The organism is Streptomyces sp. NPDC089915 (assembly GCF_040684675.1).
Lineage (GTDB): Bacteria > Actinomycetota > Actinomycetes > Streptomycetales > Streptomycetaceae > Streptomyces.
In genome coordinates this window covers 1-55,040 of sequence record NZ_JBFBGN010000031.1, presented here as the reverse complement: position 1 = coordinate 55,040, position 55,040 = coordinate 1, and the positions used below count along the sequence as shown (strand labels likewise).

The following is a 55,040-nucleotide window of genomic DNA, read 5'->3' as shown; positions in this document are numbered from 1 at the left end:
CCTCCCGCTCGCCCGGCTGCTGCGCTGGGCGCTGGGCGGACTCGCCGCCGTCGACGCCGTCACCCTCGGCCCCGCGCGGGCCACCCTGACCCCGCTCGGCAGCTGGGCCGTCTGGGTCAAGCTGGAGCAGATCTGCGTCGCCGCCCAGAGCCCGGCCGGGAACATCGAGCAGTCCGCCGCCGCCATGCTGCACGGCTGCGCCCGGCTCACCCCCGGACCGGCCCGCGCCGAGTACCGGGCCTGGCTCGCCGCCCGGCCCGTCGGCCACGCCGTCAGCGAGCTGCTGCACGCCGCCCGGGGCGAGGACGCCCTGCTGCGGGGCCTCGCCTTCGAGGCCCTGCGCGTGGTCGGCGCCCCCGCCGAGCCCGAGGTGCGCGCGGCCGTACGGGAACCGGCCCTGCGCCCCTACGCCCTGCTCTGGCTCGCCGAGCACGACGGGGTGGACCCGGACGAGGCCCAGGACGTCCTCACGCCCGAGGAGTCCACCTGGCTCTGGGTGGACACGGCCGCGGCCATCGCCGACCACGGCGAGGCCGACCTGCTCGCCCGCCACCTCGACTCCGCGGTCCGCACCACGGTGCCCCGGCTGCTCGACGAGGTCCGCGCCGTCGGGCACCCGCGCACCGTCCAGGTCCTGGTCGCGCTGGCCGCCGCCCACCCCGACCCCGCCCTGGCCAAGGCGGTCCGGCGGGCCGCTTTCCAGGTCCACACCGGCGGCGCGTGAGCCCTGGCCGGGCCTTTACCCGACCCCGCGCCGTGGGCGGCCCTGCCGGTGGCGGCCCGCGGGCCGTCCGTGGCCGGTCGCGCGGTTCCCCGCGCCCCTCACGGGGCGCGGGGCCCCGTCAGAGCTGCGGGGCGTACGTGCCGAAGCTCCAGACGTTGCCCTCGGCGTCCCGGGCCATGTAGTCCCGCGAGCCGTAGTCCTGGTCGGTGGGCTCCATGAGGATCTCCACGCCGTGCTCGGCCGCCCGCCGGTGATGGGCGTCCACGTCGTCGACCACGATGTAGACCCCGGCCGGGCCGGCCGCCTCCATGACCTTGTCGAAGACCCCGCCGCGCCCCTTGCTCCCCAGCATCACCGCGCCGTTGCCGTACGCCAGCTCGGCGTGCATCACCGAGCCGTCGTCACCCTCGTAGACCGCGACCTGGGTGAACCCGAACGCCTCGGTGAGCTGCTGGATCGCTGCCTTCGCGTCGCGGTAGAGCAGCGCGGGGTAGATGGACGGAACGCCTGCCATGACGATCACTCCCTCTCGTGACGGGCACCAAAGTGACCCGCGTCACAGCATGGCAGGCGCCACTGACACTCAGCGGAAGGTGTTGCACTGGGCCATGTCGCCCGTGCGGTAGCCCTGGTAGAACCACTGCTGGCGCTGCTCCGCCGAACCGTGCGTCCAGGACTCGGGGGTCACCCGCCCCTGGAACTTCTCCTGGATCCGGTCGTCGCCCACCGCCGCCGCCGCGTCCAGCCCGTCCCGGATGTCCGCGTCGGTGAGGTTGGTGATCAGCGGCCGTCCCGTCGACTTGTCCGGGGTCCTCGTCGCGTTGTGCGCCCACACCCCCGCGTAGCAGTCGGCCTGGAGCTCGACCTTCACCGCGTTGCTGTTCGCGCCCGTCTGGCCGTTCTGGGCCCGCGCCAGCGTCCCCGTCAGGTTCTGGATGTGGTGCCCGTACTCGTGCGCGATCACGTACGCCTGCGCGAAGGGGCCGCCGGTGGCCCCGAACTTGGTCCGCAGGTCGTCGAAGAAGCCCAGGTCCAGGTAGACCTGCCGGTCGGCGGGGCAGTAGAAGGGCCCGACCGCCTTGCTGGCCGCCCCGCAGGCGGTGTTCACCTGGCCGGAGAAGAAGACCGTCGACGCCGGGGTGTACTTCCCGCCGCGCCGCTGGAACTCCTGCCTCCAGAAGTCCTGTGTGCTGTTCACCACGGCGACCAGCCGGCAGTCCTCCCGGGCGTTCGCGTCACTGCCCTTCTTGCAGCTCTGCTGCACCTGGGCGACCGAGGAGGTCGTCGAGGCCGGCTGCGGATTCCCGTCGGACAGCCCCAGCTGGTCCGGCCCCACCCCGAAGAGCAGGCCCAGGACCAGGGCGATCAGCCCGACGACCCCGCCTCCGATGGTGGCCCGCCCGCCCGGGATGCGGCTGTTCCGTACGTCCTTGACCTCGGACGTGTCCAGATCCGCGTCGTCGTCGAACTGCATGCGCACCGCCCTCCACGCGTGGCCAACCCCTTCATCCTGATACGTGCCCCGCCCGCCCGGCGTGGCCCCTGGGCCGAACGGGTGAGGGCCGGGCACCGAAAAGTGGTTGCGCACCCCCGTTAGAATGGCTCCATGGCAAATCTCCTCGCGGATTAGCGGCGTCGAAGAACGCGCGTCCCGCCCCCCTCTGCCGCCGTCCATACCGCTCTGGAGTATTTCCGTGATCACCGCCACCGGCGTCGAGCTGCGCGCCGGCGCCCGCGTCCTCATCGAGTCCGCTTCCTTCCGCATCGCCAAGGGCGACCGCATCGGCCTCGTCGGCCGCAACGGAGCAGGCAAGACCACCCTCACCAAGTGCCTCGCCGGCGAGGGCCAGCCCGCCGCCGGCAGCATCACCCGCTCGGGCGAGGTCGGCTACCTCCCGCAGGACCCCCGCACCGGCGACCTCGACGTCCTGGCCCGCGACCGGATCCTCTCCGCCCGCGGCCTCGACGTCCTGATCAAGAAGATGCGGATGAACGAGGAGCGCATCGCCACCGGCTCCGGGGGCACCCGCGAGAAGGCGCTCAAGCAGTACGAGCGCCAGGAGACCGAGTTCCTCACCAAGGGCGGGTACGCCGCCGAGTCCGAGGCCGCGACCATCTCGGCCGCCCTCAGCCTCCCCGACCGGGTCCTCGGCCAGCCGCTGCACACCCTCTCCGGCGGTCAGCGCCGCCGCGTCGAGCTCGCCCGCATCCTCTTCTCGGACGCCGACACCCTGCTCCTCGACGAGCCCACGAACCACCTCGACGCCGACTCGATCATCTGGCTGCGCGACTACCTGAAGACCTACCGCGGCGGCTTCGTCGTGATCTCCCACGACGTCGACCTGGTCGAGACCGTGGTCAACAAGGTCTTCTACCTCGACGCCAACCGCTCGGTCATCGACATCTACAACATGGGCTGGAAGCTCTACCAGCAGCAGCGCGAGGCCGACGAGAAGCGCCGCAAGCGCGAGCGCCAGAACGCCGAGAAGAAGGCCGCGGCCCTGAACTCGCAGGCCGACAAGATGCGCGCCAAGGCGACCAAGACCGTCGCCGCCCAGAACATGGCCAAGCGCGCCGAGCGCCTGCTCTCCGGCCTGGAGGCGGTCCGCGTCTCCGACAAGGTCGCCAAGCTCCGCTTCCCGGACCCGGCGCCCTGCGGCAAGACCCCGCTCACCGCCGAGGGCCTGTCGAAGTCGTACGGCTCCCTGGAGATCTTCACCGACGTCGACCTGGCCATCGACAAGGGCTCCCGCGTGGTCATCCTCGGCCTCAACGGCGCCGGCAAGACCACGCTGCTGCGCCTGCTGTCGGGCACCGAGAAGCCCGACACCGGCACGGTCGTCCCCGGTCACGGCCTCAAGCTCGGCTACTACGCCCAGGAGCACGAGACGCTCGACCCGGAGCGCACGGTCCTGGAGAACATGCGCTCCTCCGCCCCCGACCTGGACCTGGTCGAGGTGCGCAAGACGCTCGGCTCCTTCCTGTTCTCCGGCGACGACGTGGACAAGCCCGCGGGCGTGCTCTCCGGCGGTGAGAAGACCCGTCTGGCCCTGGCCACCCTGGTCGTCTCCTCGGCGAACGTGCTGCTCCTCGACGAGCCCACCAACAACCTCGACCCGGCCAGCCGCGAGGAGATCCTCGGCGCGCTGCGCACCTACAAGGGCGCCGTCATCCTCGTCACCCACGACGAGGGCGCGGTGGAGGCCCTGGAGCCGGAGCGGATCATCCTGCTCCCGGACGGCGTCGAGGACCTGTGGGGCCCGGACTACCGTGACCTGGTCGCCCTCGCCTGATCCCCTCCCGCCGGGTTGATCCAGTCCCGTATGGATCATTCGGCGCAGACGTGATCCATCATCTGAGTGAGACCGTCTCGTACCGTCGCGCTCTGTACAACGACCCCGGCCGCATCCTCCCGGATGCGTGACCGGGGTCGGCTGTTTTCCGCGCCGCGCCCCTGACCTGCCGATTCCCTCCGGCGGCGGAGGAATGTGACGGAGGTCATGCAGCGGAAGAGAAGATTCCGTTCTGCTCGCGCGTCCACGGGCTGAGAAATGCCGCCGTACCGACCTTGCTGAATGGGTGGCCAGGAAGCCGGGGAGGGGTGATCATGAGAAGCACAGAGCGCACTTCCCACGAGGAGGCACGGGTGGCCGAGACTCTGAAGAAGGGCAGCCGGGTGACCGGCGCCGCGCGCGACAAGCTCGCGGCAGACCTGAAGAAGAAGTACGACTCCGGTGCGAGTATCCGGGCGCTGGCCGAAGAGACCGGCCGGTCCTACGGATTCGTCCACCGGATGCTCAGCGAGTCCGGAGTCACGCTGCGTGGTCGCGGTGGCGCGACGCGCGGAAAGAAGGCGGCCGCGGCCTGACCCTGGCCGACAGGCCGGGGCCGGTGCCGAGGACCGTCCGACAGCTCCGTTCCGTTCCACGCATGGTTCCGCATGGTTCTTTCGGTGACCCCCGGTCGGCTCCATGGCCGACCGGGTGGTTACTGTGCAGTCACTTAGGCCGGGAGTCCGGCCATGACTGCACACCGGAGGCACCAGATGGCTCTGCTCGACAAGGATGGCGTACGGCTCACCATCGACGACACGGTCGCCACGGTGACGCTGACCAATCCGGCCAAGCGAAACGCTCAATCCCCCGCGCTCTGGCGGGCGTTGGCGGAGGCCGGAAGGTCGCTGCCCGGCACGGTCCGGGTGGTCGTGCTGCGCGGCGAGGGCAAGTCCTTCTCCGCCGGGCTCGACCGTCAGGCGTTCACCCCCGAGGGTTTCGAGGGCGAGCCGTCCTTCCTCGATCTGGCGCGCGGTTCCGACGAACTGCTCGACTCCACCATCGCCGAGTACCAGGAGGCTTTCACCTGGTGGCGGCGCAATGACATCGTCTCCATCGCCGCCGTGCAGGGGCACGCCATCGGCGCCGGCTTCCAGCTCGCGCTCGCGTGCGACCTGAGGGTCGTCGCGGACGACGTGCAGTTCGCCATGCGCGAGACCAGCCTCGGGCTGGTCCCCGACCTGGCCGGCACCCAGCCGCTGACCGCCCTGGTCGGCTACGCCCGCGCGCTCGAAATCTGCGCGACGGGGCGGTTCGTGCACGCCGAGGAGGCCGAGCGGGTGGGCCTGGCGAACCTCGTGGTCCCGGCCGCCGAACTGGAGGCCGCGGTCCAGGACCTCACCACCGCGCTGCTGGCTCCGCCGCGGGACGCCGTCATCGAGACGAAGGCGCTGCTGCGGGGGGCGCCGGGGCGCACGTACGACGACCAGCGCTCGGCCGAACGCGCGGCCCAGGCGCGCCGCCTGCGCGACCTGGCGGGGCTCTCGGAGTAGTTCCCCTGCCCACCCGGTGCGCTCAAACGCCGCGCGGGCTGGAATTGCCGCGCAGCGGCAGAATCCAGTCCCGCCGGCGTTTGAGGCACGGGGGTCCGGGGGCGGAGCCCCCGGGAACGGCGCCGCACCCGCACCCGCGGCGCCCGGCTAGAAGCCGTGCCGGAAGCCGCCGTCGACCGGGAGCATGACGCCCGTGAGGTACGACGCCGCCGGCGAGAGGAAGAACGCCGCCGTGCGGCCGAACTCCTCCGGCGTCCCGTACCGCCGCAGCGGGATCCGGGCCTCGTGCGACGCCCGCGCGGCCACCGCGTCGCCGGACAGCGAGTCCAGCTCCCGCACCCGGTCCGTGTCGATCCGCGCCGGCAGCAGCCCGATCACGCGGATCCCGCGCGGCCCCAGCTCCACCGACAGGGACTTCGCGAAGCCCGCCAGCCCCGGCCGCAGGCCGTTGGAGATGGTCAGGCCGGGGATCGGCTCGTGCACCGAGCCCGACAGGACGAAGCCGATGACCCCGCCCTCGCCCAGCTCCTCCGCCGCCGCCCGGGCCAGCCGCACCGCGCCCAGGAACACCGAATCGAACGCCGCCGTCCACTGTTCGTCGGTGTTGTCCGCCGCACCGCCCGGCGCCGGTCCGCCGACGCTGATGAGGATGCCGTCGAGCCGCCCGAAGCGCTCCTTGGCCTCCGTCACCAGCCGTACGGCGGAGCCCGCGTCGGCGTTGTCCGCCGCCAGGCCCACCGCGTCCGGCCCCAGCTCGGCCGCCGCGGCCGCCGCCCGCTTCTCGTCCCGTCCGGTCAGCACCACCTTCGCGCCCTCGGCGGTCAGCTCGCGCGCGGAGGCGAAGCCCAGGCCCCGGGTGGCGCCGGTGACGATGTAGACACGGTCCTTCAGTCCAAGATCCATGCGGGCCAACCTACGCCGAAGCGGGCTCCGGCTCCACGGCGGCCGCCTTCGCGGCCTCCGCATCGAGGTCGCGCCGCTCCCGGCGCACCAGCACCAGCCAGCCCACCGGCACCGCCGCCGCGAACAGCCACCACTGCACGGCGTACGCCATGTGCGGGCCGATCGAGTCGTGGTCGGGCTCCGCCACCGCCTCGGGCGCGCCGCCGGGCGGCAGCGGGGAGGTCAGTTCGAGGTAGCCGCCGAGGACCGGCTTGCCCAGGTAGGCGGACTGCTGCTCGCTGTTGACCAGCATCACCTGCCGGTCGGGCAGGCCCTTGCGGTCCTTGATGCCGCTGCCGCCGCTGGTCTCGTCGGCCTTGAGCCGTCCGGCGACCGTCACCTCGCCCGAGGGCGCGGCCGGCACCGGCGGGTAGGCGGTCGGGTCGTCCCCGCCGGGCACCCAGCCCCGGTTGACCAGCACCACGCGGCCGTCACCCAGCACCAGCGGGGTCAGGACCTGGAAGCCGACCTTGTCGTCGTTCGAGGTGCGCATCCGCACGACGACCTCGTGCGCGGAGTCGTACGTACCGGTGGCCGTGACGGCGCGCCAGTAGTCGGACCGCGGGACGGTGTGGCCGGGGGAGGTGACCTCGGTCACCGGCACGGGCTTCGCGGACAGGTTCTTCGCGATCAGCTCGTTCTGGGCGACCCGGTGCTCATGGCGGTGGTACTGCCAGAACCCCAGCTTGATCATCACGGGGATGAGGACGAGGGCGATGAGGGTGAGGCACACCCACTGCCGGGTCAGCAAGAAGCGGTACACGCCCATGACGGTACCCGCCGGGGGAAAGACCCCGGAGGCCGGGTGGCCTTCCGGGGTGGAGGGGGAGGAAAGCGGACGGGTCAGACGCGGTCGACGATGCCCACCTTCCCCTCCGCGCGGGCGCAGTGCCCGCCGCAGAACCACTGCCCCTCGACCTCCACGCCCTGCCCGATGATCTGCACCCGGCAGTGCTCGCAGATCGGCGCCATGCGGTGGATGGCGCAGGAGAAGCAGTCGAAGACGTGAACCTGGCCCTGCGCATGAACCTCGAAGGACATGCCGTAATCGTTTCCGCAGACCTCACAACGTGCCATGCGCCGCATGCTTCGCGGGCCGGCGGACCGGAACAAGATCCACCGGGGTGAGTCGCCGCGCCTGCACCCGCCCGGAGCAACGCCCGGGCCGCTACTCCCCGGCGGGCGCCACGTCCCGCAGCAGCTGCGTGAAGGCCGCCTCGTCCACCACGGGGGTGCCGAAGGCCTTGGCCTTGACCGTCTTGGAGGTCGAGGAGTCGGGGTCGTTGGTCACGAGCAGGCTGGTGAGCCGCGACACACTCGACGCCACGTGCAGCCCGGCCTCCACGGCCCGGTCCTCCAGCAGCTCCCGGTCCACCGAGGTGTCACCCGAGAAGGCGACCCGCATGCCCTGCTTCAGCGGCCTGCCGTCCTCGAACCGCCCCGGGTTCGGGTACGGGGAGGGCGTCAGCTTCCGCGAGGCGCGCCAGCTGCCCCCGCCCCCGTACGAGGCCTGGTAGCCGACCCGGGGGCGGGCGGGGGAGTCCGACCACTCCGTCAGCGGGCGGCACTCCAGCAGGGGCAGCCGTACGCCGTCCCGCGCGGCCGCGTGCAGCGACGGACGGAAGGCCTCCGCCAGCACCCGGGCGTCGTCGAGCGCGTGGTGGGCGCGCTGCTGGACCACCCCGTAGTGGGCGGCGAGGGACTCCAGCTTGTGGTTGGGCAGCGGCAGGTCCAGCTCCTTCGACAGGGCGATGGTGCACAGCCGCTGGCGCACCGGCGCCGCCGACGAGGCCCGCGCGTACTCCCTGGCGATCATCTGCCAGTCGAAGATGGCGTTGTGCGCGACGAGGACCCGGTCGGCGAGCCGCTCGGCGAACTCCCCGGCGATGTCCTCGAAGAGGGGCGCGTCCGCGAGCATCTCGCTGGTCAGCCCGTGGATCCAGACAGGCCCGGGATCCCGGCGCGGGTTGACCAGGGTGTACCAGTGGTCCTCGACGTCGCCCCGAGCGTCGAGCCGGTAGACGGCCGCGGAGACTATCCGGTCGTCGCGAGCGAGCCCGGTCGTCTCCACGTCGACGACCGCGTACCCCCGGGGGTACGCGGTCGGCCACGTCGTGTCTGCGGTCGTACGGTCGTCGAGCATGGTCATAGAGGATACGGGCCCTCACCGACAGTTCCGATCCGCCGGCGGATCACCCGCCCGCCAGCAGGGCTTCCGTCAGGGCCCGCACCGACAGCGCGAAGAGCCGTTCCGGGTCCGCCGGGCGGGCCAGGGCGCGGGCCAGGTCCGGGTCGTCGGGGGCGGCCGCCGGCTCCCACAGCTCGCCCTCGCCGGGGGACTGGACGGGGGAGCGCTCGCGGTTGCGCTCCAGCAGGACGAAGCCCACCACCTGGAACTGGACGGCGCGCACCGCGTCGGCCGCGCGGGCCCCGCTCAGTCCCGCCGCCCGGACCTCGGCGACCAGCGCCCGCTGGGCCGGCAGGAACATCCGGTCGGTCAGCCCGCGTTCGTGGACCATCGCGATCAGGTGCGGCCGCTCGCGCAGTTCGCGGCGCATGGTGGCGGCGACGGAGACGATGCGCTCGACGGGGGTGCGGCCGGCGGGCCGGACGGCGCCCATGTCCCGGACGGTCCGCTCGACGAGGGCGTCCAGGAGCTGCTCGCGGTTGCCCACGTGCCAGTAGATGGAGGTGACCGCCGTGCCGAGCTCGGCGGCCAGCTTGCGCATGGTGAGGGCGGCCGGGCCGTGCCGCCTGACCAGCGCCGCCGCGGCCGCCAGTACCGCCTCGCGGGTGAGCGGGCTCCTCGCCATCGGCGTCCTCCCGGGGTCGGCTGATCCGACGCACCGTCAGTTTTGGTGCGTGCGGCCCTCTTTACCCTTCATCGGCGGCGGTGTAACTGTGTTACAGAACCCCTCCCCCGGACTCCGTCCGGGGGGACCCCCAGAAGGGTGGTGCGGAACATGGCACGCGTACGGTACGGAGCGCGCACCGAGGCGGAGACCGCCGCGGCGCGCGAGAAGAGCTCGAACCTCCCCGACATCTGGTCCACCGGAGTCGTGGCCGTCTGGGAGACCGACCCGGACGTGGTGGCGGCCGTCCTGCCGCCGCCGCTCAAGCCCGCCGAACGGCCGCTCGTCCGGGCCAACATCAGCAAGGTCGACCTCCCCGGCTACCCGCTGGGTGCCGGCTCGGTGGCCGTCTCCGCCCGGCACGGCGGCGTCGAGGGCTGGTACCCCCTCGTCATGCCGATGACCCACGAGCGCGCCCTGACCGGCGGCCGCGAGGTCTTCGGCGAGCCGAAGAAGCTCGGCGAGGTCACCGTGGAGCGCGAGGGGCTGGTCGTCCGGGCCGCCCTCGCCCGGCACGGCATCGCCTTCGTGGAGGTCCGCGGGGCGGTGGACCGGGCGCTGCCGCTGCCCGAACCCACCCGGAAGACGGACTTCTACTTCAAGTTCCTGCCGGCCGTCGACGGCTCCGGCTTCGAGGACGACCCGGTCCTCGTGCACTGCACGCGCAACGAGAAGGTCCGCAGGCTGGAGCACCTCACCGGTGACGTGATCCTCCGCGAGTCGATGTACGACCCCGTCGCCGACCTGCCCGTACGCCGCCTCGTGGAACTCACCATCGGCGAGAAGACCACCGACCAGCGGGGCCGGGCCGTCGAACGGGTCAGCGCCCAGGCCCTGCTGCCCTACCTGCACCAGCGCTACGACGACCCGCAACAGGCCTTCGACGGACCACCCGAGGGGAGTGCGTGACATGAGGCTCGACACCGGACAGGTGGCCGTCGTCACCGGCGCCGCGAGCGGCATCGGCCTGGCCATGGCCCGCCGCTTCGCCGCCGAAGGCCTCAAGGTGGTCCTCGCCGACGTCGAGGAGGGCGCCCTGCGCAAGGCCGCCGACGAACTGCGGGCGGAGGGCGCCGAGGTGCTCGCCCGCACCGTCGACGTCAGCGACCGCGACTCCGTCGTCGCCCTCGCCGACGCCGCCTACGACACCTTCGGCGCGGTCCACGTGCTGTGCAACAACGCGGGCGTCGGCTCGGGCGCCGAGGGCCGCATGTGGGAGCACGAGCCCAACGACTGGAAGTGGGCCTTCTCCGTCAACGTCTGGGGCGTCTTCCACGGCATCCAGGCCTTCGTCCCCCGCATGATCGCCGCCGGCGCCCCCGGACACGTGGTCAACACCTCCTCCGGCGACGGGGGCATCGCCCCGCTGCCCACCGCCTCCGTGTACGCCGTCACCAAGGCGGCCGTGGTCACCATGACCGAGTCCCTCTACGCCCACCTCAAGGCCGAGGGCGCCCCCGTCGGCGCCTCCGTCCTCTTCCCCGGACCGCACATGCTGCGCACCGGGCTGTGGGAGTCGCACCGCAACCGCCCCGAGCGCTACGCGAAGGAACGGCCGCGCAGGTCCCCGTACCGGACCCTCGACCAGTACGAGTCCGCCATGCGCGCCGCCGGGCACGAGGTGCGCTTCACCCCGGTCGAGGAGGTCGCCGGGCACGTCGTCGACGGCATCCGCGCCGACCGCTTCTGGATGCTCCCGGCCAGCGAGCACAGCGACCGGCAGATCCGCGCCCGCTCGCAGTCCATGCTCGACCGCGCCAACCCCGCCTACCTGGAAAACTTCATCCTCGACTGAGGAGAAACAGCGTGAACGCGTACGAAGACCCGTACCTGATCATCTCCTCCGACTGCCACGCCGGGCTGCCCACCGAGCAGTACCGCCCCTACCTCGACTCCCGCTTCCACCGCGCCTTCGACGAGTTCCTCGGCCAGCGCGACGCCCGCCGTGAGGAGGCCACCCGCCTGGGCATCCGCAACGAGGCCTTCGCCGAGAAGTGGTTCCACGACCACGAGGAGGGCCTCAAGGGCGGCTGGGACAGCGCCCAGCGGCTGAAGGAGCTCGACGGCGACGGGGTCGCGGCCGAGGTCGTCTTCCCCGACGCCGACGCCGTGGACAGCCAGACCGCCGCCCCCTTCGGCGTGGGCCTCGGCCTCTCCGGCGACCAGGACCCCGAACTAGGCATGGCGGGGGCGCAGGCCCACAACCGCTGGCTCGCCGAGTTCGTCTCCCGCAACCCCGAGCGGCACTGCGGCGTCGCCCTGCTGCCCGTCACCGCCGATCCGGACAAGGTGGTCGCCGAGATCCACCGGGCCAAGGAGTCCGGCCTCGGCGCCCTGATGATCCCCTCCATGTGGGTGGACAAGGCCCCCTACCACGACCGCCGCTACGACCCCGTCTGGGCGGCCGCCGCCGAGACCGGCATGCCCGTCCTCACCCACTCCGGCGCCGCCCCGCGCCACGAGTACGGCGACCACCTGGGCATCTACGTCTCCGAGGTCACCTGGTGGCCGGCCCGGCCGCTGTGGTTCCTGCTGTGGTCCGGTGCCTTCGAACGCCACCCCGGCCTGAAGTTCGGGGTCGCGGAGTCGGGCTGCTGGTGGCTGCCGAACCAGCTGTGGTTCATGGACCGCCTCTACCTCGGCGCGCACGGCGGCAAGAAGCTCTCGCCCTTCGCGGAGCTCAAGCGGCCGCCGAGCGAGTACCTCGACCGGCAGGTGTTCGTCTGCGCCACCAACACCAAACGGCGCGAACTCGCCCAGCGCTACGAGATCGGCGTGGACAACATCCTGTGGGGCTCGGACTTCCCGCACCCCGAGGGCACCTGGCCCGACACCCGCAACTGGCTGGCGCGGACCTTCCACGACATCCCCGTCGCCGAGACCCGGCGCATGCTGGGCCTGGCGGCGGCCGAGGTCTTCGGCTTCGACACGGCGAAGCTCGCCCCGCTCGCCCGCCGGATCGGCCCCACCCCGGCCGAGCTGGGCCAGAGCCCGGACCAGGCCGCGGTGGAGGCCTCCTGGGCCCGCTCCCGCGAGACCGGCCGGCACTGGCTGACCGGCGAGGACTTCCCGGTGCTGGGGGTCTCGTCATGACGGGGACCGAGGACCGCTACACGGTCGTCTCGGCGGACTGCCACGCGGGCGCCGACCTGCTGGACTACCGGCCGTACCTGGCCAAGCGGCACCACGACGCGTTCGACGCCTGGGCCGCCGCGTACGTCAACCCGTACGAGGACCTCCTCGCCGACACCGCCGACCGCAACTGGAACTCGGCGCGCCGGCTGGCGGAGCTGGAGGCGGACGGCATCGTCGCGGAGGTGGTCTTCCCGAACACCGTCCCGCCGTTCTTCCCCAAGGCCTCCCTGATGGCCCAGCCCCCGTCGGCGGCCGAGTACGAACTGCGCTGGGCGGGCCTCCAGGCGCACAACCGCTGGCTGGCCGACTTCTGCGCGGACGCGCCGGGCCGGCGGGCGGGGGTGGCGCAGATCCTGCTGAACGACGTGGACGCGGCGGTGAAGGAGATCCGCCGCACGAAGGAGGCGGGGCTGACGGGCGGCGTCCTGCTGCCCGGCGTCCCGCCCGGGTCGACGGTGCCGGAGCTGTACTCGGACGCGTACGACCCCATCTGGGCGGTCTGCGACGAACTGGACGTCCCGGTCAACCACCACGGCGGCTCGGCGTCGCCGCCGCTGGGGGACGAGCCGGCGGCCCGAGCGGTCTTCATGGTGGAAACCACCTGGTTCTCGCACCGGGCCCTGTGGCACCTGATCTTCGGCGGCGCCTTCCGCCGCCACCCGGGCCTGAAACTGGTCCTGACGGAACAGGGCTCGGGCTGGATCCCCGGCGTCCTGCAGATGCTGGACTACTACCACGGCCGCCTGGTCGCGGCCTCGTCCACGGCGGAGTCCAAGTTCGGGGCGGGCCTCGCGGACTCGATGGGCAAGGGCCCGAGCGAGGTGTGGCGGGACAACTGCTTCGTGGGCGCCAGCTTCATGCGCCCCCACGAGGTCCCGCTGCGGGAACGGATCGGCCTCGACAAGATCATGTGGGGCAGCGACTACCCCCACGACGAGGGCACCACCCCGTACTCCCGCGAAGGCCTGCGCATCGCTTACGCGGGGCTCCCGAGGGAGGAGGTCGCGGCGATGGTGGGCGGCAACGCGGCGCGGGTCTACGGCTTCGACCTGACCCTGCTGGACGCGGCGGCGGCGAAGTGCGGCCCGCTGGTCTCGGAGGTGGCCGAGCCGTTGAAGTCGGTCCCCCCGGACGCCACCAGCCCGGCGTTCGCCCGAGGGGGGTCGGTCCGGGTCTGGTGACGGGCGGCTCCCGCCGGGGCGGATCAGTAGGAGTTCAGCCACTTGATCCGCCCGGGCGGGAACAGTTCGGCGCCGCGCACCTCCATGTCCTGGTGGATGCGGACGGTCAGATCCGGCATCCGGGCGAGGGGTGCGAGGTCGACGGTGCCGCACGCGCTGAACGAGAGCCGGGTCAGCGCGGTGAGTTCCTTGAGGGCCCCCAGTCCGGCGGCGAACCGGCAGTCGGCGAAGTGGACGGTGTTCAGGCTGGGGAACCGCAGCAGATCACCGGCGTCGAACGAGTGGTGGTGGAGGAGCTGGAACGAGGTGAGGTCGGGCGCCCGGACCACCGCGGAGAGTTCCTCGGCTTGTCGGTTCCCCGAGAGGCTCAGGTACGACAGGTCGGGCCAGCGCTCCAACCCGTCCAGGGACAGTTGCTCCGTGCCCTCGTAGAGCCACAGGCTGGTGAGTTGTCGCAGTCCCGGCAGGTCACCCACCGACCGGTGGCCACCGGTGGTGGCCAGACCGAGTGAGACCAGGTCGGGAAGCCGCCCGAGAACCCCCAAATCGACATGGTGGGTGCCGATCGTGAAGAGGTTCTTCAGCGGCAGTTCCGCCAGTGGTCCAAGGTCTGACAGCGCCGTGCAATGGGAAAGGCCGAGATGCTCCAGACCCGACTGCCCGGCCAGCGGTCCGAGGTCCGTCAACTCGGGTGAGTTGAGCACGTACAGCATGCGCAGGCCGCTGCGCGTCGCGACCTCGGGCGGTATCCGCGGGATGTCGTACAGCCGCAAGCGGTCGAACTGGGGGAGTGACGCCAGACAGTTCAGCTGCGTCTGCGTTCGCAGCGTCAGCACGCCGCCTCCCAGCGAAGCTTCGGTGAGTACCGCCCCGGCGTACTCAGCGGCTGGAAAGCGGCCCCAGGAGTCGTCCAGCTCCGTCGCAGCCAGGTCGCGTACGTCCTCGCGGAACCGGCGGATCACGGAGAGGGCCCGTTCCCCGCCCACCAGGGATGCTGTCCGGATCGTGGCGGCAGACTCCTCCTCGCCCAGTCCCTTCGGCCCCGGCAGCAGCTCCAGCACCAGCTCCCCCGCCTTCGCCAGCTCCTCCGCCTGCTCCGGCGTGCGCGGCGGCAGTAGCTCCGCCGTGCGGGACTGGATCTCGCTCCGCAGGGACGGGTCCAGTTCCGGGGCGTGTTCCAGGCAGGCGGCGGCCAGGAGGGTCAGGCGGTTGCGGGCCCCCTTGACCTTGTCCGCGCGCTTCAGGAGGCCCCGCAGCAGGCGGGTGCGTTCGTCCGGGCGGGCGTGCCCCACCGCCATGCGGATGACGTCGTCCCACGTGTCGTCCTGGGCGTTGCGGACCAGGACGCCGAAGTCCCTCGACTCCACCGCCGCCTTCGCGCCCAGGTAGTCCTGGAAGGTGCGGTGGACGAAGTCCACCGAGCCCTTCACCGGCTCGCGCAGCAGCCCGCTGCGGATCAGGAGGTGGGTGAAGACCTGCCCCGCATCGCCCCGGACCTGCGGCATGGCCTCCAGCCACTCCCCGACCAGCTCGACGGCCTCCTCCCGCCCCGCCTCCACCTGGCCGTTGCGGATCAGCCAGTACGCGAACCGCTGGAGCAGCAGGATCTGTTCGTCCCGGGAGAGGTAGACCCCCTCCACCCCCGCGATCTCCCGCTCCGTGTCCCGCCGGACCAGCAGCATGTCCAGCGCCGCGTCGTACAGCTCCTTCCGCGCCCGGGGCAGCTGCATCCGCCGGTCCCGGTTCAGGGCGCAGAGCAGCGCGCACATCAGGGGGTTGGTCGCCAGGCGGCCCAGGTCACGCCGCGCCGTCACCGCCTCGCGCAGCGAGGACTCGTACGCGTCCAGTTCCTCGCCCGGACACTCCGCCCGCGCGGCCCGGTGCCAGTGCCCGATGAACGCCCCCACCTCCTCCCGCTCCATCGGCAGCAGCGCGTGCGGGACGAAGCCCTGCCCCGCCAGCCAGTCCTCCGGCACCGCCGAAGGGCGGGTGGTGACCACGTAGCGGGCCCGCGGGAAGGCCGAGATCAGGGAGCGCAGCCAGGCCTCCGTGCGGCTGCGCAGCCGCTGCGGGACCTCGTCCACCCCGTCGACCAGGACCAGCGCCCGGCCGCTCAGCATCAGCTCCTCCGCCCACCCCGGCGGAGCCGACAGCGGTACGCCGCCCGCCTTGAGGAACTCCTCCGGCAGGGGCAGGTGGTCGGACGTCGTGAAGGACCGCAGACGAAGGACGAACGGCACGGACAGGGCCCACGGGCCCTCCGCCCGCCGGGCCGCGTTCAGCGCCAGCCACTGGAGCAGGGTGCTCTTGCCCGAGCCCGCCGGGCCGCGCAGCAGCACCCGTTCCGCCGCGCCGAGCGCCTGGTCGGCCCGGAGCGTCGTACGGTGCGGTCCGGGCTCGCCCGGCAGCAGCGGCGGCTGCTCCCCGCTCACGGCCAGGCCGATGTACGCCAGGTCCAGCGGCCACTCCTCCCGCGCCCGGCCGGTGGTCAGGCCGAAGAGCTGGAGCCGGCCGTGGGTGTCGGCCACGTAGCGCGCGTACCGCTCCTCGAAGGCGTGTGCCGCCCCGTCGGCGCGGTCCGCCAGCCGGTCCACCGACCGCTGTAACGCCCCGGTGCGCCGGACGAGTTCCACCTCCGCCCGCGCCCCGAACGAGGGCAGCGTCGTCAGGTACTCCACCGCGTGCGCGCAGGCCAGCCGGATCAGGTCCCGGGCCAGGGCCCCGGCCGCCGGGCTCAGCCCCGCCCCCGGCGGCACCGGCAGCCGGGCCGCCAGCTCCGCCGGGTCCAGGTCCGCCGCGAAGAGGGCCTCCGGGTCCAGGCGGCCCGTCCCGGCCGCGAAGGCGTCGGCGACCGCGTCGAGCGCCGCGAGCCGTTCGTGTTCCGGCAGCCGGGCGGCGGCCGCGCCCAGCCGGTCCGCCAGTTCCCCGGCCAGCCTCCGCGCCTCCGGGGCGCCGAGCTCCTCCGGCCGGCGCCAGCGCGCGGCCGGCCGGACCGGCCGGTCGACGAGGCCCGCGCCGGGTACCTGCCCGAGCCGTGACCGGTACAGCCAGCCCGCCGCCGTGCTCGCCGCCCGGAGTGCGGCGGTTTCCACCCCTGCCATGCACCCTCCCCCTTGTACCCGAGGTAACCCCGTCGGATACTGATCGGTAACAACCCCTAGCGGCACCCCGGAACCCGCCCTAAGGTGCGCCCATGCCAAATCTGCCCGATGTCGTGCTGTGGTCCATACCCGCCTTCGTGCTGCTCACCGTCATCGAGGTGGTCAGCTACCGGCTCCATCCCGACGAGGACGCCGCCGGCTACGACGCCAAGGACGCGGTCACCAGCGTCACCATGGGGCTCGGCAGCATCGGCTTCGACCTGCTCTGGAAGATCCCGGTCGTGGCGGTCTTCACCGCCGTCTACGAACTGACCCCGCTGCGGGTGCCGTTCCTGTGGTGGACCGCCCTGCTGATGCTGCTCGTCCAGGACTTCCTCTACTACTGGCAGCACCGGCTCCACCACGTCATCCGGATCCTGTGGGCCTGCCACGTGGTCCACCACAGCAGCCGGAACTTCAACCTCACCACCGCCCTGCGCCAGCCCTGGACCAGCGCGACCACCTGGTGGTTCTACCTGCCGATGGTCGCCCTCGGGGTACATCCCGCGGCGGTCCCGTTCTGCTACGGCATCAACCTGCTCTACCAGTTCTGGGTGCACACCGAGCGCATCGGGAAGCTGCCGCGCCCCTACGAGTACGTCTTCAACACCCCCTCCCACCACCGCGTCCACCACGCCTCCCAGGGCGGCTACCTGGACCGCAACTTCGGCGGCATCCTGATCGTCTGGGACCGGATGTTCGGGTCCTGGGTGGGGGAGACCGACAAGCCCGTCTACGGGCTCACCAAGAACATCAACACCTTCAACCCCCTGCGCGTGGCCACCCACGAGTACGCCGCCATCGCCCGCGACGTCCGTGCCGCCGGCAGCTGGCGCGAGCGCGCCGGGCGGGTGTTCCGGGGGCCGGGCTGGCAGCCCGCCCAGGCCGCGGCCGCCCAGCCCGCCGAGGCCCAGGCCCCGGCCGCGCAGTCCGAGAAGGCGCCGGAGCCCGCCGCGTGAGCGCCGTCCAGACCCGTACCCGGCCCGTACCGCGGGTCGCCGCCGGCCGGATCCTGCTCGGCGCCTTCGCCCTGGCCTCCGCCGTCGACCTCGTCTCGCTGCTCGCCGGCTGGCACCCCGGCCACCTGATCGCCAAGCCGCTGCTGATGCCGCTGCTCGTCGGACACGTCCTCACCCTCCGGGCCCCCCGGCTGCTGGTCGCCGCCCTGCTGTTCGGCTGGGGCGGGGACCTCGCCCTGCTCTTCGACGCCAAGCCCGCCTTCCTCGTCGGCATGGGCTCCTTCGCCGTCGGGCACGTCTGCTACCTGGCCCTGTTCGGGCGGGGCCGGACCAGCCCCGCGCTCGGGGGCGCGTACGCCGTGGCGCTCGCCGGAACCGTCGCGCTGCTGTGGCCCGACCTGCCGGCGGACCTGCGGATCCCCGTGGCCGGCTACAGCCTGCTGCTCGCCTCCATGGCCTACCGCTCCAGCGCCCTCGGCGCGGTCGCGGGGGCGGGCGGGGCGCTGTTCCTGCTCTCCGACACCCTCATCGCGACGGGGGTCGCCGAGTGGCCGCAGCTCCCGCGCCCCGACTTCTGGATCATGGCCACCTACCTGGCGGCCCAGTACCTGCTGGCCCTGGGCGCACTCCGCCGGGAGCAGGCGTACCGTAGGGAAGTCATACAAGACTGAACGATCTTCAACCGGAGGGCTGCACCACCATGCGCGCCACCGTCATCCACGCCCCGCACGACATCCGCGTGGAGGAGGTGCCCGACGCTGCGATCCAGCGCCCCGAGGACGCCGTCGTCCGCGTCCTGCGTGCCTGCATCTGCGGCAGCGACCTGTGGGCCTACCGCGGCGAGGCCCAGCGCCAGCCCGGCCAGCGCATCGGGCACGAGTTCCTCGGCATCGTCGAGGAGACCGGCTCCGCCGTCTCCGGCCTGAAGGCCGGCGACCTGGTCGTGGCCCCCTTCATGTGGTCCGACGGCACCTGCGACTACTGCTCCGAGGGCCTGTACACCTCCTGTGTGCACGGCGGCTTCTGGGGTTCGGTCGGCTTCGACGGCGGCCAGGGCGAGGCCGTGCGGGTCCCGCACGCCGGCGGCACCCTGGTGAAGCTGCCCGCCGCGGCCGCCTCCGACGACCACCTGCTGACGGGCCTGCTCGCGCTCTCCGACGTCATGGGCACCGGCCACCACGCCGCCCTGGGCGCCGGCGTCCGCGCGGGCTCCACCGTCGCCGTCGTCGGCGACGGCGCGGTCGGCCTCTGCGGGGTCCTCGCGGCCAAGCGGCTCGGCGCCGAGCGGATCATCGCCCTCGGCCGGCACAGCGCCCGCACCGACATCGCGAAGCTGTTCGGGGCCACCGACGTGGTCGCCGAGCGCGGCGAGGCGGCCGAGGCGGCCGTCCGCGAGCTGACCGGCGGCCAGGGCGCGCACGCCGTCATCGAGGCCGTGGGCACCGAGCAGTCGATGCGCACGGCCGTGAACATCACCCGAGACGGCGGCGCCATCGGCTACGTCGGCGTCCCGCACGGCAGCGGCACCGGCCTCGACCTCGGCGTGATGTTCGACCGCAACATCAGCCTGCGCGGCGGTGTGGCCCCGGTCCGCGCGTACATCCCGGAGCTGCTGGAGGACGTGCTGAGCGGCGCGATCGACCCGGCGCCCGTCTTCGACCGCGCCGTGACCCTGGACGAGGTCCCGGACGGCTACCGCGCGATGGACGACCGCAGCGCCCTCAAGGTCCTGATCAAGCCCTGACCGGCGGGCGCGGGGTGAGGGGCCGGGCGGGTGATCCCCGCCCGGCCCCTCGCCGCAGGGGCCCCGTTACCGCTTCACGGCCTTGAGGGCGTCGACCACGCCCGCGCCGTAGAAGCCGGTCTGGCCCCACTTGGCCCGGCAGGTGGTGGCGTCGATCAGGTTGCCCGTGCCGTCGTAGATCTTGTCCGGGCAGGCGGTCTTCGTCGCCTGGGCCTTGAGCATGGCCTGGAGCTGCGCCGGCGTGGCCCACGGGTGCGCGCTCTTGAGGAGGGCGGCGACGCCCGCGACGTGCGGGGTGGCCATGGAGGTGCCCTGCTTGTAACCGTATCCGCCGCCCGGAAGGGTGGACAGGATACGGCCGTTGGTGTCCGGGGTGGCCGGGACCTGCCACTTGTCGCCGCCGGGGGCGGCCACGTCGACGACGCCGAGGCCGTAGCTGGAGTAGTACGACCGGAAGCCCTTGTCGCCGGTGGCGCTGACCGTGACCACGCCCGGCAGCTGCGCGGGCAGGTCCAGGCAGACCTTCGGGTCGATGGTGCGCGGCGCGGGGGTGGCGTCGTCCGGGCTGGTGTCGTCGGTGATCGAGTCGGCGGACAGGTCCCAGTTCTCGTTGCCGGCCGCGGCCACGTTCAGCACGCCCTTGCGCTCGGCGTACTTCCCGGCCCGGGTGAGGGCCTCCACCAGCGCCTTCTGGTCGTCGTCCGTCTTGCAGTTGAAGTACCAGGGGTCGACGTAGTAGCTGTTGTTGGTCACCTCGATCCCCTTCTCCGCGGCGAACATGAACCCGCAGACGACCGCCTCGGTGTAGAAGAGGCTGGTCCCCGGCTCGCTCACCTTGATCGCGGCGACCTTGACCCCGGGCGCGACCCCGCTGACGCCGATCCCGTTGCGCGCGGCGGCGATGGTGCCCGCCACGTGCGTGCCGTGGTCGCTGCCGTCGGGGTAGGGGCGCCAGGCGCCGTCGGCGGTGTCCGCGGCGCCGCCGACGCAGTTGGCCGACTGCTCCCTGGAGAAGTTCGGGGCGAGGTCGGGGTGGGTGTCGTCCACGCCGGTGTCGATGACGCCGACGGTGACGTCCCGGCTGCCCGCGTTCACCTTCTGGGCCTGGTCGGCCTTGATCGCCCGCAGGTCCCACTGGTTGGCCTCAAGGGGCTCCTGCCCCGGCTCGGCCGCGGCCGCGGCCCGCGCGGCGTCCGCGTCGCTCAGCCGCTGGGTGGTGCCCTCCTCGGTGGTCTGCACGGTCTTGAGGGGGGCCGTACGGGTGGCTCCCACGGACACGAACAGGTTCCGCTGGGCCCGCAGCCGCTTGGCGAAGTCCGGGTTCTGGGAATGTGCGACGACGACGCCGATCTGTTCGTAGGACGCCACCACCGTTCCGCCGGCCTGCTCGACGGCCTTCGCGGCCTGCCGGGCCGTGCCGTACGCGGTCAGGTTCGCCACGTACGAGAGCGCGGGCCCGGTGGCGGCGGCCCGCGCGGCCGGCGCCGGCCCCGCCGTGTCGCCCAGCGGCGCGGCCGAGGCGGCCACCGAGGGCAGGAGGGCGAGTGAGGCGGTGAGCGCCAGACCGACCGGAACGGCGAGGGCACGCCGGCGGCCGGATCCCAGATGAGCCATGGGTTCTCCACATCATCCGTGAAGGAGCAGTCCGTACGCGGTCGCGTCGGACGCGTTCATGACAGGCGAACCTAGCGTCGCCGTTCCCCTTTGCGCCATCAGTTCGAGAAATCGGCGGTTCTCGGCCGTTCGGAAGGCGGAGCCGCCACGGAATCCACGGGTGTTGAACCGTCCCGATCCGCCGGCCGTGCCGTTGTCCGGGGGGCTCGGCACCACCGCCCCCCACACGGAGGTTGTTTTGTCCGTCCCCATCGCACCCGCGCCACAAGGAGAACCCCCCGTGACCACGCAAGCAGCGCCGCCTCCGGGCGGCGCGGGACCCGCCCCGGCCCCGGTGTCGCCCGAAGAGTTCGCGCGCGTCCAGCAGAGCCCCGAGTTCGCCGAACTGCGCCACTCCTACCGTTCCTTCGCCTTCCCGCTCACCGTGGCCTTCATCGCCTGGTACCTGCTCTACGTCCTGCTGTCCAACTACGCGGGCGGCTTCATGGGGACCAAGCTCTTCGGCAACATCAACGTCGCCCTCGTGCTCGGGCTCGCCCAGTTCGCGACGACCTTCCTGATCGCCTGGCTGTACTCGCGGCACGCCAACGCCAAGCTCGACCCCAAGGCACGGGCCATCAAGAACGGTCTGGAGGGCGGAGCATGAGCGCCGTCCCGTACCTGACGTCCGCCGCCGGGGCCACCGAGCACCGCCCGCTGATCATCACCCTGTTCGGGCTGTTCGTCGTCGCGACCCTCGTCATCACCGTCTGGGCCGGCCGCCAGACCAAGGACGCCGCCGACTTCTACGCCGGCGGCCGCCAGTTCACCGGCTTCCAGAACGGCCTCGCCATCTCCGGCGACTACATGTCCGCCGCGTCCTTCCTCGGCATCGCCGGAGCCATCGCCCTCTTCGGCTACGACGGCTTCCTCTACTCCATCGGCTTCCTCGTGGCCTGGCTGGTGGCCCTGCTGCTCGTCGCCGAGCCGCTGCGCAACTCCGGCCGCTACACCATGGGCGACGTGCTCGCGTACCGGATGCGCCAGCGGCCCGTCCGCACCGCCGCCGGCACCTCCACCATCGTGGTCTCGATCTTCTACCTGCTCGCGCAGATGGCCGGCGCCGGCGTGCTCGTCTCGCTGCTCCTGGGCATCACCGCCGACGGCGGCAAGATCGCCGTGGTCGCCCTGGTCGGCGTCCTCATGATCGTCTACGTGACCATCGGCGGGATGAAGGGCACCACCTGGGTCCAGATGGTCAAGGCGGTGCTGCTGATCGCGGGCACCCTGCTGATCACCTTCCTGGTGCTGCTGAAGTTCAACTTCAACGTCTCCGCCCTCCTCGGGCAGGCCGCCGAGCACAGCGGCCAGGGGGCGAAGTTCCTGGAGCCGGGACTCAAGTACGGCAAGGACTCGCTCACCAAGCTGGACTTCCTCTCCCTCGGCCTCGCCCTCGTCCTCGGCACCGCGGGCCTGCCGCACATCCTCATCCGCTTCTACACGGTGCCCACCGCCAAGGCCGCCCGTAAGTCCGTGAACTGGGCCATCGGCATCATCGGCGCCTTCTACCTGATGACGATCGCCCTCGGCTTCGGCGCCGCCGCCCTGCTCAACCGCGACGACATCATCAAGTCCAACAAGGCCGGCAACACCGCCGCCCCGCTGCTCGCCCAGGCCGTCGGCGGCGGCCCCGACTCCACCGGCGGCGCCATCCTCCTCGCGGTGATCTCCGCGGTGGCCTTCGCCACCATCCTCGCCGTGGTCGCGGGCCTCACCCTGGCCTCCTCCTCGTCCTTCGCCCACGACGTCTACGTCAACGTCATCCGCAAGGGACGGGCCACCGAGAAGGAGGAGATGCGTGCCGCCCGCTGGTCCACCGTGGTCATCGGCGCCGTCGCGATCTTCCTCGGGGCCCTGGCCCGCGACATGAACGTCGCCGGCCTGGTCGCCCTCGCCTTCGCGGTCGCCGCCTCGGCCAACCTGCCGACGATCCTCTACAGCCTGTTCTGGAAGCGCTTCACCACCCAGGGCGCGCTGTGGTCCATCTACGGCGGCCTGATCGCGGCGGTCGGCCTGGTGCTCTTCTCCCCGGTCGTCTCCGGGAAGCCCACCTCCATGTTCAAGGACGCCGACTTCTACTGGTTCCCCCTGGAGAACCCGGGCATCATCTCGATCCCGCTCGGCTTCCTCCTCGGCTGGCTGGGAACGGTCCTCTCCAAGGAGAAGGCCGACCCCCAGAAGTTCGCCGAGCTGGAGGTACGCTCCCTCACCGGCACCGGGGCCCACTGACGAGGGCTCCCCGAGACCGCGTGAACACCGTGCGTGGCCGCGTCGTACTTCCATACGACGCGGCCGCGTTACGTATCGTTCATTCGGGCATCCCTCCGGGACACACGGGTCGCGTACGCTCGATCCATAGAACCTCTAGATCCGGACAGGGGAGGGGGCCCACAGTGCTTCTCGACACGTACGGCCGCGTGGCCACTGACCTGCGCGTCTCGCTCACCGACCGGTGCAATCTGCGCTGTACCTACTGCATGCCCGAAGAGGGCCTGCAGTGGCTGGGGAAGTCCGATCTGCTGAGCGACGACGAGATCGTCCGGCTGATCCGCATCGCCGTCACGCAGCTGGGCGTCACCGAGGTCCGCTTCACCGGCGGCGAGCCGCTGCTGCGGCCCGGCCTCGTCGGCATCGTCGAGCGGTGCGCCGCCCTGGAGCCGCGCCCCAAGATGTCGCTGACCACCAACGGCATCGGCCTCAAGCGCACCGCCCAGGCCCTCAAGGCCGCCGGCCTGGACCGAGTGAACGTTTCGCTCGACACCCTGCGCCCCGAGGTCTTCAAGACCCTCACCCGCCGCGACCGCCACCACGACGTGATCGACGGCATGGCCGCCGCCCGCGAGGCCGGCCTCACCCCGGTCAAGGTCAACGCCGTCCTGATGCCCGGGCTCAACGACGACGAGGCCCCCGACCTGCTCGCCTGGGCCGTGGAGAACGAGTACGAGCTCCGCTTCATCGAGCAGATGCCGCTCGACGCCCAGCACGGCTGGAAGCGCGACGGCATGATCACCGCCGGGGACATCCTCCAGTCCCTGCGCACCCGCTTCACCCTCACCGAGGAGGGCGCCGACGAGCGCGGCTCCGCCCCCGCCGAGCGCTGGGTGGTCGACGGCGGCCCGGCCACCGTCGGGGTCATCGCCTCCGTCACCCGCCCCTTCTGCGGGGCCTGCGACCGCACCCGGCTCACGGCCGACGGCCAGGTCCGCACCTGCCTGTTCGCCACCGAGGAGTCCGACCTGCGCGCGGCGCTGCGCTCGGGCGCCCCGGACGAGGAGATCGCCCGCCTGTGGAAGGTGGCGATGTGGGGCAAGAAGGCCGGCTCCGGCCTCGACGACCCGTCCTTCCTCCAGCCCGACCGCCCGATGTCGGCGATCGGCGGCTAGCGCCCGACCCGGCGACCACGCGCGAAGAAGGCCCCTCCCCGCAACGGGGAGGGGCCTTCGGCGTTCCGGGGGGAGGCCTCAGCGCTCGGAGCCCTCCGGCTGCACCCACTCGTCCAGCTTCACGACGTCCTTGAGGAAACCGCGCACGCCCAGGAACTGCGACAGGTGCTCGCGGTGCTCCTCGCAGGCCAGCCAGGTCTTGCGCCGCTCCGGCGTGTGCAGTTTCGGGTTGTTCCACGCCAGGACCCATACGGCCGCGTCGCGGCAGCCCTTGGCGGAACAGGTGGGGGTTTCGGAAGAGGTCACGGGCCCCACCCTACAAACGGAAGGGCGACGCCGGGCAGCCACGGGGGGAGCTGCCCGGCGTCGGTCCGTCGCTCCGACGGGGGATGCGGAGCGCGTAGGCAGTATGTCACGCAGGACCGGGTGGGGTGCACCGGAACTTCATGATTGATCTGAGCTTTTCCTGAGGTTCTCCGCCTCCAGTGCGGGGCGCACAGGGGCGGGTACGAAGTGCGACGGCAGCGAGGGCGCGGACTCGCGCCCGGCGTTCGCGATGACCACCGCGATGTAGGGGAGCAGGAGGCCGGCGGCGAGCGTCACCATGGCCACATGGCGCTCCACGTTCCACAGGATCACCGTGGCGATCACCGAAAGGGTCCTGATTCCCATCGAGATCACGTACCGGCGCTGGCGCCCCCGTACGTCCTCGGCGAGTCCCATGCGGGCACCGGTGATCCGGAAGACCTCGGCCCCGTTCCGCTTCGTCCGCTGCATGCCCCCCACGGTACGCCGCCCCCTCGGCGCCGGGGAGGAGGGGGTCCCGCCCGGACGGAGCCGCTCGGAATGCGCGGTGCGCCCCGCGGGCCCAGACTGGCCCCACATGCGCACACCGCGCCGCGAGGAGGCTCGACATGTCTTGGTTGTGGGCGATCATCGTCGGTTTCGTGCTGGGCCTCATAGCCCGGGCCATCCTGCCCGGCAAGCAGCACCAGCCGCTCTGGCTGACGACCATCTTCGGCATCATCGGCGGCATCCTCGGCAACGCCGTCGCGACGTGGATCGGAGTCCACGACACCCGGGGCATCGACTGGATCCGGCACCTGCTCCAGCTCGCCGGAGCCGTGGTCGTCGTCGGCCTCGGGGACATGCTCTACCTGGCCCTCAAGGGCGGCAAGAGCCGCACGGCGTAGCCCCGCCGGCGCGGCCCGGCCATGACGAAGGGGCCGGCACGGACCCGTGGTCCGCGCCGGCCCCTCGCCGTGGTGCCCGTCAGGCGCCGGTCACCTCGACCGCCGCCAGGTTCTTCTTGCCGCGGCGCAGCACCAGCCAGCGCCCGTGCAGCAGGTCCTCCTTCGCGGGGACCGCGTCCTCGGCCGTCACCTTCGCGTTGTTCACGTAGGCGCCGCCCTCCTTCACGGTCCGGCGCGCGGCGGACTTGCTGGCGACCAGGCCGGTCTCCGCGAGCAGGTCGACCACGAGGCCGAGCTCCGCCACCTTCGCGTGCGGCAGCTCGGACAGGGCCGCGGCCAGCGTGGCCGCGTCCAGGTCCGCCAGCTCGCCCTGGCCGAACAGCGCCTTCGACGCCGCGATCACGGCCGCGCACTGGTCCGCGCCGTGCACCAGCGTGGTCAGCTCCTCCGCGAGGGCCCGCTGCGCGGCGCGCGCCTGCGGACGCTCGGCGGTCTGCGCCTCCAGCTCCTCCAGCTCCTCACGGGACCGGAAGGACAGGATCCGCATGTAGGTGGAGATGTCCCGGTCGTCCACGTTCAGCCAGAACTGGTAGAACGCGTACGGGGTGGTCATCTCCGGGTCGAGCCAGACGGCCCCGCTCTCGGACTTGCCGAACTTGGTGCCGTCCGCCTTGACCATCAGCGGGGTCGCCAGCGCGTGCACCTCGGCCTGCGGCTCCATGCGGTGGATCAGGTCCAGCCCGGCCGTCAGGTTGCCCCACTGGTCCGAGCCGCCCTGCTGCAGGACGCAGCCGTAGCGGCGGTACAGCTCCAGGAAGTCCATGCCCTGGAGCAGCTGGTAGCTGAACTCGGTGTAGCTGATGCCCTGGTCGGACTCCAGCCGCTTGGCGACCGAGTCCTTCGTCAGCATCTTGTTGACGCGGAAGTGCTTGCCGATGTCCCGCAGGAACTCGATCGCGGACATGCCCGCGGTCCAGTCCAGGTTGTTCACCATGACCGCGGCGTTCTCGCCCTCGAAGGACAGGAACGGCTCGATCTGCGTGCGCAGGCGCGTCACCCAGTTCGCGACGGTCTCCGGGTCGTTCAGCGTCCGCTCGGCCGTCGGCCGCGGGTCGCCGATCTGCCCGGTCGCCCCGCCGACCAGCGCCAGCGGGCGGTTGCCCGCCTGCTGGAGCCGGCGCACGGTGAGCACCTGCACCAGGTGTCCCACGTGCAGCGAGGCCGCCGTCGGGTCGAAGCCGCAATAGAACGTGACGGGACCGTCCGCGAAGGCCTTGCGCAGCGCTTCTTCATCGGTGGACTGGGCGAACAGCCCGCGCCACTTCAGTTCGTCGACGATGTCCGTCACGGTCTCTCGACTCCTTACGAATTGTGGAAATGCCGTGCTCAGTCTAGGTGCGTCAGACGCCCTTGCTGACCGAACTCATGTTGAAGTCCGGGATGCGGACAGCGGGCATCGCGGCCCGTGTGAACCAGTCGCCCCACTCGCGCGGCAGCGTCTTCTCGGTGCGTCCGGCCTCCGAGGCCCTCGAGAGCAGGTCCACCGGGGACTCGTTGAACCGGAAGTTGTTCACCTCGCCCGTGACCTGCCCGTTCTCCACCAGATAGACCCCGTCCCGGGTCAGGCCCGTGAGCAGCAGGGTGGCCGGGTCGACCTCGCGGATGTACCAGAGGCAGGTCAGCAGCAGGCCCCGCTCGGTGCCCGCCACCATCTCCTCCAGCGACTTCTCCCCGCCGCCCTCCAGGATCAGGTTCCCGAAGGCCGGCGACAGCGGCAGCCCGGTCAGCGCGGCGCTGTGCCGGGTCGTGGTCAGCCGGGCCAGCTCGCCGCCGCTGATCCACTCGGTCGCCGGCACCGGGAGGCCGTTGTCGAACACCGAGGCGTCGTCGCCCGAGCTGTGCGCGATCACGAACGGCGCCGACTCCAGGCCCGGCGCGTTCGGGTCGCTGCGCAGGGTCAGCGGCAGCCGCGAGAGCCGCTCGCCGATCCGGGTGCCGCCGCCGGGCTTGGAGAAGACCGTCCGGCCCTCCGCCGCGTCCCGGGCCGCCGCCGACCACATCTGGTAGATCAGGAGGTCGGCCACGGCCGTCGGCGGCAGCAGCGTCTCGTACCGCCCGGCGGGCAGCTCCACCTTGCGCTCGGCCCAGCCGAGGCGGACGGCGAGCTCGGCGTCCAGGACGGTCGGGTCGACGTCCTTGAAGTCGCGGGTGGCGCGCCCGGCCCAGGCGGAGCGGAGGCGGTCCGGGGACTTGGCGTTGAGCTCCAGGGTGCCGTTCGGCTGGTCGTGGCGCAGCCGCAGGCCCGTGGAGGTGCCGACGTACGTGGAGACCAGCTCGTGGTTGGCGAAGCCGTAGAGCTCCCGGCCCCCCGCCCGGGCGCGGGCGAAGGCCTCGCCGAGGGCCGGGGCGAAGTCCGCGAACACGGCCGAGGAGGTCTCGTCCGGGGCGTCGGTGAAGTCCGGCGAGGCCGGGGTGCCGGTCACCAGCGGCTGGGCGTCCTCGGCGGGACCGGCCGCCCGCGCGGCCGCCTCGGCGGCGCGGACGAGCGGCTCCAGGTCGGCGGCGGTGACGGCGGAGCGCGAGACGACCCCCGAGGCCGTCCCCTGCGCGCCGTCGACGGTGGCGATCACCGTGAGGTTGCGGCCGCGGGTGACGCCGTTGGTGGTCAGCGCGTTCCCGGCCCAGCGCAGGTTGGCGCTGGACTCCTCGTCGGCGATGACGACGCAGCCGTCGGCGGTGGACAGCTCCAGGGCCCGCTCGACGATCTCGTGGGGCTTGGTACGGCTCATCGGCCGGCCTCCTGCGTGGTGTTCAGACTGTGCCGTCCCGGGGGGCGACCCCCGGACCCCCGGCGGGTTCCGTGGTGATCGTGCGTGCTCATCGACCCGCCTCCTGCGTGGTGTTCAGGATGTTCACGTCGCGGAACAGGGCCGACGGGCAGCCGTGGGAGACGGCCGCGACCTGGCCCGGCTGGGCCTTCCCGCAGTTGAAGGCGCCGCCCAGGACGTAGGTCTGCGGGCCGCCGACCTTCTCCATCGAGCCCCAGAAGTCGGTGGTCGTGGCCTGGTAGGCGACGTCGCGCAGCTGCCCGGCCAGCCGGCCGTTCTCGATCCGGAAGAAGCGCTGCCCGGTGAACTGGAAGTTGTAGCGCTGCATGTCGATCGACCAGGAGCGGTCGCCGACCACGTAGATCCCGCGCTCCACCCCGCCGATCAGATCCTCGGTGGACAGCCCGCCCGGATCCGGCTGGAGCGAGACGTTCGCCATCCGCTGGACCGGCACGTGCCCGGGGGAGTCGGCGTAGGCGCAGCCGTTGGAGCGGCCGAGGCCGGTCAGCTTCGCGATCCGCCGGTCGGTCTGGTAGCCGGCCAGGGTGCCGTCCTTGACCAGGTCCCAGCTCTGGGCCTCGACGCCCTCGTCGTCGTAGCCGATGGTCGCCAGGCCGTGCTCGGCGGTGCGGTCGCCGGTCACGTTCATGATCGAGGAGCCGTACTTGAGGGTGCCCAGCTGGTCGAAGGTGGCGAACGAGGTGCCCGCGTACGCCGCCTCGTAGCCCAGGGCCCGGTCCAGCTCGGTGGCGTGGCCGATGGACTCGTGGATGGTGAGCCAGAGGTTGGACGGGTCCACGACCAGGTCGTAGCGGCCGGCCTCGACGCTCGGGGCGCGCATCTTCTCGGCGAGCAGGCCCGGGATCCGCTCCAGCTCCCCGTCCCAGTCCCAGCCGGTGCCGGTCAGGTACTCCCAGCCGCGCCCGGCGGGCGGGGCGATGGTGCGCATGGAGTCGAACTCGCCGGTGGTGGCGTCGACGGCGACGGCGGTCAGCTGCGGGTGGACGCGCACCCGCTGCTGGGTGGTCGTGGTGCCCGCGGTGTCGGCGTAGAACTTGTTCTCGTGGACGGCGAGCAGCGAGGCGTCCACGTGTGCGACGCCCTCGGCGGCCAGCAGCCGCGAGCTCCAGTCGGCGAGCAGGGCCGACTTCTCGGCGTCCGGCACGTCGAAGGGGTTCACGTCGTAGGCGGAGATCCAGGTCTTGTCCGCGTGCACCGGCTCCGCGGCGAGCTCCACCCGCTCGTCGGCGCCCGCGGCCTTGATGACCTGGGCCGACAGCTTCGCCATGGCCACGGCCTGCGAGGCCACCTTGGCCGCGCCGTCCATGGTCAGGTCCACACCGGACGCGAAGCCCCAGCTGCCGCCGTGCACCACCCGGACCGCGTAGCCGAGATCGGTGGTGTCGGAACCGCCGGCGGGCTTGGCGTCGCGCAGCCGCCAGGAGGCGCTGCGGATCCGCTCCAGGCGGAAGTCGGCGTGGTCGGCGCCCAGCGCGCGCGCCCGCGCGAGCGCCGCGTCGGCGAGCGCCCGCAGGGGCAGCGTGGTGAAGGCCGCGTCGATGGAATGGGCCACGGGGGTCCTCCCGGGGTCGGGGACGGTCTGCTCGATCATGTCGCGATCAGGGCTCAGCTGACCACAGGTTTCTGTAGGTACTCGACAGAGCGCGTCGCGAGGCCCTGTCGGAGCCCGATTCTCCGGATGTCGCACGGGACCGATAGGTTTTTGCTACTCAGACAGCTAAGCGAAAGGGTGATCCGTTGAGCCGCTCGGTTCTCGTCACCGGAGGTAACCGGGGCATCGGCCTCGCCATCGCCCGTGCCTTCGCCCAGGCCGGCGACAAGGTCGCGATCACGTACCGCTCGGGAGAGCCGCCGCAGGAGCTCGCCGAGCTGGGCGTGCTGGCCGTGCGCTGCGACATCACCGACTCCGAGCAGGTGGAGCAGGCCTACAAGGAGATCGAGGCCAAGCACGGCAACGTGGAGGTGCTGGTGGCGAACGCCGGCATCACGAAGGACACGCTGCTGATGCGGATGTCCGAGGAGGACTTCGCCTCCGTCGTCGACACCAACCTCACGGGCACCTTCCGTGTCGTCAAGCGGGCCAACCGTGGCATGCTGCGGGCCAAGAAGGGCCGTGTGGTCCTGATCTCCTCGGTCGTCGGCCTGCTGGGCGGCGCCGGCCAGGCCAACTACGCCGCCTCGAAGGCGGCGCTGGTGGGCTTCGCCCGCTCGCTCGCCCGCGAGCTGGGCTCCCGCAACATCACCTTCAACGTCGTCGCCCCCGGTTTCGTGGACACCGACATGACGAAGGTGCTCAGCGACGAGCAGCGCTCGGGCATCCTGGCGCAGGTCCCGCTGGCGCGCTACGCGCAGCCCGAGGAGATCGCGGCCGCCGTGAGCTTCCTGGCGTCCGACGACGCCGCGTACATCACCGGAGCCGTCATTCCCGTTGACGGCGGATTGGGCATGGGTCACTGATCACCATGAGCGGAATTCTCGAGGGCAAGCGGATCCTCATCACCGGCGTGCTGATGGAGTCGTCCATCGCCTTCCACGCCGCCAAGCTGGCCCAGGAGCAGGGCGCCGAGGTCATCCTCAGCGCCTGGCCGCGCCCGTCGCTGACCGAGCGCATCGCCAAGAAGCTGCCCAAGCCGGTCAAGGTGATCGAGCTCGACGTCACCAACGACGAGCACCTGGCCCGCCTGGAGGGCCTCGTCCGCGAGGAGCTCGGCGGCCTCGACGGAGTCGTGCACTCCATCGGCTTCGCCCCGCAGGACGCGCTCGGCGGCAACTTCCTGAACACGCCGTTCGAGTCGGTCGCCACCGCCATGCACGTCTCGGCGTTCTCGCTGAAGTCGCTGACCATGGCCTGCAAGCCGCTGTTCCCGGCGGAGGGCGCCGCCGTCGTCGGCCTGACCTTCGACGCGCAGTTCGCCTGGCCGCAGTACGACTGGATGGGCCCGGCCAAGGCCGCCCTGGAGGCCACCAGCCGCTACCTCGCCCGTGACCTGGGCAAGGAGAACGTCCGCTGCAACCTGGTCTCGGCCGGTCCGATCGGCTCGATGGCCGCGAAGTCCATCCCGGGCTTCGGCGAGCTGGCGGACACCTGGAACCAGCGTTCCATGCTGGCGTGGGACATGAGTGACCCGGAGCCGGCGGGCAAGGGCGTCGTGGCCCTGCTGTCGGACTGGTTCCCGAAGACCACGGGCGAGATCGTCCACGTGGACGGCGGCCTGCACGCGATGGGCGCCTGACCCTTCGGCCGCGGACCCCGCGTCCGAACGGCGGTGGCCGCGCCTCCCTCCGGGGAGGCGCGGCCACCGCCGTTTCCGTCGTACGGGGGCAGGGGCCGCAGGGGCGCCCCCGCTCAGACGTTCGCCGTCCGACCGGATCTTTCCGAGTCGAAAACCGGGACACATGCCTGCAAACTGACCTGGCCGGGATCTTCCCGGCGGGTTCGGGGAGGAGGTACGGGCGTGCACGCGAGGCCGAGCCGAGCGGTATCGCTGCTGGTCGCCGCGGTGGCCCTGACCGGGCTGCTGATCCCCGGGGCCCTCCAGAAACCCCGCGGACCGGTGCCCGCCCCCGGCCCGGAGAAGGAGGTCCAGGCCTCGGTGGACCTCGCCGAGATCCCCGCCGAACCACCCGTACGGCCCGAGCAGCCCGCCGCCCGCGAGCTCTACGGCTCCGACTGCGACACCGAGATCGACGGCTCACAGGTGATCGCGTACTGCCACAACGGCTACCCCGAGACCGACCTGCTCCGCCTCCACGTGGAGTGCGAGCGCTGGTGGGACCTGGACGGGGACGGCGCCCTCGTCCCCCTGGAGCCCGCCGGCCGCACCCGGCTGACCGGCCGCTGCTGGAAAGAGGTCCGCACGGCCTGGGTCAGCCACCAGCGCCCCTGACCGGGTCAGCCACCAGCGCCCCTGAGGAACGCCTAGCGCGCGCCCTTGCCGAGGCAGACGAACGGGTAGCCCGCCGCCTCGGAGGCGGCCGTGTCCCCGTCCCCGCGCCGGATCGCCTCGATCAGCCGCGCGTGGTCCAGGTGGGCGGCCGGGTCCAGCACCTTGCCGACGTCCCCGCGCAGCCACTGCGCCACCAGATCGCCCAGGTCCGCGTACAGCTCGATCAGCACCTCGTTGTGCGAGGCCGTCACCACCGCCATGTGCAGGGCGACGTCCGCACTCACGAACAGGTCGGTGTCCCCGCTCGCCCAGGCCTCCTCGCGCCGCGCCAGCAGCGCGTCCAGCTGGACCAGGTCCCGCTCGGTGCGCCGCTCGGCGGCCAGCCGGGCCGCCGAGGACTCCAGCGTCGAGCGCAGTTCCGCGATGTGCCGGGGGTCGGCCCCCGCGAAGCGCCGGTGCATCACCCCGGCCAGCTCGCTCGTGGCGAGCACGTACGTACCCGAGCCCTGGCGGATGTCCAGGAGCCCGTTGTGGGCGAGGGCCCGGACGGCCTCCCGCACGGTGTTGCGGGCGACGCCCAGTAGCTCCACCAGCTCGGGCTCGGTGGGGATCCGGCTCCCGACCGGCCACTCGCCGGAGGTGATCTGGTTCCTGAGCTGGGCGATCACCTGGTCGACGAGCGCGGAACGCCGGGGCGAGGTCAACGGCATGCGGACGGGGCCTTTCGAGAACTGCCGGACGGGAGGCGGAGCGGACTCAAGTGTGACAGGAGGAGACTGGACAACCAATCATCCCATGATTCTATGATGGCGGGATGCGCGACGAAGACCTCCAGACCCTGACCCGCCCGGCGACCCCGAGCGGCTCCCCGGGACACCCCGCCACCGCCCCGGCCGCCGACCCCAAGTGGCTCGGCCCCGTGCTCGTCGCCGGCATCGTGCTGGCCGCCCTCAACCTGCGGCCCGCCATCACCAGCCTCGGCGCCCTCTTCGAGGAGGCCCGCACCGGCCTCCACATGAGCGGCACCGTCGCCGGACTGATCACCTCCGTCCCCGCGCTCTGCTTCGCCGTCTTCGGCGTCACCGCCCCCCGGCTCTCCCGCCGCTTCGGCCCCGCCGCCGTCGTCTGCGCCGGCATGGCGGCCGTCGCCGCCGGCCTGCTGATCCGCCCCTTCGCGGACAGCGCCGCCGCCTTCCTCGCCGCCAGCGCACTGTCGCTGGCCGGCATAGCCCTGACCAACGTGCTGCTCCCGGTCATCGTCAAGCGCTGGTTCCCCGACCGCGTCGGCACCATGACCGGCCTCTACTCCATGGCCCTCGCCGCCGGCACCTCCCTCGCCGCCGCCGCGACCGTCCCGCTGACCTCCGCCCTCGGCGGCGACTGGCGCACCGGCCTGCTGGTCTGGGCCGCCCTCGCCGTGGCCGCCGTACTGCCCTGGCTGCCCATCGTCGCCGCGAGCCGCCGCGAGAAGGCCGCCGCGCCCGCCGCCGCACGGGAGGACGCCGGCCCCTCGGTCGTGCGCAGCCGCACCGCCTGGGCCCTCGCCTGCTACTTCGGCCTCCAGGCCACCGGCGCCTACGTCACGATGGGCTGGCTCCCGCAGATCTTCCGCGACGCCGGGGTCTCCGCCTCCACCGCCGGAGTGCTGCTCGCCGTCACCATGGTCATGGGCGTCCCGCTGGCCTTCGTCATCCCCGGCCTCGCCGCACGGATGCGCCACCAGGGCCCCATCGCCGCCGTCCTCGGCGTCTTCGGCCTCGCCGGCTACCTCGGGCTCTACCTCGCCCCCGCCGCCGGAGCCTGGGCCTGGGCCCTCCTCCTCGGCGTCTCCAACTGCGCCTTCCCGCTCGTCATCACGATGATCGGACTGCGCGCCAAGTCCCCGGCCGGGGTCGTCAAGCTCTCCGCCTTCGCCCAGAGCACCGGCTACCTGATCTCGATCCCCGGCCCGCTGGTCATCGGCACCCTCTACCAGCACAGCGGCGGCTGGGACCTCCCGCTCGCCCTCATGGCCGGCCTGATCGTCCCCCAGATCGTCCTCGGCGTCCTCGCCGGCCGGGACCGCACGATCGAGGACGAATGCGGCATGCGAGACTGAGCGGCATGTCGCCCGTACTCGAACCCAACCCCCAGGACAGCCACAAGAAGCTCGGCCTCGTGCTGGGAGCGATGGCCCTCGTGACCGTGATCGTGGCCGTCATCGCCACGATCGCCTCCCCCTGACGCACCGCCCGCCGGCCCGGCCCGGCCCCCGATGGTGGGGTTGACCCCACCATCCCCTAGGGGGTCAGGATCAGGGTCGGCTGGGGTGCGCCCCGGATGGGAAACGCCGCACCGGATCCCTAGATTCGAAGCAGCGAGACAGTCCCCAGCCGAAGAACCCGGAGGCGGCCATGCCGGCCACCACGCACACCCCGTCCCACCCCGCCCGCCGCCGCCCCGGCGCGTACGCCCACACCAGTGCCCGGCTGCACTGGTGGACCCTGGCCCTGCCCGCCCTCGCCTTCGGCCTCCTGCTGCTGCTCCTCGCCGGCTCCGGCCAGGCCCAGGCGGCCGACGGCCAGTCCTCCGGACTCGTCCAGGTCTCCCGGGAACTGCTCCGCGCCGTCGTCTGACCGGCGCCCCGCGCGACCCCGGCCACCCCGCGCCGCAGGACGCCCCGCGCACGCCGGAGCACGCCCTCCCGCGCGGGGGACGGCCCTCCCAACACCCTGAGCCCCGTGGCCCGTTTCATGCGAAGCTGGCCCCATGAGCGCCGACACCCCCCGCAGGATCGCCCTCCTCCGGCACGCCAAGGCCGACTGGCCCCAGGTGTCCGACCACGACCGCCCGCTGGCGGAACGCGGCCGCAGGGACGCGCCCGCCGCCGGCCGCAAGCTGGCCGAGACCGGCATCACCTTCGACCTGGCCCTCTGCTCCACCGCCGCCCGCACCCGGGAGACCTGGAAGCTCGCCGTCCAGGAACTCCCGTACCGGCCGCGCACCAGCTACGAGGAGCGGGTCTACGACGCCTCCCCGGGCGAGCTCATCGCCCTGCTCAACGAGACCCCCGACGAGGTCGGGGACCTCCTCGTCATCGGCCACAACCCCGGCATGCACGCCCTGGCCGAAATCCTCTCCGGGCGGGCCGAGGGCGACACCCAGGCCCGGATGAACCGCACCGGCTTCCCGACCGCCGCACTGGCCGTCGTCTCCTTCACCGGCTCCTGGAAGTCCGTCGAGCCCGGTGTCGGCACCCTGCTGGACTACTGGACCCCGAAGGAACACTGACCGCGACGGCCCCGGGCCCGGGGCGCCCGCGCCCCGGTGCCCGCCCGCGTCCTCAGCCCATCGGGCAGCGGGCCGGCAGCTCCGCGAAGCCCGCGTCCCGGGCCTCCCACAGCTCCGGGTAGAACCGCCGGTACACCGACGCCCGCAGATGCGCCGTGCCGCTGCTGCCGCCCGTCCCCGGCCGCCCGCCGATCTGCCGCTCCACCAGCAGCGCGTGGCAGGCCCGCCACTCCGTCCACACCTCGTCGTGGTCGACCAGCGCCTCCGCCAGCTCGGCCAGCTCCGCGAACTCCACCGGATCGCCGTCCAGCGGACCCGCGCCCAGCCGCGCGTACGCCTCCCAGCGCTCCTCCCGCGTCCCGACCGCGAACCCCGCCTTGGCCAGCAGCGCCACGAACCCCTCCCACAGGGTGGGCTCCGCCAGCCGCCGGTGCAGCCGCTCCCGCTCCCCGGGAGCCAGCCCCGCGACGGCCCGCCGCCCGTACTCCCCGCGCACCCAGTCGGCCCCGCACAGCCCCGCGATCTCCACGTACTGCGCCGACTGCTGGCCGCTGCTGCTGCCGAGCACGCCCCGGAAGGCGTGGAACTCGCGCGGCGGCATCGCCCGCAGCGGATGGATCGCGGCGATCAGCGCCCGGGAGACGGACACGCTGCGCACCAGCCGGGCCCGGGCGGCCCGGGGATCCCCCTCCAGCATCCGGTCGCGGGCGTCCGACAGGTCCCGCAGCAGCTGCCCGAACCACAGCTCCTGCACCTGGTGCACGGTGATGAACAGCAGCTCGTCGTCCACCCCGTCGGCCAGCGGCACCTGGAGCGCCAGCAGTTCCGGCAGCTTCAGGTATTCGGGGTAGGTGACGGTCGCGGTCTCAGACATCGGAGTCCTCCGGGGCACGCAGTCCATAGGCGGCGAACGCGTCCGTGACGCCGGGCAGGTCGAAGGCACCGACCTGGGCGCACAGCCGCAGGGTGGAACGGGAGATCGTCTGGATGCGGTCCACGCCCGCGCTGCCGCCGTAGCTGTCCGCGAGGACGGCCTCGATCCGGTCCTCGTCCAGACCGGCCAGCCGCAGCGACACCCGCACCGGCTCCAGGTCCCAGTCGAGCGCGGCACGGATCATCGCGGGCAGGGCGCGGGCCGCCAGCACCCGGCGCCGCCCGTCGAGCCGGGCCCACAGCTCCAGGAAGAAGGCGGAGAAGAACCGGTGGTGGCGGCCCTCGTCCTTGGCGTGGTCGCGCATCAGCTCCCGTACCGTGCTCACCACGGTCGGGTCCTGCGGCACCTCGTTGAGCACGGCCGTGATCAGCGTCTCGAACACCACCGCCTGCAACTGCCCGGCCAGCACCGGGTCCTCGGGCAGCAGCCGCCGCCCCGTCTCCTGCAGCGCCGTCACGAAGCCGCCGTAGTCCACGTCCGGGACGGCGATGCCGGTGACGCCGGCCACCTGGTCGGCCAGGTCCAGGCTGTAGAGGGCGTGGTAGCCCTCGTCGCAGTACACCTTGAACGCGTCCATCCGCAGCGCCGTCGGGAAGTGCAGCCCCGAGATGCCGTTCGCGACCGGCTCGGCCGCCCCGTTGACCACCCGGGTCTCCAGGTGCGTCGTCGAGTGCAGGAACTGGTAGAGGTGCCGCACCGAGATCTCCCGGACCCGCTCGGGGGCCAGCGCCTTCACCTCCGGGTGCGCCAGGTGCGGCACCAGGGCGTCGGGGAAGAAGACCCGGCCCTGCTCCGTCTCGGCGTGGAACATCCGCCGGACGCCGCCGCGCACGCCGGCGGTCTCGTACCAGCGGTCCAGGGGACCTGGGGCCGTGCTCATGGGCGACTTCCGTTCCGTGGTGCGGGGGAGGGGGAGGGGGTGGGGTCGTGCGGGCCCGGCCGCGGGGGCAGGCCCAGGTGGACGGCGATCCGCCGGACGGCCTCGGCCACCAGCGGGGCGTCGACGGTGTGGCACAGCCGGAACCAGCCCGGCCGCGGCGAGCGGAAGGCACCGCCGGGCAGGATGCTGACCTTCGCCTTCTCGAACAGCTCCCGCCACAGCAGCTCCTCGCCCTCGAACCCGGCGGAGGGCAGCCACCGGCCGAGGTCGAGCCAGACGGAGAAGCCCGCGCCGGCCGGGGCGTACGGGATCCCGTACTCCTCCAGCAGCCCGGTGAGGTGCCCGTACGAGGACCCCAGCCGCAGCCGGCCCGCGGCGAGGAAGGAGGCGACCCACTCCGGGTCGGCCAGCAGCTCCGCCAGGGTGTGCTGGGTGGCGGTGGAGACGGGCGCGAAGTACGCCAGCGCCCGCGCGGCGTCCCGCACCCGAGGATCGCGGGTGTGCAGGACACCGGTCTTCAGGCCGGGCAGCCCGAAGTCCTTCGCGAAGCCCCACACCACGTGCGTGCGCCCGGCCCAGTCCGGGTTGACGGCCGGATCGGCGGCGCTGGTGAACGCCTGCCCGCCGAAGACCGCGTGGGCGTAGATCTCGTCCGCGATCAGGTCCACGTCGTGCGCGCGGACCACGCGCAGCAGCTCCGCCAGCACCTCGGGCGGGTGCACCTCGCCGATCGGGTTGGACGGGGAGGACAGCGCCACCGCGCGTACGGTGACCCCCTCCTCCCGGGCCCGGCGCAGCGCCCGGTCCACCGCCGCGGCCGTCAGCCGGAACCCGTCGGCCGGATCGAGCGGAGCCGGCAGGATCCGGGCGCCCGAGCGGCCGCCGAGATCGGTGTCGAAGGCCCCGTAGTAGGGCGCGGGCACCACGATGGCCTCGCCCGGGTCGCACAGGACGGACGCGATCGCGTCCAGCGCCCCGGTGGCCCCGCTGATCACCACCAGGTCCTCCGCGTCCAGCGGGGTCCCGACGGTGTCCGACAGCAGCGCGGCGACCCGACCGCGCAGGACGGCGGTGCCGTGCAGCGGGGCGTAGCGGGCCGTGGCCTCGGTCATCGGGGGGAGCTGCGCCAGCCGGCCTTCGAGCAGGTCCCACAGCAGCCGGTTCTCGGCGGTGCCCAGGTTCAGGTAGCCGTCGGGGCGGGTGAGGGCGTCGTACGGTTCGGCCTCCGCCCGGAAGTGGGCCTCGGCGATCGCCGGGGTGTCGGCGAGCAGCCGGGCGGCCTGGCGGGAGACGCGGCGGGGTCCGGCGTCGCGGCCCATCAGGCCCTCCCGTGGTCGGCGTCGGCGCCGGTGAGCAGCCCCGGGTGCACCCCGAGGCCCATCGAGGCGTCGATGACGGCCCCGTGCAGCGGAGTGGAGTACTCGCCCGCCAGCCACCACACCTGCTCGGCGATCTCCGCCGAGGTGATCATGCGTCCCTTGGGCAGCCGCGACGAGAGCGCGGCCCGCTCCTGCGCCGAAAGCCGGTCCAGGGTGCTCGCCTGGAACATCGTGGTGTCGACGGCGCCCGGGCAGAGGGCGAACACGTCCACCGGGGCGTGCGCCAGCTCGGCGGCGAGATGACGGGTCAGATAGGTGAGGGCGGCCTTGCTCATCCCGTCGGCCGGGTGGAATCCGGGGAACTGGAAGACGCCCCCGCCGACGCTGGAGATGTTGATGATCTTCCCGAAGCCCCGCTCCAGCATCGCCGGCAGCAGCTGCTCGGTGAGCCACAGCGGACCCACCGCGTTGATCTGGAAGAACGCGGACGCCTTCGCGTGCCCGGGCCCCTCGCTGTAGTGCTCGACCGTCTTCGAACCGACCGCGGCGTTGTTCACCAGGACGTCCACCGGTCCCGGCAGCCGGTCCAGCAGCAGCTCGTGGTCCTCCCACTCGCCCTGGGTGAAGGGGAAGGCCTCCACCTTGGCGCGTCCGGTGAGGGCCAGCTCCTCCACCAGTTCCTCGGCCCGCGCCCGGCCGTTGCGGTAGGTGAACCAGACGGTCCAGTCCTCCTCCCGCGCGAATCTCTCCACGCAGGCCCGGCCGATTCCGCCTGAGCCTCCGGTGATGAGCACACTTCGAGTCATCAACGTCCCCTTGAACGAAGAGTCCGATCGGGCCACCGCTGTCGCGGACCGGCGGATCGATCGGAGCATTAACCCCAAGTGCAGTACAAATGAAGCCAGTTCGGGTCAAAGAAGCCTTGACTCTGCCTCGCGCGGCAGGGCTTTCCGGCCACCGGGCCCCCGGCAAGACGAACGCCCGGCCGAAAGGATCCGGCCGGGCGTTGGGGGGACGGGGGCTGCTCAGGCCAGGTCGGCCGCTTCCACTTCCTCGCGGGTGATGCCGAGCAGGTAGAGCACGGCGTCCAGGAAGGGCACGTTCACGGCGGTGTGGGCGGCCTCGCGGACCACCGGCTTCGCGTTGAAGGCCACGCCCAGCCCGGCCGCGTTCAGCATGTCCAGGTCGTTCGCGCCGTCACCGATCGCCACCGTCTGGGCCAGCGGCACCCCGGCCTCGGAGGCGAAGCGGCGCAGCAGCCGGGCCTTGCCCGCCCGGTCCACGATCTCACCGGTGACCTTGCCGGTCAGCTTCCCGTCGATGATCTCCAGGGTGTTGGCCTGGGCGAAGTCCAGCCCCAGCTGCTCCCGCAGATCGTCCGTGACCTGCGTGAACCCGCCCGAGACCACGCCCACCTGGTAGCCGAGCGTCTTCAGCGTCCGCACCAGGGTCCGGGCGCCGGGGGTCAGCCGCACCTCGGCGCGGACCTTCTCCACCACCGACTCGTCCAGCCCCGCCAGCAGCGCCACCCGGGCGTGCAGGGACTGCTCGAAGTCCAGCTCCCCGCGCATGGCCCGCTCGGTCACCTCGGCGACCTCGGCCTCGCAGCCGGCGTGCGCGGCGAACAGCTCGATGACCTCGTCCTGGATCAGGGTCGAGTCCACGTCCATGACCACCAGCCGCTGCGCCCGGCGGTGCAGCCCCGCCGAGACCACGGCCACGTCGACGCCGATCTGGGCGGCGGTGGTGGCCAGCGCGGTGCGCAGCGGCTCCGTCTCGGCGCCGGACACGGCGAACTCGACGGCCGTCACCGGGTACTTGGCGAGCCGGAAGATACGGTCGATGTTGCCGCCGGTCTCGGTGATCCGGGCGGCGATGACGGCCGTGGACTCGGCGGTGAGCGGGTGCCCGAGCACGGTGACGTGGGACCGGCCGGTACCGCGGGGACGGTTGTCGCCGGTACCGGAGATGATCTCGGCCGACAGCTTCAGCGACTCGGCCCAGCTGTGCACGGTGGCCCGCAGCTCGCCCTCGGGGCCGGTGTCGGGCTTGGTGATGAGGACGCACAGGACGATGCGGCCGCGGGTGACGACCTGCTCGATGTCGACGACGTCGACGGAGTAGGCGGCGAGGGTGTCCATTAGCCCGGCGGTGATCCCGGGACGGTCCTTGCCGAAGATCTTGACGAGGAGGGTGGGGACGTCGGAGGTCTGCGAAGCGCTCATGGTCCCCTCACCGTATCTTCCCGCCCCCGGCACCCGGCTTCCCGTCCCACCTTTTGAACGTGGCGGCACCCGCGTGCCGCCGGAGCCGGGCCGAGCGGGGCGAGAAGTCCCGTATCGCACTCTCCGGGCGGCTTTCGACCCCGCCGCCGGGCGGGCGCGGGGGCCCGCGGAAGGCCCGGATTCCACATGTGGCCGCAGGCCTGAAATAGTTCCCCCGGATGTTCGCCATCCCTAGACTCCCTGACGTCGTTCTCCCTGGACGCCAGGGGGATTCTCGGGGGACCTTAAGTGGGGCTGGAGTGCCGGAACTCGTACTGGAATTGAACGGAAGGACCTGGACGCTCGATCCGTCCAGGTCGTACTCGCTGGGGCGCGATCCCCAGGGAGACGTGGTGATCGATGACGCCCGCGTGTCCTGGCGGCACGCCACCATCAGCTGGAACGGCCGTGTTTGGGCCATCGAGGACCACGGCAGCACCAACGGCACCTACGTGCACGGTGCGCGGGTCCAGCAGACGGAGCTCGTGCCCGGTACGCCGGTCCACCTGGGCAACGCGACGGACGGCCCGCGGCTGAATCCGAGCGCTGCCGCGGCCGCGCAGCATCAGCAGCCGGCCTTCCAGGCCCCGGCCGCGCAGGGCCAGGCCCCGGCGTTCCAGCCGCCGGCCCACCAGCCGCAGCAGCCCGCCTGGGACCAGCAGCACCAGGCCCACCAGCAGCAGCCACAGCACCAGCACCAGCAGCCGCAGCAGCACCAGCAGCAGCCCTTCGTGCCGCAGCAGCAGGGCGGTGTTCCGCAGCAGTCCGCGGCCCCCGGCTACAGCGGCGACCACCGCAGCCCGACGACGTTCCACCAGATCGCCGTCGGCCGCGTCATGCGCATCGGCCGTGCCCTGGAGAACGAGCTCGTCGTCTCGGACCTCCAGGTCTCCCGCCACCACGCGGAGTTCCGCTCCACGGGCGGCCGCTTCGAGATCCACGACCTCGGCAGCCACAACGGCACCTACGTCAACGGCCAGCCGCTGCAGAAGTCCGGCAGCGCGCTGCTCGGCCCCACCGACATCGTCGGCGTCGGCCACTCGACCTTCCGGATCGTCGGCGACCGCCTCGAGGAGTTCGTCGACACCGGCGCCGTCTCCTTCTCGGCCCGCCACCTCACGGTCACGGTCGACGGCGGCAAGCAGATCCTCAAGGACGTCACCTTCGGCGTCCCGGAGAAGTCGCTCATCGGCGTCATCGGCCCCTCCGGCTCCGGAAAGTCCACCCTGCTCAAGGCGCTCACCGGCTACCGGCCCGCCGACCAGGGCGACGTCCTGTACGACAACCGCAACCTGTACAAGCAGTTCGCGGAGCTCCGCCAGCGCATCGGCCTGGTCCCGCAGGACGACATCCTGCACAAGGAGCTGAAGGTCTCCACCGCCCTGAAGTACGCGGCCAAGCTCCGCTTCCCGGGCGACACCGCCGAGGCCGAGCGCGACGCCCGCATCGACGAGGTGCTGCGCGAGCTCAAGCTCGACATCCACAAGGACAAGAAGATCACCTCGCTCTCGGGTGGTCAGCGCAAGCGCGTGTCCGTGGCCCTGGAGCTGCTCACCAAGCCCTCGCTGATCTTCCTGGACGAGCCGACCTCCGGCCTCGACCCGGGCATGGACCGCGACGTCATGCAGCTGCTCCGCACCCTCGCCAACGACGGCCGCACGGTCCTCGTCGTCACCCACTCCGTCGCCGAGCTCGCCCTCTGCGACAAGCTGCTGGTCATGGCCCCGGGCGGGTCCGTCGCCTACTTCGGCCCGCCGGACGAGGCGCTGAACTTCTTCGGCTACACCACCTGGGCCGACGTGTTCTCCGCCTTCGAGAACTACCGCGAATACGACTGGGCCGGACGCTGGAAGGGCTCGCAGCACTACCAGCTGTACGCCGCCGACCTCGACGCGGTCGCCCCGCAGCAGGTCGCGATGCCGCCGCAGCAGATGATCCCGCCCAAGCCGCAGGCCTGGGGCTCGCAGCTGTGGACGCTGATCCGCCGCTACACCTCGGTGATCGCCTCCGACAAGGGCTTCCTCGCCCTGATGGTGCTGCTGCCCGCCGTCCTGGGCATCGTGTCCACGGTGATCCCCGCGAAGTTCGGCCTGGCCCCGCCGACCCCGCCGTCCCGCTTCAACGGCGACGCGGGCACGATCACCCTGATCCTCGCGGTCGGCATGTGCTTCTCGGGCGCGGCCAACTCGGTCCGCGAGCTGATCAAGGAACGCGTCATCTACGAGCGGGAGCGCGCGACCGGCCTGTCCCGGTCGGCGTACCTGATGTCGAAGGTGATCGTCCTCAGTGTGATCACGATCATCCAGGGCGTGATCATCTGCGCCATCGCCTTCACCCCGCGCAAGCTGCCGGCCGAGGGCCTCTTCATGAACCCGGCCGTCGAGCTGTGCGTCTCGGTCACCGCGCTCGGCATCACCGCGATGATGTTCGGCCTGGTGATCTCCTCGCTGGTGAAGACCGCCGAGAAGACCATGCCGCTGCTCGTGATGTTCGCGATCGTCCAGGTCGTCTTCACCGGCATCCTCTTCCAGCTGTACGACAAGGTCGGCCTGGAGCAGTTCGCCTACCTGATGCCCTCCCGTTGGGCCGTCGGCGCCGCCGGCACCACCCTGAACCTGGGCAAGCTCATGGCGCCGTGGGACCCGCAGAACCCCACCAACACCGACCCGCTGTGGGACCACACCACCGGCCAGTGGTTCGTGGACGTCATCGTCCTGCTGCTGCAGGCCGTGATCTGCGGCTTCGCGGTGGCCCGCCTGCTGCGCCGCCACGAGCCCGAGGTCATGCGCAAGTAACACCCGCCGGGCCCGCGAGCGGGCACGCGAAACGCCTCAGGGCGGCACCCGGAGTCTTCCGGGGGCCGCCCTGAGGCGCATGGGGGTCCTGCGGGCGCCCGCTGAGGCGTGGGGGCGCCTAGTAGGCGCTGTTGACGTTGTCCATCGAGCCGTAGCGGTCGGCGGCGTAGTTGCACGCGGCGACGATGTTCGCGACCGGGTCGTACAGGTCGAACTTGGTGCCCTTGACGTGGTACGTGTTGAAGGTCGGCTGGATGACCTGCAGCAGACCCTTCGAGGGGATGCCGTTCTGCGCGTTGATGTCCCACAGGTTGATCGCGCGGGGGTTGCCGCTGGACTCGCGCATGATGTTGCGGTGGATGCCGGCGTAGCTGCCGGGGATGCCCTCGCGCTTCATGATGAAGAGGGCTTCCTTGATCCAGCCGTCCAGGTTGTTCGCGAAGATCGGGGTGCGGGCGGCGGAGCGGCTGGCCGCCTCGGCCTCGCGGTCCTTCTTCGCCTGCGCCGCGGCCGCGGCCTTCGCCGCGTCCTTGGCCTTCTGGTCCGCTACGGCGTGCTGGGCGCCGAGGTTCTGCTGGATCGACTGGGTCCACGCCACGGGGGCGGCGGCCACGGTCTGGTCCTGCTGCGCGCCGGTACCGGCCGGGACGGCGGAGAAGGCGAGCGCGGCGGCACCGAGGGTGGCGACACCGGCGATCGACAGCTTGTACGCCTTCGTCAGACGACTGTGACCGGGAGTGCTGGAAGCAGACATGCGGGGCAACCTCTTCGGATAGCGGGGGCCGCAGGAAGGCGCCGGGAGGATCCGGGATCCCTCGGCGCCTTGCGACGGGAGCCATTCTTAGCGGCGGCAAAATCCTGTGGCAAAGGTGTGACATACGATCCCGGTTAGTGGATCAGGGGGCGGCGGGGCCTCGGGACTTTGGTCCCGGAGACCGGCCGGAGCAGCGCTGACAACGCCTTTACGCATCCACTACGCGGCTTCGTAAGTGATGTGCGTCCTATGCCCGGGCTCACATCGGACCCGTAACAGTCTCACCAAGAGTTGCAGCAGCAATGCGGCGTGTAATCGTTCTCCGCCTCAAGGAGGACGCGGAAGCCCGCCGGCCTCCTCCCCAGGGCAGAAGCACCGCCCCCGGCCCCCTCCCCGAGCCGTACGCCGCCGGGCCCGAAGACCTACGACCGGAGCCCGATCCCGCAGGTCAGGGCCGCCGGTACGGTGACCCCATGGACAACGGACCCTGCACCGGGCTGGCGGCCGTCAGCACCGCCCTGCTCGCCATGAGCCGCCGGCTGGAGGTCCGCGACGTCCTGCGCACCATCGTCGTGTCGGCCCGCGAGCTGCTCGACGCCGAGTACGCGGCCCTGGGCGTCCCCGACGACCACGGGGGCTTCGCCCAGTTCGTCGTCGACGGCATCAGCGAGGACCAGTGGCGCCGCATCGGCCCCCTGCCCCGCCAGCACGGCATCCTCGCCGCGATGCTCCACCAGGACGGCCCCCAGCGGCTGGCCGACGTACGCCTGGACCCGCGCTTCGAGGGCTGGCCCGACGCCCACCCCGACATGTCCGACTTCCTCGGCCTGCCCGTCCGCGACGGCGAGGAGGTCCTCGGCGCCCTCTTCCTCGCCAACAAGAGGAAGACCCCCGCCGCGGCGCACGGCGGCCCCCACGGCTTCACCGACGAGGACGAGGAGCTCCTCTCCCTCCTCGCCCAGCACGCCGCCATCGCCCTCACCAACGCCCGCCTCTACGAACGCAGCCGCGAGCTCACCATCGCCGAGGAGCGCTCCCGCCTCGCCCACGAGCTGCACGACGCCGTCAGCCAGAAGCTGTTCTCCCTGCGCCTGACCGCCCAGGCCGCCGCCGCCCTCGTCGACCGCGACCCGGCCCGCGCCAAGGGCGAGCTCCAGCAGGTCGCCGCCCTCGCCGCCGAGGCCGCCGACGAACTCCGCGCCGCCGTGACCGAGCTGCGCCCGGCCGCCCTCGACGAGGACGGCCTCGTCGCGACCCTGCGCAACCACGTCCGCGTCCTGGACCGCGCCCACACCGCGCACGTCACCTTCACCTGCGACGGCGTACGCGCCCTGCCCGCGGCCCAGGAGGAGGCCGTGCTGCGGGTGGCCCAGGAGGCCCTCCACAACGCCCTGCGCCACTCCGGAGCCGACCGCGTCGAGGTCACCCTCGCCCGCGCCGACGGCGGCGGGGCGCTCCTGCGCGTCAGCGACTCGGGCCGGGGCTTCTCCCCGCCCACCGTCCGCCAGGCCGGCCGCCACCTGGGACTGGTCTCCATGCGGGACCGCGCCGCCGGCGCCGGAGGGCGCCTGGAGGTCCGCTCCGAACCCGGCGCGGGCACCACGATCGAGATGGAGGTCCCCGGTGGCTGAAACCCCCGGCGGCGGCCCCGGCCGCATCCGCGTACTGCTCGTCGACGACCACCAGGTCGTCCGGCGCGGCCTGCGCACCTTCCTGGAAGTACAGGAGGACATAGAGGTCGTCGGCGAGGCCGCCGACGGCGCCGAGGGCACCGACCGCGCCGAGGAGCTGCGGCCCGACGTCATCCTGATGGACGTCACCATGCCCGGCACCGACGGCATCGAGGCCCTGCGGCGGCTGCGGGACCTCGGCAACCCCGCGCGGGTCCTCGTCGTCACCAGCTTCACGGAACAGCGGACCGTGGTCCCCGCCCTGCGGGCCGGCGCCGCCGGATACCTCTACAAGGACATCGACCCCGACGCCCTGGCCGGAGCCATCCGCTCCGTCCACGCCGGACACGTCCTCCTCCAGCCGGAGGTCGCCGAGGCCCTGCTGGCCGCCCAGGACGACCAGGGAGCCCCCGCCGGCCGCCCGGGCGCCCTGACCGACCGGGAACGCGAGGTCCTGGGCCTGATCGCCGACGGCCGCTCCAACCGGGAGATCGCCCGCGCCCTGGTCCTGTCGGAGAAGACCGTCAAGACGCACGTCTCGAACATCCTGATGAAGCTCGACCTCTCCGACCGCACCCAGGCCGCGCTGTGGGCGGTCAGGCACGGGATCACCCGGTAGGGAGCCCCGACCGGGCGGGTAATGGGCTGAGCTGAGATTCATACGGTCGGGTGTACGTCGCCCACATGGCGCATCCCGCCGGGCGGGGGAGCGTTCTCCATGGCGTGCCGCGGCGGCTGGTCGCGGCAGACGCACTGGAGGACGAGAAGTGAAGAACTACAAGAAGGCCGCAGCCGTCACCATGATCGCGGGCGGCCTCATGGCCGCCGGCGCCGGTGTCTCCTCGGCGCACGGCGGTGCGTCCGCGGAGGGCGAGGCCGTGGGCTCGCCCGGCGTGGTCTCCGGGAACCTGGCCCAGGTCCCCGTGCACGTCCCGGTGAACGTGGTCGGCAACACCGCCAACGTCATCGGCCTGCTCAACGGCGCGTGGGGCAACACGGGCGTCAACAACTGACCCCACCCCCTCCCTGACCTGCGGCCCCGCCCTCCCCCTTCTCCCCGGGACGGCGGGGTCGCGGCAGAATCCAGCCCCGCCAGGGGGCACCTCCCGGCGGTAGCCGGGGGAGTTCGAGGCGCGGGGTCCGGGGCGGAGCCCCGAAAGCCCGGGCGCAGCCCGGGGCCGCTCGCGCCGCGGCGCCGCACCCGAACGCACCCGAAGCCCCGCCGGAGGCTACGGCTGGTCCACCGCCGCGTTGTACGCCGCCACCAGCGCCCGCCGCGCCACCCGCTCCACCGGCCGCAGCGCCTCCGCCCGCGCCGCCATCTCCGAGGCCGCCACCGCGCCCCCGTGCCCCCGCTCGTGCGCCAGCGACACCAGCAGGTCCACCCGCTGCGCCAGCGCCAGCACCCGCACCGCCCGCGCCGGATACCCCGGCGCCAGCACCTCACGGCCCGCCTCCGCCCGCGCCCGGTACGCCGACAGCGCCGCCTCCGCCGCCGGCCCCGACGCCGCCACGTCCAGCCGCGTCAGCACCACCGTCGCCTCGCGCAGCGCCTCCGCCAGCTCCCGCTCCGCCTCACCCAGCGAGGGCACGTCCGCCGGCGGGGCCTCCCGCACCGGCAGGCACCGCCACACCACCGAGACGTGCACGTCACCGGCCGGACCCGCCTCCGCGACCTCCGGCACCAGCCCCAGCGCGGCCCCCGCGCACACCACGGCCTCCTCGGCCTCCAGCGCCCGCGCGTTGAACTCCGGCGGCCCGCTCAGCCCCAGCGGATGCCCCGGCGCCGGCAGCGCCACCCGCAGCCCGGTCACCCCCAGCGCCCGCAGCCGGCCCAGCGCCAGCGTGAGCCCCACCGGCCCCGGCTCACCCGGCAGCCCCTCCACCCGGTGCGATGCGTCCTCGCCCACGATCGACGACGCGGCCTCGTCGGGCGAGACGTGACCGGCCAGCAGAGCGTTCCCCCAGGCGGCCAGCCGCCCTGAACGCGGTTCGAAAAGCATCCCCCCACTCTACGGATCCGGCCCCACGCCCGGCCTGGCGCCCGGACCCCTTCCCGAGTGGCGTAGGTTTTCCCCTGGGGCCGCGCCTACAGGCGGGCACAGAGAACCGTGACTGCAAGGGGTGACAACACGCTCATGAGCGATGTTCTGGAGCTGGTGGACGTATCCGTGGTCCGCGAGGGCCGGGCTCTGGTGGACCAGGTCTCCTGGTCGGTCAAGGAGGGGGAGCGCTGGGTCATCCTCGGCCCCAACGGCGCCGGCAAGACCACGCTGCTGAACCTCGCCTCCAGCTACCTCTACCCCACCAAGGGCTCCGCCACCATCCTCGGCAGCACCCTCGGCAAGCCCGGCAGCGACGTCTTCGAGCTGCGCCCGCGCATCGGCGTCGCCGGCATCGCGCTCGCCGACAAGCTCCCCAAGCGGCAGACCGTCCTGCAGACCGTGCTCACCGCCGCCTACGGCATGACCGCGACCTGGCAGGAGGAGTACGAGGAGGTCGACGAGCAGCGCGCCCGCGCCTTCCTGGACCGCCTGGGCATGTCCGACTACCTCGACCGCAAGTTCGGCACCCTCTCCGAGGGCGAGCGCAAGCGCACCCTGATCGCCCGCGCCCTGATGACCGACCCCGAGCTCCTCCTCCTCGACGAGCCCGCCGCCGGCCTCGACCTCGGCGGCCGCGAGGACCTCGTCCGCCGCCTCGGCCGGCTGGCCCGCGACCCCATGGCCCCGTCCATGGTCATGGTCACCCACCACGTCGAGGAGATCGCCCCCGGCTTCACGCACGTCCTGATGATCCGGCAGGGCAAGGTCGTCACCGCCGGCCCCATCGACCTGGAGCTGACCTCCCGCAACCTCTCCCTCTGCTTCGGCCTCCCGCTGGTCGTCGAGCGCAACGAGCACGACCGCTGGACCGCCCAGGGCCTGCCCCTGCGCTAGCCCGCGCGCGGGACGTCCTCCGCGCCCTGTCCGGCCGCGCCCACCCGACCTACCATGACCATGTGGACATCGACGCATGGGTGTGGTGGCTCATCGGCGCGGTCGGACTGGGCATCCCCCTCGTCCTCACCGCGATGCCGGAGTTCGGCATGTTCGCCGTCGGCGCCGCCGCCGCCTCCGTCACGGCGGCCCTCGGCGCCGGAGCGGTGGCCCAGGTCCTGGTCTTCGTCATCGTGTCGGTCGCGCTGATCGCCGTCATCCGGCCGATCGCCAACCGCCACCGCGACCAGCGGCCCCAACACCGCACGGGCATCGAGGCGTTGAAGGGCAGATCCGCCGTCGTGCTGGAACGGGTCGACGGCAGCGGCGGCCGCATCAAGCTCGCCGGCGAGATCTGGTCCGCCCGCACCCTCGACACGCACAGCAGTTTCGAACCCGGTCAGTCCGTCGACGTCGTGGACATCGACGGAGCGACCGCGGTCGTCATGTGAGCAAGCAGCCCACCCGCGGCCCCGGGGTCTGCGAGACTCCGCTCAACGGGGCAGCACGGACAGCCGGAAGGGCACGGGGAACCGCATGTCATCGATCATCATCGTCCTGATCATCCTGGTGGTACTGGTCTTCATCGCCCTGGTCAAGACGATCCAGGTGATCCCGCAGGCCAGCGCCGCCATCGTCGAGCGGTTCGGCCGCTACACCCGCACCCTCAACGCGGGCCTCAACATCGTCGTCCCGTTCATCGACTCCATCCGCAACCGGATCGACCTCCGCGAGCAGGTCGTCCCCTTCCCGCCGCAGCCGGTCATCACCCAGGACAACCTGGTCGTCAACATCGACACCGTCATCTACTACCAGGTGACCGACGCCCGCGCCGCCACGTACGAGGTGGCCAGCTACATCCAGGCCATCGAGCAGCTCACCGTCACCACGCTGCGCAACATCATCGGCGGCATGGACCTGGAACGGACCCTCACCTCCCGCGAGGAGATCAACGCGGCGCTGCGCGGGGTCCTCGACGAGGCCACCGGCAAGTGGGGCATCCGCGTCAACCGCGTCGAGCTCAAGGCCATCGAGCCGCCGACCTCCATCCAGGACTCGATGGAGAAGCAGATGCGCGCCGACCGCGACAAGCGCGCCGCGATCCTCCAGGCCGAGGGCGTCCGCCAGTCCGAGATCCTGCGCGCCGAGGGTGAGAAGCAGTCCTCCATCCTGCGCGCCGAGGGTGAGGCCAAGGCCGCCGCCCTCAAGGCCGAGGGCGAGGCCCAGGCCATCCGTACGGTCTTCGAGTCCATCCACGCCGGCGACGCCGACCAGAAGCTCCTCGCCTACCAGTACCTCCAGATGCTCCCGAAGATCGCCGAAGGCGACGCCAACAAGCTCTGGATCGTGCCCAGCGAGATCGGGGACGCACTCAAGGGCCTCTCGGGCGCCATGGGCAACTTCGGCCCCCTCGGCGGCGGTCCGACGGGCTTCAACCCGCAGAACACCGGCAAGGGAGCCCCCGAGACCGGCAGCGGATCCGACCGCCGCGAGCAGCCCCCCATCGACTGACGCGCCCTCCCCTCGTGCATGATCGGTGAGGCCCCTCGACCTTCATGGCGGGGAGGCGACTCACTCACGCAAAGGGGATGGCTCCGTCCATGTCCATGTCCATCTGGGAATCACTCGCGGTCCTCGCCGCCGGAATCGGTGCCGGCACCATCAACACCATCGTCGGTTCCGGCACCCTGATCACCTTCCCGGTGCTCCTCGCCACCGGCCTGCCCCCGGTGACCGCCAACGTCTCCAACACCCTCGGCCTCGTGCCCGGCTCCATCAGCGGGGCCATCGGCTACCGCCGGGAGCTCCGGGGACAGCGCTCCCGCATCCTGCGGCTCGGCTCCGTCTCCCTCGTCGGCGGCCTCGCCGGAGCCATCCTGCTCCTGACCCTGCCGTCGGACTCCTTCGACACGATCGTGCCCGTCCTCATCGGCCTGGCCCTCGTCCTCGTCGTCCTCCAGCCGAAGCTCGCCGCCGCCCTGCGCCGCCGCCAGGAAGCCGCCGGAGGGGACAACGGACACCCCGACGGAGGCCCGGCCCTGCTCTCCGGCATGCTCCTGTCCAGTGCCTACGGCGGCTACTTCGGCGCCGCCCAGGGAGTCCTCTACCTCGGCCTGATGGGGCTGCTGCTCCGCGAGGACCTGCAACGGATCAACGCCGTCAAGAACGTGGTCGCCGCCCTCGTCAACGGCATCGCCGCCGTCTTCTTCCTCTTCGTAGCAGAGTTCGACTGGACCGCCGTCCTGCTGATCGCCGTCGGCTCCACCATCGGCGGCCAGATCGGCGCCAAGGTCGGCCGCCGACTGCCCCCGGCCGTCCTGCGCGGGGTCATCGTCACCGTCGGGATCGTGGCCATCGTCCAACTGCTGCTCCGCTGAACCGCGTAGCCGAAATACGTCACGCAAAAGCGTCCGCCCCGCCCGCCGCACACGGCGACGGACGGGGCGGACGAGACGGACGAGTCGGATCAGGCGGACGGGACGGGTGGGACTCAGGCGGAACGCGCCAGCCAGGCGGGCAGCTCCTCCTGCCCGCCCACCCCCAGCGAGAGCAGCATCGCGTCCGCCGGCGACGGCACGAAGGGCTTCCGCAGCAGCGGCATCCCCGCCTCCTCCGGAGTCCGCGCCGCCTTGCGGTGGTTGTCCTCGGCACAGGACGCCACCGTGTTCAGCCAGGTGTCCCCGCCCCCCTGGGCCCTCGGCAACACGTGGTCCACGGTCGTCGCGCGCTTCCCGCAGTACGCGCACCGGTGCTGGTCCCGGACCAGCACCCCCCGCCGTGACCAGGGAGCATGTCTTCGGAAGGGCACCCGGACGTACCTGCACAACCGGATCACCCGGGGCATCGGCAGGTCCACGGCCGCCGCACGCACACGCAGTTCGGGATGGGACTGTTCCACCACGGCCTTGTCCTGGAGAACCAGAACGACGGCGCGGTTCAGCGACACCGTCGACAGCGGCTCGAAGCTCGCGTTCAGTACCAGCGTGTCCCGCATCTCGCCCACCTCCCGTGTGCAGGCCCGCGACCACCCTGGCGGCAAGGCCCGGAACCACTCTGGCCGCGCGCGCCACGCGGGACAACGCAATAAAAATGCCCGGCCCCGGCCTCTTTTAGACCAGGACCGGGCGAACGCCGGGAGAACGATCAGCCCGCCGGCGCCTCGTACTCGCCGATCAGCTGCGCCCGGCCGAGCGCGTGGAACCGCAGGTGGAAACCGACCGCGGCACAGGACGCGTCCGCGTCCGGACCCAGCCGCTCCCGGTCCACCGCGTACACGGTGAACACGTAGCGGTGCCGCTCCCCGGCCGGCGGAGCCGCCCCGCCGAAGTCCTTCGTCCCGTAGTCGTTGCGCACCTGCACCGCACCGGCCGGCAGCCCCTCGAACCTCCCGCTGCCCGCACCCGCCGGCAGCTCGGTCACCGAGGCCGGGAGATCGAACAGCACCCAGTGCCAGAACCCGCTGCCCGTCGGGGCGTCCGGGTCGAAACAGGTCACCGCGAAGCTCTTCGTCCCCTCCGGGAACCCCTCCCAGCGCAGCTGCGGGGAGAGGTTCCCGCCCGACAGGACCTGCGCGTCACCCAGATCGGCCCCGGGGGCGAGATCGGCACTGGTCACCGTGAAAGCGGGCACCTCGGGGTGGAAGGCGTGGGGGAGAGGAGCCCTGTTCCGCTCGGTCACTGCTGTACTCCTTGATCGAAGAAGTCCTACGGGCCCGAGACTAGTGACTAGAACCAGTTGCGCTGCGAACCGACCGAGGCGATCCACTGGTTCAGGTACGCCGCCCAGTCGGTCCCCTCGTACGAGTGCAGACCCACCTGGAAGCAGCGGTAGGTGTCACTGCCCTCGCTGAACAGCCCCGGCTTCTTGTCCATCTCCAGCACGACGTCCATCTCGTGGCCGTCCGAGACGAAGGTCAGCTCCACCTGGTTCAGCCCCCGGTACTGCGACGGCGGCAGGAACTCGATCTCCTGGTAGAAGGGCAGCGTCTGCCGGGTCCCGCGGATGTGCCCGCGCTCCATGTCCGCGCTGCGGAAGGAGAAGCCCAGCTGCCGGAACGCGTCGAGGATCGCCTGCTGCGCCGGCACCGGGTGCACGTTGATCGGGTCCAGGTCGCCCGCGTCCACCGCGCGCGCGATCTCCAGCTCCGTGCTCACCCCGATGTTCATCCCGTGCAGCGGGTGGCCCTCGAAGTGGGTGATCGGGGTCTCCGCCGGGATCTCCAGCGCGAACGGCACCACGTGCAGGGCGTTCGGCTGCACCTTGAAGGCACCGCCGAGGCGCTGCTTGGTGAAGACGACGTCCTGCTTGTACTCCTGGTCGCCGCCCTCCACCTCCACCCGTGCCTGGAGCCCGACCGACAGCCCCTCGATCTGCTGCTCCACGGCCCCGCCCTGGATCCGCACCTCGCCCTGGACGATCCCGCCCGGCACCACGTTCGGCTCGGTGATGATCGTGTCCACCGAGGCACCGCCGGCACCCAGGCTCGCGAGCAGCTTCCTGAAGCCCATGTCTATCTCCCCTATACGGATACGGAATACGGATACGGATCTGAGGGGGGCGGCACCCGGACCGTCCGCGGCCCGCCCCACCCCCCACCACTGCGGAACCTTAGGCCCCGGTTGCCCGGGCGCGTGCTCGGCTACGCTCGGCCGGATGAGCGCGCGCCCCGACCGTACGCCCCTGCCCCGGTCCTTCTTCGACCGCCCGGTCCTCACCGTGGCCCCTGACCTCCTCGGCCGCGTCCTCGTCCGCCGTACCCCGGACGGCCCGATGGAACTGCGCATCACGGAGGTGGAGGCGTACGAGGGCGAGGCCGACCCGGGCTCCCACGCCTACCGCGGCCGCACCGCCCGCAACGCGTCGATGTTCGGCCCGCCCGGACACGCGTACGTCTACTTCATCTACGGCATGTGGTTCAGCCTCAACCTCGTCTGCGGCCCGCCGGGCCACGCGAGCGGAGTACTGCTGCGCGCCGGGGAGGTGACGGTGGGCGCCGACCTCGCCCTCAAACGTCGCATCACGGCCAGAAACCCGCGAGAACTGGCCAAGGGCCCGGCCCGCCTGGCCACGGCCCTGGACGTGGACCGCTCCCTCGACGGCACCGACCTCTGCGCGGGCCCCGACTCCCCCCTCTCCCTCCTCACGGGCACCCCCACCCCTTCCGACCAGGTGGGCAACGGGCCGCGCACGGGAGTGGGCGGCGCCGGCGCGGCCCATCCCTACCGCTACTGGATCACCGGCGACCCGACCGTCAGCCCGTACCGGGCCCACGCGCCGCGCCGCCGCTCAACTTGACTCGATCTCCCGAGCCGCCTAACGTAGCCCGAGCCGCTGGAACAGGTACTGCCATCGCAGACCTGCGGGAGCGGCAAACCCACTACCTACGATGTGCCCCTGACGGGGTCGATTTCGGCATGCCCGAATTCGAATCCGACAGCTCGATTATGAGTTGCAGGGAATGCGCGCTAATGTGGTGGAGCGCCGAAAGGCAAAGGCCCCCAACGGCCACCGAATTCAAATCCAAACCGGAAACGGAGCGGAAATGATCTGGTAGAGTTGGAAACGAAGGAAGCGCCCGGAGGGCCTGGAAACAGGAACGAAGGAAGCGTCCGTACCTTGAGAACTCAACAGCGTGCCAAAAATCAACGCCAGAAGTTGATACCCCGTCCACTTCGGTGGATGAGGTTCCTTTGAAAAAGACCTGTCGGG

General features: G+C 72.1%; 57 protein-coding genes (1 of these 57 running past the window's edge). 31 read left to right on the top strand and 26 right to left on the bottom strand.

The window, feature by feature from the left end:
* On the top strand, window positions 1–724 hold the 3' portion of the coding sequence (locus AB0O29_RS12915) for a hypothetical protein (protein WP_365150491.1). The gene continues 596 nt to the left of window position 1, outside the view; the window shows 724 of its 1,320 coding nt (coding positions 597–1,320); its start codon lies off the left edge, out of view; its stop codon occupies window positions 722–724.
* A gap of 118 nt (window positions 725–842) precedes the next feature.
* On the opposite strand, the gene AB0O29_RS12910 is transcribed toward AB0O29_RS12915, so the two are convergent.
* Both AB0O29_RS12910 and AB0O29_RS12905 read right to left on the bottom strand, forming a co-directional pair.
* On the bottom strand, window positions 843–1,238 hold the full coding sequence (locus tag AB0O29_RS12910) for a VOC family protein (protein WP_365150464.1): 396 nt from the start codon (window positions 1,236–1,238) through the stop codon (window positions 843–845).
* A gap of 69 nt (window positions 1,239–1,307) precedes the next feature.
* Window positions 1,308–2,198 (bottom strand): neutral zinc metallopeptidase, encoded by an 891-nt coding sequence (locus AB0O29_RS12905; protein WP_365150461.1) that lies wholly within the window; start codon window positions 2,196–2,198, stop codon window positions 1,308–1,310.
* Between the two features lie 220 nt (window positions 2,199–2,418).
* Here AB0O29_RS12905 and AB0O29_RS12900 point away from each other — a divergent pair, with 220 nt between their 5' ends.
* The 3 genes from AB0O29_RS12900 (at window position 2,419) to AB0O29_RS12890 (ending at window position 5,549) form a co-directional block, all read left to right on the top strand.
* Entirely contained in the window at window positions 2,419–4,017 is a 1,599-nt protein-coding gene (locus tag AB0O29_RS12900) for an ABC-F family ATP-binding cassette domain-containing protein (protein WP_365150458.1), read from the top strand.
* Window positions 4,018–4,370: 353 nt separating this feature from the next.
* Window positions 4,371–4,592, top strand: a complete 222-nt coding sequence (locus tag AB0O29_RS12895; RefSeq protein WP_007263382.1) for a helix-turn-helix domain-containing protein — start codon at window positions 4,371–4,373, stop codon at window positions 4,590–4,592.
* Window positions 4,593–4,769: 177 nt separating this feature from the next.
* Complete coding sequence (locus tag AB0O29_RS12890; protein ID WP_365150455.1) at window positions 4,770–5,549, top strand: enoyl-CoA hydratase/isomerase family protein; 780 nt, start codon at window positions 4,770–4,772, stop codon at window positions 5,547–5,549.
* Window positions 5,550–5,696: 147 nt separating this feature from the next.
* Here AB0O29_RS12890 and AB0O29_RS12885 read toward each other — a convergent pair whose 3' ends face one another.
* The 5 genes from AB0O29_RS12885 to AB0O29_RS12865 all read right to left on the bottom strand — a co-directional run bounded on the left by AB0O29_RS12885 (window position 5,697) and on the right by AB0O29_RS12865 (window position 9,304).
* Window positions 5,697–6,452, bottom strand: coding sequence for an SDR family oxidoreductase (locus AB0O29_RS12885; RefSeq protein WP_365150452.1), 756 nt, complete (start codon window positions 6,450–6,452; stop codon window positions 5,697–5,699).
* Between the two features lie 10 nt (window positions 6,453–6,462).
* Window positions 6,463–7,254, bottom strand: a complete 792-nt coding sequence (locus AB0O29_RS12880) for an SURF1 family protein (protein ID WP_365150449.1) — start codon at window positions 7,252–7,254, stop codon at window positions 6,463–6,465.
* Between the two features lie 80 nt (window positions 7,255–7,334).
* On the bottom strand, window positions 7,335–7,568 hold the full coding sequence (locus AB0O29_RS12875) for a hypothetical protein (RefSeq protein ID WP_365150446.1): 234 nt from the start codon (window positions 7,566–7,568) through the stop codon (window positions 7,335–7,337).
* 91 nt (window positions 7,569–7,659) lie between these two features.
* Entirely contained in the window at window positions 7,660–8,640 is a 981-nt protein-coding gene (locus AB0O29_RS12870) for a DEDDh family exonuclease (RefSeq protein WP_365150443.1), read from the bottom strand.
* Window positions 8,641–8,683: 43 nt separating this feature from the next.
* Complete coding sequence (locus AB0O29_RS12865) at window positions 8,684–9,304, bottom strand: helix-turn-helix domain-containing protein (protein WP_365150440.1); 621 nt, start codon at window positions 9,302–9,304, stop codon at window positions 8,684–8,686.
* 150 nt (window positions 9,305–9,454) lie between these two features.
* Here AB0O29_RS12865 and AB0O29_RS12860 point away from each other — a divergent pair, with 150 nt between their 5' ends.
* Genes AB0O29_RS12860 through AB0O29_RS12845 form a run of 4 tightly spaced genes read left to right on the top strand, consistent with a single transcriptional unit; the run spans window position 9,455 to window position 13,659 of the window.
* Complete coding sequence (locus AB0O29_RS12860; RefSeq protein WP_365150437.1) at window positions 9,455–10,252, top strand: acetoacetate decarboxylase family protein; 798 nt, start codon at window positions 9,455–9,457, stop codon at window positions 10,250–10,252.
* 1 nt (window position 10,253) lies between these two features.
* A complete protein-coding gene (locus AB0O29_RS12855; protein WP_365150435.1) occupies window positions 10,254–11,138 on the top strand; it encodes an SDR family NAD(P)-dependent oxidoreductase in 885 nt (294 codons plus the stop codon).
* Window positions 11,139–11,149: 11 nt separating this feature from the next.
* Window positions 11,150–12,436 carry an amidohydrolase family protein gene (locus AB0O29_RS12850; RefSeq protein ID WP_365150432.1) on the top strand — a complete coding sequence of 429 codons (1,287 nt, stop codon included), beginning with the start codon at window positions 11,150–11,152 and terminating at the stop codon, window positions 12,434–12,436.
* Window positions 12,433–13,659: an amidohydrolase family protein gene (locus tag AB0O29_RS12845; RefSeq protein WP_365150429.1), complete on the top strand. Its 1,227-nt coding sequence runs from the start codon at window positions 12,433–12,435 to the stop codon at window positions 13,657–13,659. The genes AB0O29_RS12850 and AB0O29_RS12845 overlap by 4 nt, the downstream gene beginning before the upstream one ends.
* A 23-nt stretch (window positions 13,660–13,682) precedes the next feature.
* Here AB0O29_RS12845 and AB0O29_RS12840 read toward each other — a convergent pair whose 3' ends face one another.
* A complete protein-coding gene (locus AB0O29_RS12840) occupies window positions 13,683–16,760 on the bottom strand; it encodes an NACHT domain-containing protein (RefSeq protein WP_365150426.1) in 3,078 nt (1,025 codons plus the stop codon).
* A gap of 92 nt (window positions 16,761–16,852) precedes the next feature.
* Here AB0O29_RS12840 and AB0O29_RS12835 point away from each other — a divergent pair, with 92 nt between their 5' ends.
* The 3 genes from AB0O29_RS12835 to AB0O29_RS12825 are packed head-to-tail and all read left to right on the top strand — an operon-like array spanning window position 16,853 to window position 19,502.
* A complete protein-coding gene (locus tag AB0O29_RS12835) occupies window positions 16,853–17,758 on the top strand; it encodes a sterol desaturase family protein (protein WP_365150423.1) in 906 nt (301 codons plus the stop codon).
* On the top strand, window positions 17,755–18,429 hold the full coding sequence (locus AB0O29_RS12830; RefSeq protein WP_365150420.1) for a lysoplasmalogenase: 675 nt from the start codon (window positions 17,755–17,757) through the stop codon (window positions 18,427–18,429). The genes AB0O29_RS12835 and AB0O29_RS12830 overlap by 4 nt, the downstream gene beginning before the upstream one ends.
* A gap of 29 nt (window positions 18,430–18,458) precedes the next feature.
* The gene (locus AB0O29_RS12825; RefSeq protein ID WP_365150417.1) at window positions 18,459–19,502 is read left to right on the top strand and encodes a zinc-dependent alcohol dehydrogenase family protein; all 1,044 of its coding nucleotides are present in this window, start codon (window positions 18,459–18,461) and stop codon (window positions 19,500–19,502) included.
* Window positions 19,503–19,568: 66 nt separating this feature from the next.
* Here the strand turns inward: AB0O29_RS12825 and AB0O29_RS12820 are convergent, their stop codons facing one another.
* A complete protein-coding gene (locus tag AB0O29_RS12820) occupies window positions 19,569–21,116 on the bottom strand; it encodes a S8 family serine peptidase (protein ID WP_365150414.1) in 1,548 nt (515 codons plus the stop codon).
* 280 nt (window positions 21,117–21,396) lie between these two features.
* On the opposite strand from AB0O29_RS12820, the gene AB0O29_RS12815 reads away from it, so the two are divergent.
* The 3 genes from AB0O29_RS12815 to moaA all read left to right on the top strand — a co-directional run bounded on the left by AB0O29_RS12815 (window position 21,397) and on the right by moaA (window position 24,538).
* Window positions 21,397–21,762 (top strand): DUF485 domain-containing protein, encoded by a 366-nt coding sequence (locus AB0O29_RS12815; protein WP_365150411.1) that lies wholly within the window; start codon window positions 21,397–21,399, stop codon window positions 21,760–21,762.
* Window positions 21,759–23,384 carry a cation acetate symporter gene (locus AB0O29_RS12810; RefSeq protein WP_365150408.1) on the top strand — a complete coding sequence of 542 codons (1,626 nt, stop codon included), beginning with the start codon at window positions 21,759–21,761 and terminating at the stop codon, window positions 23,382–23,384. Before AB0O29_RS12815 ends, AB0O29_RS12810 begins: the two co-directional genes overlap by 4 nt.
* 164 nt (window positions 23,385–23,548) lie before the next feature.
* A complete protein-coding gene (gene moaA, locus AB0O29_RS12805) occupies window positions 23,549–24,538 on the top strand; it encodes a GTP 3',8-cyclase MoaA (protein ID WP_365150405.1) in 990 nt (329 codons plus the stop codon).
* 78 nt (window positions 24,539–24,616) lie between these two features.
* Here the strand turns inward: moaA and AB0O29_RS12800 are convergent, their stop codons facing one another.
* Together AB0O29_RS12800 and AB0O29_RS12795 are read right to left on the bottom strand one after the other, a co-directional pair.
* A complete protein-coding gene (locus tag AB0O29_RS12800; protein WP_365150403.1) occupies window positions 24,617–24,844 on the bottom strand; it encodes a hypothetical protein in 228 nt (75 codons plus the stop codon).
* A 138-nt stretch (window positions 24,845–24,982) separates the two neighbouring features.
* Complete coding sequence (locus AB0O29_RS12795; RefSeq protein WP_365150400.1) at window positions 24,983–25,315, bottom strand: DUF3099 domain-containing protein; 333 nt, start codon at window positions 25,313–25,315, stop codon at window positions 24,983–24,985.
* A gap of 137 nt (window positions 25,316–25,452) precedes the next feature.
* On the opposite strand from AB0O29_RS12795, the gene AB0O29_RS12790 reads away from it, so the two are divergent.
* On the top strand, window positions 25,453–25,731 hold the full coding sequence (locus AB0O29_RS12790; RefSeq protein WP_365150397.1) for a GlsB/YeaQ/YmgE family stress response membrane protein: 279 nt from the start codon (window positions 25,453–25,455) through the stop codon (window positions 25,729–25,731).
* 79 nt (window positions 25,732–25,810) lie between these two features.
* On the opposite strand, the gene tyrS is transcribed toward AB0O29_RS12790, so the two are convergent.
* From tyrS to AB0O29_RS12775, 3 genes are all read right to left on the bottom strand, one after another.
* Complete coding sequence (gene tyrS / locus AB0O29_RS12785) at window positions 25,811–27,079, bottom strand: tyrosine--tRNA ligase (RefSeq protein ID WP_365150394.1); 1,269 nt, start codon at window positions 27,077–27,079, stop codon at window positions 25,811–25,813.
* A 52-nt stretch (window positions 27,080–27,131) separates the two neighbouring features.
* Window positions 27,132–28,520 (bottom strand): metallopeptidase TldD-related protein, encoded by a 1,389-nt coding sequence (locus AB0O29_RS12780; RefSeq protein ID WP_365150391.1) that lies wholly within the window; start codon window positions 28,518–28,520, stop codon window positions 27,132–27,134.
* A gap of 88 nt (window positions 28,521–28,608) precedes the next feature.
* Complete coding sequence (locus tag AB0O29_RS12775; protein ID WP_365150488.1) at window positions 28,609–30,132, bottom strand: TldD/PmbA family protein; 1,524 nt, start codon at window positions 30,130–30,132, stop codon at window positions 28,609–28,611.
* Window positions 30,133–30,317: 185 nt separating this feature from the next.
* Here AB0O29_RS12775 and fabG point away from each other — a divergent pair, with 185 nt between their 5' ends.
* The 3 genes from fabG (at window position 30,318) to AB0O29_RS12760 (ending at window position 32,467) form a co-directional block, all read left to right on the top strand.
* The gene (gene fabG, locus AB0O29_RS12770; protein WP_365150388.1) at window positions 30,318–31,037 is read left to right on the top strand and encodes a 3-oxoacyl-[acyl-carrier-protein] reductase; all 720 of its coding nucleotides are present in this window, start codon (window positions 30,318–30,320) and stop codon (window positions 31,035–31,037) included.
* Window positions 31,038–31,042: 5 nt separating this feature from the next.
* On the top strand, window positions 31,043–31,813 hold the full coding sequence (gene fabI, locus AB0O29_RS12765; protein ID WP_365150385.1) for an enoyl-ACP reductase FabI: 771 nt from the start codon (window positions 31,043–31,045) through the stop codon (window positions 31,811–31,813).
* Between the two features lie 360 nt (window positions 31,814–32,173).
* Window positions 32,174–32,467, top strand: coding sequence for a hypothetical protein (locus AB0O29_RS12760; RefSeq protein WP_365150485.1), 294 nt, complete (start codon window positions 32,174–32,176; stop codon window positions 32,465–32,467).
* A 32-nt stretch (window positions 32,468–32,499) separates the two neighbouring features.
* On the opposite strand, the gene AB0O29_RS12755 is transcribed toward AB0O29_RS12760, so the two are convergent.
* Complete coding sequence (locus tag AB0O29_RS12755; protein WP_365150382.1) at window positions 32,500–33,177, bottom strand: FadR/GntR family transcriptional regulator; 678 nt, start codon at window positions 33,175–33,177, stop codon at window positions 32,500–32,502.
* Between the two features lie 104 nt (window positions 33,178–33,281).
* Between AB0O29_RS12755 and AB0O29_RS12750 the strand changes: the two genes are divergently transcribed.
* The 4 genes from AB0O29_RS12750 to AB0O29_RS12735 all read left to right on the top strand — a co-directional run bounded on the left by AB0O29_RS12750 (window position 33,282) and on the right by AB0O29_RS12735 (window position 35,737).
* A complete protein-coding gene (locus AB0O29_RS12750) occupies window positions 33,282–34,565 on the top strand; it encodes an MFS transporter (protein WP_365150379.1) in 1,284 nt (427 codons plus the stop codon).
* A 5-nt stretch (window positions 34,566–34,570) separates the two neighbouring features.
* Window positions 34,571–34,690: an SGM_5486 family transporter-associated protein gene (locus tag AB0O29_RS12745; protein ID WP_281187117.1), complete on the top strand. Its 120-nt coding sequence runs from the start codon at window positions 34,571–34,573 to the stop codon at window positions 34,688–34,690.
* Between the two features lie 170 nt (window positions 34,691–34,860).
* Window positions 34,861–35,082 (top strand): hypothetical protein, encoded by a 222-nt coding sequence (locus AB0O29_RS12740; protein ID WP_365150376.1) that lies wholly within the window; start codon window positions 34,861–34,863, stop codon window positions 35,080–35,082.
* Between the two features lie 133 nt (window positions 35,083–35,215).
* Window positions 35,216–35,737, top strand: coding sequence for a histidine phosphatase family protein (locus AB0O29_RS12735; RefSeq protein WP_365150373.1), 522 nt, complete (start codon window positions 35,216–35,218; stop codon window positions 35,735–35,737).
* Between the two features lie 52 nt (window positions 35,738–35,789).
* Here the strand turns inward: AB0O29_RS12735 and AB0O29_RS12730 are convergent, their stop codons facing one another.
* The 5 genes from AB0O29_RS12730 to serB form a co-directional block, all read right to left on the bottom strand.
* Window positions 35,790–36,611, bottom strand: a complete 822-nt coding sequence (locus tag AB0O29_RS12730; RefSeq protein ID WP_365150370.1) for a tryptophan 2,3-dioxygenase family protein — start codon at window positions 36,609–36,611, stop codon at window positions 35,790–35,792.
* A complete protein-coding gene (locus tag AB0O29_RS12725; RefSeq protein ID WP_365150367.1) occupies window positions 36,604–37,551 on the bottom strand; it encodes a diiron oxygenase in 948 nt (315 codons plus the stop codon). The genes AB0O29_RS12730 and AB0O29_RS12725 overlap by 8 nt, the downstream gene beginning before the upstream one ends.
* Window positions 37,548–38,870, bottom strand: a complete 1,323-nt coding sequence (locus AB0O29_RS12720) for an aminotransferase class I/II-fold pyridoxal phosphate-dependent enzyme (protein ID WP_365150364.1) — start codon at window positions 38,868–38,870, stop codon at window positions 37,548–37,550. Before AB0O29_RS12720 ends, AB0O29_RS12725 begins: the two co-directional genes overlap by 4 nt.
* Window positions 38,870–39,676, bottom strand: coding sequence for an SDR family NAD(P)-dependent oxidoreductase (locus tag AB0O29_RS12715; RefSeq protein WP_365150361.1), 807 nt, complete (start codon window positions 39,674–39,676; stop codon window positions 38,870–38,872). Before AB0O29_RS12715 ends, AB0O29_RS12720 begins: the two co-directional genes overlap by 1 nt.
* 219 nt (window positions 39,677–39,895) lie before the next feature.
* Entirely contained in the window at window positions 39,896–41,095 is a 1,200-nt protein-coding gene (gene serB, locus AB0O29_RS12710) for a phosphoserine phosphatase SerB (protein WP_365150358.1), read from the bottom strand.
* Between the two features lie 299 nt (window positions 41,096–41,394).
* Here serB and AB0O29_RS12705 point away from each other — a divergent pair, with 299 nt between their 5' ends.
* Window positions 41,395–43,929 carry an FHA domain-containing protein gene (locus tag AB0O29_RS12705; protein ID WP_365150355.1) on the top strand — a complete coding sequence of 845 codons (2,535 nt, stop codon included), beginning with the start codon at window positions 41,395–41,397 and terminating at the stop codon, window positions 43,927–43,929.
* A 118-nt stretch (window positions 43,930–44,047) separates the two neighbouring features.
* Here AB0O29_RS12705 and AB0O29_RS12700 read toward each other — a convergent pair whose 3' ends face one another.
* Window positions 44,048–44,683 carry a transglycosylase SLT domain-containing protein gene (locus AB0O29_RS12700; protein ID WP_365150352.1) on the bottom strand — a complete coding sequence of 212 codons (636 nt, stop codon included), beginning with the start codon at window positions 44,681–44,683 and terminating at the stop codon, window positions 44,048–44,050.
* 473 nt (window positions 44,684–45,156) lie between these two features.
* On the opposite strand from AB0O29_RS12700, the gene AB0O29_RS12695 reads away from it, so the two are divergent.
* The 3 genes from AB0O29_RS12695 to AB0O29_RS12685 all read left to right on the top strand — a co-directional run bounded on the left by AB0O29_RS12695 (window position 45,157) and on the right by AB0O29_RS12685 (window position 47,366).
* Complete coding sequence (locus AB0O29_RS12695) at window positions 45,157–46,314, top strand: GAF domain-containing sensor histidine kinase (protein WP_365150349.1); 1,158 nt, start codon at window positions 45,157–45,159, stop codon at window positions 46,312–46,314.
* Entirely contained in the window at window positions 46,307–46,972 is a 666-nt protein-coding gene (locus tag AB0O29_RS12690; protein ID WP_365150346.1) for a response regulator transcription factor, read from the top strand. Before AB0O29_RS12695 ends, AB0O29_RS12690 begins: the two co-directional genes overlap by 8 nt.
* A gap of 148 nt (window positions 46,973–47,120) precedes the next feature.
* Window positions 47,121–47,366, top strand: a complete 246-nt coding sequence (locus AB0O29_RS12685) for a chaplin (RefSeq protein ID WP_365150343.1) — start codon at window positions 47,121–47,123, stop codon at window positions 47,364–47,366.
* 216 nt (window positions 47,367–47,582) lie between these two features.
* Here AB0O29_RS12685 and AB0O29_RS12680 read toward each other — a convergent pair whose 3' ends face one another.
* On the bottom strand, window positions 47,583–48,356 hold the full coding sequence (locus tag AB0O29_RS12680) for a hypothetical protein (protein WP_365150340.1): 774 nt from the start codon (window positions 48,354–48,356) through the stop codon (window positions 47,583–47,585).
* A gap of 135 nt (window positions 48,357–48,491) precedes the next feature.
* Here AB0O29_RS12680 and AB0O29_RS12675 point away from each other — a divergent pair, with 135 nt between their 5' ends.
* The 4 genes from AB0O29_RS12675 (at window position 48,492) to AB0O29_RS12660 (ending at window position 51,709) form a co-directional block, all read left to right on the top strand.
* Window positions 48,492–49,292, top strand: coding sequence for an ABC transporter ATP-binding protein (locus AB0O29_RS12675; protein ID WP_365150337.1), 801 nt, complete (start codon window positions 48,492–48,494; stop codon window positions 49,290–49,292).
* Window positions 49,293–49,354: 62 nt separating this feature from the next.
* The gene (locus AB0O29_RS12670) at window positions 49,355–49,783 is read left to right on the top strand and encodes an NfeD family protein (protein ID WP_365150334.1); all 429 of its coding nucleotides are present in this window, start codon (window positions 49,355–49,357) and stop codon (window positions 49,781–49,783) included.
* A gap of 85 nt (window positions 49,784–49,868) precedes the next feature.
* A complete protein-coding gene (locus AB0O29_RS12665; RefSeq protein ID WP_365150331.1) occupies window positions 49,869–50,843 on the top strand; it encodes an SPFH domain-containing protein in 975 nt (324 codons plus the stop codon).
* Window positions 50,844–50,938: 95 nt separating this feature from the next.
* The gene (locus tag AB0O29_RS12660) at window positions 50,939–51,709 is read left to right on the top strand and encodes a sulfite exporter TauE/SafE family protein (protein WP_365150482.1); all 771 of its coding nucleotides are present in this window, start codon (window positions 50,939–50,941) and stop codon (window positions 51,707–51,709) included.
* A gap of 113 nt (window positions 51,710–51,822) precedes the next feature.
* Here AB0O29_RS12660 and AB0O29_RS12655 read toward each other — a convergent pair whose 3' ends face one another.
* From AB0O29_RS12655 to AB0O29_RS12645, 3 genes are all read right to left on the bottom strand, one after another.
* Complete coding sequence (locus tag AB0O29_RS12655) at window positions 51,823–52,326, bottom strand: HNH endonuclease (RefSeq protein ID WP_365150328.1); 504 nt, start codon at window positions 52,324–52,326, stop codon at window positions 51,823–51,825.
* Window positions 52,327–52,475: 149 nt separating this feature from the next.
* Window positions 52,476–53,009: a YbhB/YbcL family Raf kinase inhibitor-like protein gene (locus AB0O29_RS12650; protein WP_365150325.1), complete on the bottom strand. Its 534-nt coding sequence runs from the start codon at window positions 53,007–53,009 to the stop codon at window positions 52,476–52,478.
* Between the two features lie 47 nt (window positions 53,010–53,056).
* Window positions 53,057–53,839 carry a sporulation protein gene (locus AB0O29_RS12645; RefSeq protein WP_344154789.1) on the bottom strand — a complete coding sequence of 261 codons (783 nt, stop codon included), beginning with the start codon at window positions 53,837–53,839 and terminating at the stop codon, window positions 53,057–53,059.
* 145 nt (window positions 53,840–53,984) lie between these two features.
* Here AB0O29_RS12645 and AB0O29_RS12640 point away from each other — a divergent pair, with 145 nt between their 5' ends.
* Window positions 53,985–54,626: a DNA-3-methyladenine glycosylase gene (locus AB0O29_RS12640; protein WP_365150322.1), complete on the top strand. Its 642-nt coding sequence runs from the start codon at window positions 53,985–53,987 to the stop codon at window positions 54,624–54,626.
* A 219-nt stretch (window positions 54,627–54,845) separates the two neighbouring features.
* Here AB0O29_RS12640 and AB0O29_RS12635 read toward each other — a convergent pair.
* Window positions 54,846–55,040 (bottom strand): hypothetical protein (locus AB0O29_RS12635; RefSeq protein WP_365150319.1); only part of this gene is annotated, 195 nt, incomplete at its 5' end.

Coding starts and splice junctions, on each gene's coding strand:
- AB0O29_RS12910 (WP_365150464.1), bottom strand. CDS start 1,238: ATGGCAGGCGTTCCGTCCATCTACCCCGCGCTGCTCTACCGCGACGCG.
- AB0O29_RS12905 (WP_365150461.1), bottom strand. CDS start 2,198: ATGCAGTTCGACGACGACGCGGATCTGGACACGTCCGAGGTCAAGGAC.
- AB0O29_RS12890 (WP_365150455.1), top strand. CDS start 4,770: ATGGCTCTGCTCGACAAGGATGGCGTACGGCTCACCATCGACGACACG.
- AB0O29_RS12885 (WP_365150452.1), bottom strand. CDS start 6,452: ATGGATCTTGGACTGAAGGACCGTGTCTACATCGTCACCGGCGCCACC.
- AB0O29_RS12875 (WP_365150446.1), bottom strand. CDS start 7,568: ATGGCACGTTGTGAGGTCTGCGGAAACGATTACGGCATGTCCTTCGAG.
- AB0O29_RS12870 (WP_365150443.1), bottom strand. CDS start 8,640: ATGACCATGCTCGACGACCGTACGACCGCAGACACGACGTGGCCGACC.
- AB0O29_RS12865 (WP_365150440.1), bottom strand. CDS start 9,304: ATGGCGAGGAGCCCGCTCACCCGCGAGGCGGTACTGGCGGCCGCGGCG.
- AB0O29_RS12860 (WP_365150437.1), top strand. CDS start 9,455: ATGGCACGCGTACGGTACGGAGCGCGCACCGAGGCGGAGACCGCCGCG.
- AB0O29_RS12855 (WP_365150435.1), top strand. CDS start 10,254: ATGAGGCTCGACACCGGACAGGTGGCCGTCGTCACCGGCGCCGCGAGC.
- AB0O29_RS12845 (WP_365150429.1), top strand. CDS start 12,433: ATGACGGGGACCGAGGACCGCTACACGGTCGTCTCGGCGGACTGCCAC.
- AB0O29_RS12840 (WP_365150426.1), bottom strand. CDS start 16,760: ATGGCAGGGGTGGAAACCGCCGCACTCCGGGCGGCGAGCACGGCGGCG.
- AB0O29_RS12835 (WP_365150423.1), top strand. CDS start 16,853: ATGCCAAATCTGCCCGATGTCGTGCTGTGGTCCATACCCGCCTTCGTG.
- AB0O29_RS12825 (WP_365150417.1), top strand. CDS start 18,459: ATGCGCGCCACCGTCATCCACGCCCCGCACGACATCCGCGTGGAGGAG.
- AB0O29_RS12820 (WP_365150414.1), bottom strand. CDS start 21,116: ATGGCTCATCTGGGATCCGGCCGCCGGCGTGCCCTCGCCGTTCCGGTC.
- AB0O29_RS12810 (WP_365150408.1), top strand. CDS start 21,759: ATGAGCGCCGTCCCGTACCTGACGTCCGCCGCCGGGGCCACCGAGCAC.
- AB0O29_RS12795 (WP_365150400.1), bottom strand. CDS start 25,315: ATGCAGCGGACGAAGCGGAACGGGGCCGAGGTCTTCCGGATCACCGGT.
- AB0O29_RS12790 (WP_365150397.1), top strand. CDS start 25,453: ATGTCTTGGTTGTGGGCGATCATCGTCGGTTTCGTGCTGGGCCTCATA.
- AB0O29_RS12780 (WP_365150391.1), bottom strand. CDS start 28,520: ATGAGCCGTACCAAGCCCCACGAGATCGTCGAGCGGGCCCTGGAGCTG.
- fabI (WP_365150385.1), top strand. CDS start 31,043: ATGAGCGGAATTCTCGAGGGCAAGCGGATCCTCATCACCGGCGTGCTG.
- AB0O29_RS12755 (WP_365150382.1), bottom strand. CDS start 33,177: ATGCCGTTGACCTCGCCCCGGCGTTCCGCGCTCGTCGACCAGGTGATC.
- AB0O29_RS12750 (WP_365150379.1), top strand. CDS start 33,282: ATGCGCGACGAAGACCTCCAGACCCTGACCCGCCCGGCGACCCCGAGC.
- AB0O29_RS12745 (WP_281187117.1), top strand. CDS start 34,571: ATGTCGCCCGTACTCGAACCCAACCCCCAGGACAGCCACAAGAAGCTC.
- AB0O29_RS12740 (WP_365150376.1), top strand. CDS start 34,861: ATGCCGGCCACCACGCACACCCCGTCCCACCCCGCCCGCCGCCGCCCC.
- AB0O29_RS12735 (WP_365150373.1), top strand. CDS start 35,216: ATGAGCGCCGACACCCCCCGCAGGATCGCCCTCCTCCGGCACGCCAAG.
- AB0O29_RS12730 (WP_365150370.1), bottom strand. CDS start 36,611: ATGTCTGAGACCGCGACCGTCACCTACCCCGAATACCTGAAGCTGCCG.
- AB0O29_RS12725 (WP_365150367.1), bottom strand. CDS start 37,551: ATGAGCACGGCCCCAGGTCCCCTGGACCGCTGGTACGAGACCGCCGGC.
- AB0O29_RS12720 (WP_365150364.1), bottom strand. CDS start 38,870: ATGGGCCGCGACGCCGGACCCCGCCGCGTCTCCCGCCAGGCCGCCCGG.
- AB0O29_RS12715 (WP_365150361.1), bottom strand. CDS start 39,676: ATGACTCGAAGTGTGCTCATCACCGGAGGCTCAGGCGGAATCGGCCGG.
- serB (WP_365150358.1), bottom strand. CDS start 41,095: ATGAGCGCTTCGCAGACCTCCGACGTCCCCACCCTCCTCGTCAAGATC.
- AB0O29_RS12700 (WP_365150352.1), bottom strand. CDS start 44,683: ATGTCTGCTTCCAGCACTCCCGGTCACAGTCGTCTGACGAAGGCGTAC.
- AB0O29_RS12695 (WP_365150349.1), top strand. CDS start 45,157: ATGGACAACGGACCCTGCACCGGGCTGGCGGCCGTCAGCACCGCCCTG.
- AB0O29_RS12680 (WP_365150340.1), bottom strand. CDS start 48,356: ATGCTTTTCGAACCGCGTTCAGGGCGGCTGGCCGCCTGGGGGAACGCT.
- AB0O29_RS12675 (WP_365150337.1), top strand. CDS start 48,492: ATGAGCGATGTTCTGGAGCTGGTGGACGTATCCGTGGTCCGCGAGGGC.
- AB0O29_RS12665 (WP_365150331.1), top strand. CDS start 49,869: ATGTCATCGATCATCATCGTCCTGATCATCCTGGTGGTACTGGTCTTC.
- AB0O29_RS12660 (WP_365150482.1), top strand. CDS start 50,939: ATGTCCATCTGGGAATCACTCGCGGTCCTCGCCGCCGGAATCGGTGCC.
- AB0O29_RS12655 (WP_365150328.1), bottom strand. CDS start 52,326: ATGCGGGACACGCTGGTACTGAACGCGAGCTTCGAGCCGCTGTCGACG.
- AB0O29_RS12645 (WP_344154789.1), bottom strand. CDS start 53,839: ATGGGCTTCAGGAAGCTGCTCGCGAGCCTGGGTGCCGGCGGTGCCTCG.
- AB0O29_RS12640 (WP_365150322.1), top strand. CDS start 53,985: ATGAGCGCGCGCCCCGACCGTACGCCCCTGCCCCGGTCCTTCTTCGAC.